The sequence below is a fragment of the Pseudomonas sp. NBRC 111140 genome (genome assembly GCF_001320885.1).
GTDB classification, from domain to species: Bacteria; Pseudomonadota; Gammaproteobacteria; order Pseudomonadales; family Pseudomonadaceae; genus Aquipseudomonas; species Aquipseudomonas putida_P.
In genome coordinates this window covers 1-41,997 of the sequence record NZ_BCBQ01000055.1, presented here as the reverse complement: position 1 = coordinate 41,997, position 41,997 = coordinate 1, and the positions used below count along the sequence as shown (strand labels likewise).

The following is a 41,997-nucleotide window of genomic DNA, read 5'->3' as shown; positions in this document are numbered from 1 at the left end:
TGGCGCGGATCAGCTCGCTGTCGAGGACCGTCATGCTGCCCGGGACCGCCGCCGGGGATTGTTTCAGGCGTGTGGCGGTCAGAACCTGTGGCAGGTCGGACGTGTCGATGAACAGGTCGTCGGCCACGGCTGGGCCACCGAGCAGGGCAGTCAGTATGAGCAGGCGCGGGTACGGGGGCGTGCCAGGGAACACGGAGCAGCCTTGTATCAGAGTTGAAACAGGCATGGTAACTGACCTTGGCGTATTTGCCAGTGATCTGGGTTACCTGTACTGGTTCTGTAGCAGGCGAGCCGTATAATGGCGGGGTCGCCACTTAACTTTTGGCTTTAACGGATTGGATATGACTGAACAGCAACCTGTTGCAGTTCTGGGAGGCGGCAGCTTCGGCACCGCCGTGGCGAACCTGCTGGCGGAAAACGGTGTGCCAGTGCGCCAATGGATGCGCGACCCGGCGCAGGCCGAGGCCATGCGCGTCAATCGCGAGAATCCGCGCTACCTCAAGGGCATCCGCCTGCACGATGGCGTCGAACCGGTCAACGACCTGCTCGCTACCCTGCAGGCCAGCGAGTTGGTCTTCGTGGCCCTGCCATCGAGCGCGTTGCGCAGCGTGCTGGCACCGCATGCCGAGTTGCTGCGCGGCAAGGGCCTGGTCAGCCTGACCAAAGGCATCGAAGCGCAAAGCTTCAAACTGATGAGCCAGATACTTGAAGAAATCGCCCCCCAGGCGCGCATTGGCGTGTTGTCGGGGCCCAACCTGGCGCGCGAGATCGCCGAACACGCACTGACTGCCACAGTGGTGGCCAGTGAAGACGAAAAGCTGTGCCAGCAGGTGCAGGCCGTGCTGCACGGGCGTACCTTCCGCGTCTACGCCAGTGCCGACCGTTTTGGCGTCGAACTGGGCGGGGCGCTGAAGAACGTCTACGCGATCATCGCCGGCATGGCCGTGGCCTTGGGGATGGGCGAGAACACCAAGAGCATGCTGATTACCCGGGCCTTGGCTGAAATGACGCGCTTTGCTGTCAGCCAAGGTGCCAACCCCATGACCTTCCTCGGCCTGGCCGGTGTCGGTGACCTGATCGTCACCTGCTCCTCGCCCAAGAGCCGCAACTATCAGGTTGGCTACGCGCTGGGCGAGGGGCACAGCCTGGAAGAGGCGGTCAACCGCCTGGGCGAAGTGGCCGAAGGGGTCAACACGCTCAAGGTGCTCAAGGCCAAGGCTCAGGAAGTGCAGGTGTACATGCCGCTGGTGGCTGGCCTGCATGCCATTCTGTTCGAAGGGCGCACCTTGAACCAAGTGATCGAGCACCTGATGCGTGCCGAGCCCAAAACCGATGTCGACTTCATTTCCATCAGCGGTTTCAACTGAGCCCTTGGTGGCTCTGACACAAGCAAGGAGCAACACATGAACGATACGCCCGAACGCGCCCAGCGCGAGTCGATCATCCTGCGGGTCCTGTGGATGCTGGTGTTCCTGGTGGTCTGGCAACTGGCCGAACTGCTGCTGGGTGGCCTGGTGCTGGTCCAGCTGATCTACCGTCTGGTGTACGGCGTGCCCAGTGCCAGCCTGATGAACTTCGGCGATAGCTTGAGCCAGTACCTGGCGCAAATCGGCCGTTTTGGCAGCTTCCACAGCGACCAGAAGCCCTGGCCGTTCGCGGACTGGCCGGCCCCGCGTGCGCCCGAAGGTGAAGCCGCCCATGCCGTGGCCCCGGCCCCACACCCGGTGCGTGACGAGGAACCCAAGCTGTGAAACTGTGGGTGCTGCGCCACGGGGAAGCGGAGCCACGGGCCAGTACCGATGCCGAGCGCCGGCTGACCGCCCATGGCCGCGAGCAGGTGCTGCACAGCGCCGCTCGCCTGCTGGGGCAACCGTTGCAGGCCATCATCGCCAGCCCTTACGTGCGCGCACAGCAGACGGCGGTGCTGGTGCATGACACCCTGGGCTTCGCCGAGCCGGTGCGCACCGTGCCTTGGCTGACGCCCGAGAGTGATGTGCAGCAGGTCATCGGCGAGCTCGAACGCCTGGGGCTTGAGCATGTACTGCTGGTCAGCCACCAGCCGTTGGTGGGCACCTTGGTCGGAGTGCTGGAGCATGGTCACAAGCAGCAGCCGGCAGCCATGAGCACTGCCAGCCTGGCGGAGCTGGAAGGGGATTGGCCACTGGCAGGGCTCATGACGCTTCGGGTGATCAGCTCACCGGGTTGAGCTTGGTGTTGCACGGTGCCCCTGGCCATCAAGAAGGCAACTGGTATTTTTGCCAGTTGCCGCGCTTTATGGCCTCTTGCTAGCGTTGCTCAAAGTCAATCAGGCAGGGAGCAGCGAATGAGCGGTGTGATGCGGGAGCTATTGAGCTCCCTGGACCTGCAACCCACCATAGACCAGGTTGATCAGGGTACTTCGCTGGATTTCGCGCAATACAGCCTGCTGCGCGAATCGGCCGACGCCAAGCTTTACCACCTGATGCACACGGTAAACGGCAACCTCGAACTGGAACCTGCTGTCAGGCAGCAAAGCGAGCTGGACCTGCGCGCCCTGCAGGACGCCTGCATACGTGTCTCCCACCTGTTGCAAACCAGTTGCCTGGCCTTGCGCCGGCTGCAACTGGACTATCACGACCAGCGCCTGGCCCGCGAAGCGCTGGAGAGCCAACTGGCCTACATGCAAGCCTGCCTGCGCCGTTCGCTGAGCAGCTTCGACCGCTCGGCATGACCTGATAGCCCTCGCCGATGACCTTTACGGACATTGCCGAACCGCACCGGGATGCCGACAATAGGCCATCACTCCCGTGCGGACCTGGCGCCATGTCGCAGCAGATCTTCTTCGCCCATGCCAATGGTTTCCCCTCGGCCACCTACGGCAAGCTGTTCGCAGCGCTGGCGCCGGACTATCAGGTGCAGCACCTGGCCCAGCACGCGCATGATCCGCGTTTTCCGGTGGACGAAAACTGGCAAAGCCTGGTCGATGAGCTGTTGCATCACCTGGCGCAACAGGATCAGCCCATCTGGGGCGTCGGCCATTCGCTGGGTGGGGTGCTGCACCTGCACGCCGCCTTGCGCTGCCCCGAGTACTACCGTGGGGTGGTGATGCTCGATTCCCCCGTGCTCACCCGTGCCGACCAGTGGCTGCTGCGCACTGCCAAGCGCTTGGGCTTCATCGACCGAATCACCCCCGCCGGGCGCACCTTGGGGCGCCGCGAAACCTTCAAGGACCGTGACAGCGCCCGGGACTATTTCGCCGGCAAGTCACTGTTCCGCCATTTCGATCCCGACTGCCTCGACGCTTATGTAGAGCACGGCCTGCAGGCCGTGGAGCAGGGCCTGCAGTTGCGCTTCGACCCGGCTACGGAAATCAGCATCTACCGCAGCATCCCTCATACCAGCCCAGCCCCCGCACGGCAGTTGCAGGTGCCGCTGGCCATGGTGCGTGGCGACCGTAGCAATGTCATTCGCCGCCACCATACCCTGGCAGTGCGCGGCATGCTCAAAGGTGAATACCACAGCGTACCGGGTGGGCACATGTTCCCGCTGGAGCGCCCGGCCGACACCGCCAGCCTGATCAAGGGGCTGTTCGACCGCTGGAGCCAGGCATGAGCGCGCAGGTCGAGGAAATCCGCCTGAGCCTGGGCCATATCGAACTGGCTGCGCACTTGTTCGGCCCTGAAGACGGGCTGCCAGTGATTGCCTTGCATGGCTGGTTGGACAACGCCAATAGCTTCGCCCGCCTGGCGCCGCGACTGAAAGGGCTGCGCATCGTCGCCCTGGACCTGGCCGGGCACGGTTACTCGGAGCACCGCCCGCTTGGCGCCGGTTACGCCCTGGCCGACTATGCCCATGATGTGCTGCGCGTTGCCGAGCAGTTGGGTTGGCAGCGTTTCGCCCTGCTTGGCCATTCGCTTGGCGCAATCATTTCGGTACAACTGGCCGGTGCCTTGCCCGACCGGGTCAGCCACCTGGCGTTGATCGACGGTGTCATCCCCCCGACCGGCGCCGAGCAGGATGCAGGCGAGCGCTTGGGGATGGCACTGCAGGCCCAGTTGCGGCTGGATGGCAAGCGCAAGTCGGTGTACGCGACACTGGAGGATGGTGTGCATGCCCGGATGAAAGGCATGGTCGCGGTCAGCCGTGAGGCGGCCGAGCTGCTGGCCCAGCGTGGCCTTATGCCGGTGCCCGGTGGCTACAGCTGGCGTAGCGACAGCCGCCTAACACTGCCATCACCGGTGCGCCTGAGTGAAGCACAGGCCATGGCCCATGTGCGTCGGGTGAGCTGCCCGGCGCAGTTGCTGGTGGCTGCCGACGGCATGCTGGCGCGCCACACGGCGCTACTGGAGCAGCTACCCTTTGAGCAGGTGACGCTGCCCGGCGGCCATCACCTGCACCTGAACGATGAGCAGGGCGCGGCCCTTGTCGCAGACTGTATCAATCGCTTCTTTGGCTTTGCTTGACTTGCACCGGACAAGTGTCGAGGCTTGGCGGGTTGAACAGGGAGACAACCATGCAACTGCCAGACATCCTGGAGCTTCTTTCCGGCGCTAAGCGCCGCCTGGTTCGCCAATGAGCGCGCCTGTTGCCATCCGTAACGCCATCACCGCCTGCCTGGCGTTCGCCAGCCCCCTATTGTGGGCCGGCGGCTTGCCGGTACCGCAGGACGCCAAGGTTGTCGACCAGCGTCCGGCCGTGGAGCAGGAGCGCGTCTACCCGATGGGCCCGCTACGCAAGATCAGTGGTCGCCTGCGGGTCGACGACAAGGTCGAGAGCCGTGGCCAAGTCAGCTCGGTGACCTACGAGTTGCCCGTCGAGCGTACTGCCCGCGAAGCCTTCACCAGTGCCCGCGAAGAACTGCAGCGCGACGGTGGCTACCCATTGTTCTGGTGCCAGGGGCGCGATTGCGGTGAGGCTAGCCTGTGGGCCAACGACGTGTTCGCCAATGCCCGCCTCAACGGTGGCGACGAGCAGCAGGCGTTCATCCTGCTACGCCGCTCCGCGGACGAGGCCGACACCCTGGTTGCGCTGTACAGCGTTACCCGTGGCAACCGCCGTGCCTACCTGCATGTGGAAGAGTTCGTCGCCGGCAGCCCGCTGGGCGAGCTGCTGCCTACCGCCGCCACGGTGCTGCGCGAAATGCGCGACACCGGCAAGCTCGACTACCCTGACCTTGCTGCGCCGCAAGACACCTGGGTGAACCTGCTGGCCCGCAGCCTGAACCTCGACAGCACCTTGCGCGCCAGCCTCAGCGGCGCCCAGGCCGAAGCCTGGCGCGAGGCGCTGATCAAGGCCGGGGTGCGCAATGGCCGTCTTGAAGTCGGCAGTGCGCCTACAGACGGCCTGCACCTTGAACTGATCCGTTGAACGAGCGCCACCATGGTTAACAATGATCGCCTGCTGGTCCAGATTCTGCTGCTGGCGTTGCTGGGTGCCGGCCTTTGGGTGATGGCGCCCTTCATTTCGGCGTTGCTGTGGGGGGCCATCCTGGCCTTTGCCAGTTGGCCGTTGATGCGCCTGCTGACGCGCTTGCTGGGCGGACGTGAGACGCTGGCGGCCAGCCTGCTGACCACGGCCTGGATCCTGATCGTGGCACTGCCGTTGGTGTGGCTAGGGTTCAACCTGGCCGATCATATTCGCGATGCCACGGCGTTTGTACGTGACGTGCAGGTCGACGGCTTGCCCGAAGCGCCGGCCTGGCTGGGAGGCATTCCGTTCGTCGGTGAGCGCCTGGTCAACTGGTGGCAATCGCTCGACCAACAGGGCGCGGCCTTGCTCGCTTCGGCCAAGCCATACTTCGGGCAGGTGGGCAACTGGTTGCTGGCGCGCAGCGCACAGATCGGCAGCGGTGTGCTGGAACTGACCCTGAGCCTGGTGTTCGTGTTCTTCTTCTACCGCGACGGGCCACGCCTGGCGGCCTTCGTATTGCGCTTGCTGCACCGGCTGATGGGCGAGCGTGCCGAGTATTACCTGCAACTGGTTGCCGGCACCGTGCAGCGGGTGGTCAACGGGGTGATCGGCACGGCGGCCGCACAGGGCCTGCTGGCGCTCATCGGCTTCCTGATCGCCGGGGTGCCCGGGGCGATCGTGCTGGGCCTGGTGACCTTCATGCTCAGCCTGATCCCCATGGGCCCGCCACTGGCCTGGATCCCGGCCACCGGTTGGCTGGTGTGGAAGGGCGAGTACGGCATGGCGGTGTTCCTGGGTATCTGGGGTACCTTCGTCATCAGCGGCGTGGACAACGTGCTCAAGCCCTACCTGATCAGCCGTGGCGGCAACCTGCCGCTGGTGATCGTGTTGCTGGGCGTGTTCGGTGGCTTGCTTGCCTTTGGCTTCATTGGCTTGTTCATCGGGCCGACCTTGCTGGCGGTCGGTTACAGCCTGCTGCTGGACTGGAGCCGTAACGCCGCACAGCAGCCACCCCAGCAGTAAGCTTGTACCGGCCCCTTCGTGGATAACCCCGCGAAGAGGCCGGTACAGGTAGCCCAAAGAAGCTGATCTTTACGCATTCTTTATACCCACCCTTACCCCTCGATCTCGCCCCTTTACACCCCTCCCACGGACAATTTCCCCAAAGCGGCCCAAGCCGCATACGGGGAGAACGACACATGAACATGCTCGACGGGCTGTCACTGCTGCTGGCGGTGGCATTGGCGTTTTACCTGCTGGTGGCGCTGCTGCGCGCCGATCGCAGCTAGGGAGCGGCCATGCACAGTTACGATTTCGCCTTGCTCCTGGCATTCTTCGCCATCGTGCTGCTACCGGCACCTTGGCTCGGGCGGTTCTACTTCAAGGTCATGGAAGGCCAGCGTACCTGGCTTTCGCCGCTGCTGGGCCCGGTCGAACAGGTCTGTTATCGGCTGGCGGGTGTGAACGCCAGCCAGGAGCAGAACTGGCGGCAGTACACCCTGGCCCTGCTGGTGTTCAACCTGGCCGGCTTCCTGCTGTTGTTCGCCGTGCTGCTGTTGCAGGGCTACCTGCCATTGAACCCGCAGCACCTGCCTGGCCAGGAATGGTCGTTGGCGTTCAACACCGCAGTCAGCTTCGTCACCAACACCAACTGGCAAGCCTACAGCGGTGAGGCGTCGGTCAGCTACTTGAGCCAGATGCTTGGCCTGACCGTGCAGAACTTCGTCAGTGCTGCCACCGGCCTGGCCGTGCTGGTTGCCTTGTGCCGTGGTATTGCCCGGCGCAGCGCAACGACGCTGGGCAATTTCTGGGTCGACATGACCCGCGCTACCCTGTACGGCTTGCTGCCGCTGTGCCTGCTGTTGGCGCTGTTGCTGGTATGGCAGGGCGTGCCACAGACCTTTGCCGATTACGCCCACGCGCTGACCTTGCAAGGTGCTGACCAGACCATTCCGTTGGGCCCTGCCGCCAGCCAGATCGCCATCAAGCAACTGGGCACCAATGGTGGCGGCTTCTTCGGTGTCAATTCGGCGCACCCCTTCGAGAACCCCACGGCCTGGAGCAACCTGTTCGAAGTGGCGTCGATCATCCTCATTCCGGTGGCCTTGGTGTTCACCTTCGGCCATTACGTGAAGGACCTGCGCCAAAGCCGTGCCATCCTCGCCTGCATGCTGGCGCTGTTTCTGATCGGCGGCGGCACGGCGCTGTGGTCCGAGCACCAACCCAACCCGGCGCTGGAAAGCGCCCAGGTGCAGCAGGCAGCGCCCATGGAGGGTAAGGAAAGCCGCTTCGGCACCACCGGCTCGGTGTTGTGGACGGTAACCACCACCGCTGCCTCCAACGGCTCGGTCAACGCCATGCATGACAGCCTCAACCCGCTGACCGGCATGGTGGCCATGGTCAACATGATGGTTGGCGAGGTGATTTTCGGCGGTGTTGGCGCCGGGTTGTACGGCATGCTGCTGTTTGTGCTGATTGCAGTGTTTCTGGCCGGGCTGATGATTGGCCGTACCCCGGAGTACCTGGGCAAGAAGCTGCAGGCCCGTGAGGTGCAGTTGCTGGTGGCAACCCTGCTGGTGATGCCGGTCGGCGTGCTGGTGCTCGGCGCCATCGCCGCCAGCCTGCCTGGCCCTGCGGGGGCGGTCAGCAACCCAGGCGCGCATGGCTTCAGCCAGCTGCTGTATGCCTACACCTCGGGCACCGCCAACAACGGCTCGGCCTTCGCCGGCTTTGCTGCCAACACGGTGTACCACAACCTGATGATCGGCCTGGCCATGCTCATCGGCCGCTTTGGCTACATCCTGCCAATCCTGGCTTTGGCCGGCAGCCTGGCGGCGAAAAAAAGCGCGCCGCAGGGGCAGAACAGCTTCCCCACCCACGGCCCGCTGTTCACCGGCCTGCTGCTGGTGACCATCCTGCTGGTCGGTGGCCTGACCTTCCTGCCGACCCTGGCCCTTGGGCCAATCGCCGAACACCTGAGCCTGGGTTTTTGAGGACCGATCATGAACATGCCCATTCCTGAAGTGAACACCCGGCACAGTGCCAAGGACCAGACCCGCTTCGCCGCGCTATGGCGCCCGGCGCTGGTGCAGGCATTCGTCAAGCTCGACCCGCGCCAGCTAAAACGTTCGCCGGTGATGCTGGTGGTGGCCCTGACTGCGGTGCTGACCACCGTGCTGTGCTTCGCCCCCGGTGGTGGCGTGAGTACTGGCGTTGCCGTGCAGATCGCCCTGTGGTTGTGGTTTACCGTGCTGTTCGCCAACTTCGCCGAAGCCCTCGCCGAAGGCCGGGGCAAGGCCCGCGCTGACAGCCTCAAGGCTGGCAGCCAAGGCCTGACCGCTCAGCGACGCCAGCGTGATGGCAGCTTTGAGACGGTCGCTGCCAGCGCGCTGCGCAAGGACGACGTGGTACGTGTGGTAGCCGGCGAGATGATCCCCGGTGACGGCGAAGTGCTTGAAGGCATCGCGGCCGTGAACGAGGCCGCCATTACCGGCGAGTCCGCGCCCGTGATCCGCGAATCCGGCGGCGACCGCTCGGCGGTGACCGGCAATACGCGGCTGGTCTCCGACTGGCTGCTGATTCGCATCACCAGCAACCCGGGCGAGTCGACCCTGGACCGCATGATCGCCCTGGTCGAAGGCGCCAAGCGGCAGAAGACCCCGAACGAAATCGCCCTCGACATCCTGCTGATCGGCCTGACCCTGATCTTCCTGATCGTGGTGGTGACCTTGCAGCCGTTCGCTCACTTCGTGGGTGGCAGCCTGCCGCTGATCTTCCTGGCCGCGCTGCTGGTGACGCTGATCCCCACCACCATCGGCGGCCTGCTATCGGCCATCGGCATCGCCGGCATGGACCGGCTGGTGCGGCTGAACGTCATCGCCCGCTCGGGCCGCGCGGTCGAGGCGGCCGGTGACGTGCACACGCTGATGCTCGACAAGACCGGCACCATCACCTTCGGCAACCGCCGCTGCAGCGCGTTGCATGCTGCACCGGGCATTACCGCCCGCGAGCTGGGGGAGGGCGCTTTGCTGGCCTCGCTGGCCGACGACACTGCCGAAGGCAAGTCGATTGTCGAATACCTGCGCCAGTTGCATGACTTTGTCGAACCGCCTGCCGGGCAGTTCGAAGCCGTGGCCTTCAGTGCCGAGACCCGCCTGTCGGGCATCGACTTCCAGCAGCATCGCTACCGCAAGGGCGCCGTCGATGCGGTGCTGGCATTCGTTGGCATGCAACGCCTGGAAATGCCCCCGGCGCTGGCCCGCGAAGTGGAGCGCATCGCCCAAAGCGGCGGTACGCCATTGCTGGTGTGCATCGATAAACGCCTGCTGGGTGTCATTCACCTCAAGGACGTGGTCAAGCCTGGTATCCGCGAGCGCTTCGCCGAGCTGCGCAAGCTGGGCATTCGCACGGTGATGGTGACCGGCGACAACCCGCTGACCGCCGCAGCCATCGCCGCCGAAGCGGGGGTGGATGATGTGTTGGCCGAGGCCACGCCCGAGAAGAAGCTGGCGCGCATTCGCCAGGAGCAGAATGACGGCCGCCTGGTGGCCATGTGCGGTGACGGCGCCAACGACGCCCCGGCACTGGCCCAGGCTGATGTCGGCATGGCCATGAACGATGGCACCCAGGCCGCGCGTGAGGCGGCGAACATGGTCGACCTGGACAGCGACCCGACCAAGCTGCTGGACGTGGTGCAGGTTGGCAAGGAGTTGCTGGTCACCCGTGGTGCGTTGACCACGTTCTCCATTGCCAACGACGTGGCCAAGTACTTCGCCATCCTACCGGCGCTGTTCGCTGCCATTTACCCACAGCTGGGCGTGCTCAACCTGATGCACCTGGCCAGCCCGCAGAGCGCGATCCTGTCGGCCATCGTGTTCAACGCGCTGATCATCATCGTGCTGATTCCACTGGCGCTGCGAGGTGTGCGGGTGCAGGCCGCCAGTGCGGCGCACCTGCTGCGGCGCAACCTGCTGGTCTACGGGCTGGGCGGCATCGTGGTGCCGTTTGCCGGCATCAAGCTGATCGACCTGCTGCTCAATGCACTGAACCTGGTCTGAGGAGGCCGCCATGAATGCTTATGTTCGCCCGGCGTTGAGCTTGGCTTTGTTGATGACGTTGCTGACTGGCGTGCTGTATCCGCTGGCGGTGACGGGTGTTGCCCAGGTCGCCTTCCCGAACCAGGCCAACGGTAGCCTGGTGCGCGATAAGCATGGCCAGGTGCGGGGGTCGGCACTGATCGCCCAGGATTTCCAGGGCGATGGCTGGTTCCATTCGCGGCCTTCGGCAGGTGCTTACGCTACCGTCGCCAGCAGCGCCAGCAACTTGTCGCCAAGCAACCCGGCGCTGGCTGAGCGGGTGAAGGGCGATGCGGCTACGTTGTTCCAGGCACAGCAGGTGCCCGTGCCGCAGGCGCTGCTCACCACCTCGGGCAGCGGCCTTGATCCACACCTGCCGCCGGAGGCTGTGGCCTACCAGATCCCGCGTGTGGCGGCGGCACGGCAGCTGCCGGTGGAGCGCTTGCAAGCCTTGCAGGAAGAGGCCACCCTCCACCCATTGATCGGCCCGCCGGTGGTCAATGTGCTGGCGTTGAACCAGAAGATCGAGCAACTGAGCCACTGATATTTGGGCCGCTTTGCGGCCCGGTTTTGGTCGACGGTGGCAAATCCTGAAGGATGAAACATGAGTGATTCCGCCCGCGCAGACGCGCTGTTGGCTAACCTTGCGCGAACCGGCCGGGGCCGGCTGAAGGTGTTCCTTGGCGCCGCCCCCGGTGTCGGCAAGACGTTCGCCATGCTCCAGGCCGCACACGCCCAGCAGCGTCAGGGCGTGCAAGTGCTGGCTGGCGTTGTCGAAACCCACGGCCGCGCCGAAACCGAAGCGCTGCTTGCCGGCCTTCAGCAACAGCCCTTGCTGCGCAGCCAGTACCGTGGCGTCACCCTTGAGGAAATGGACCTCGACGGCCTGCTCCAAGCCTCACCGGCCTTGGCCCTGGTCGACGAACTGGCCCACACCAACGCCCCCGGCAGCCGCCACGCCAAGCGCTGGCAGGACGTGCAAGAGTTGCTGGCCGCCGGTATCGACGTGTACACCACGGTCAACGTCCAGCACCTGGAAAGCCTCAACGACAAGGTGCGCGACATTACGGGCGTGCAAGTGCGCGAAACGCTGCCGGACTGGGTGCTGCAGGAAGCCTTCGAGTTGGTGCTGATCGACCTGCCCCCGCGCGAGCTGCTCGAACGCCTGCGCGAAGGCAAGGTGTATGTGCCCGAGCAAGCGCGTGCGGCCATCGACGCGTACTTCTCGCAAACCAACCTCACCGCCCTGCGCGAACTGGCCATGCAGACCGCCGCTGCTCAGGTCGACGCTGACCTGGCCCACGGCTATCGCCAGCGCGGCCAGGAAGCCCCGGCCTTGCGCGGGCGGTTACTGGTAGGCGTGGACGGCGATGACCAGGCCGAACGCCTGGTGCGTCATGCCAGCCGTGTGGCTCAGCGCCGCCACCTGCCCTGGAGCCTGGTGCATGTGGACAACGGCCGCCTGCGTGACGAAACCGCGCGGCATCGTTTGCAGGCCGCGCAGCAACTGGCCGAACGTCTGGGTGGGGAGGTGGTACTGCTGCGTGCTGGCGAAGTGGCGCGCACGTTGATCCAGCATGCTGCCGAGCGGCGGGCCAGTCTGGTGCTGGTCGGGCAGTCCCGCGACCGCCTGCGTCGGCGGCTGTTCGGGGCCGGTGTGGCGGCGCGGCTGCTGCGTGAAAGCCATGGCCTGGAAGTCAACGTGCTGGACCGCGACATGCAGCCGCCAGCGCCGCGTTCGGCGGTGCGGCGGGTATGGGTGTGGCGCCATTATCTGCTGGCGCTGCTGGCCACCGTGATGGCGGCGGGCCTGGCCTGGGCAGTGTCGAGCGTACTGGCGCTGCCCAACATCTCACTGGTGTTCCTGGCGGCAGTGTTGCTGGTGGCGGTGCGCAGCAGCCTGGGGCCTGCGTTGGCCTGCGCCGCGCTGTCGTTCCTGACTTACGATTTTCTGTTCATCCCGCCCAACTTCTCGTTCAGCATCCAGCGCGAAGAAGATGTGCTGACCCTGGTGTTCTTCCTGCTGATGGCCGCGCTCACCGGCAACCTGGCCGCGCGCCAGCGCCGCCAGTTGCAGGCACTGCGCGAGACCCAGGCGCAGACCAGCCAGTTGCTCGACCTGTCGCGTCGGCTGACGGTGGCCACCGATCGCCAAGCCGTGTTCAATGCCGCCGGCCAACATCTGGACGGCTGGCAGGACATGCAGGTGTGCCTACTTGAGCGCAATGCCGAAGGCCAGCTGGAAGTGGCCAGCGGCGAAGCCCACGCCCTCAGTGACACCGAACGGGCTGCCGCCGACTGGGCCTGGCAGCACGGCCAGGCCGCTGGCCATGGCAGCGACACCTTGCCCAATGGCCGCTGGTGGTGGTGGCCGCTGGCGGTGGACGAACAACCTCTGGCGCTGCTGGGCGTGCGCCCGCGCAACGGGCAGCCGCTCAGCGACCCACGCCGGCGCCTGCTCACCGCCCTTGGCCAGCCACTGGCCCAGGCCCTGGCCCGCGCTCGCCTGGCCGAACAACTGGAGGCCGCGCGCCTGCACGGCGAAACCGAGCAACTGCGCAGCGCCTTGCTGGCCTCGGTATCCCATGACTTGCGTACACCGTTGACCGCCATGCGTGGCAGCATCGACAGCCTGCTGGCGTTGGGCGAGGCGATCCCGGCTGAAGACCGCCGCGAGCTGTTGGAAGGCACCCGTAACGAGGCCGAACGCCTTGACCGCTACATCCAGAACCTACTGGACATGACCCGCCTGGGCCACGGTGGCCTCAAGCTGGCCCGCGACTGGGTAGCCCCGGCGGACATCGTCGGTAGCGCGCTTAACCGCCTGCGCGTGGTGCTGGCACCGCTGCGGGTGCACACCGACGTACCGGCCGAGCTGCCGTTGCTGTTCGTACATGCGGCGCTGATCGAACAGGCGCTGGTCAACGTGCTGGAAAACGCCGCACGCTTCTCCCCGACCCAGGGTCGCCTTGAGCTGCAGGTGGCCGTGCAGGATGACCAGTTGCGCTTTACCGTCCGCGATCAGGGCCCCGGCATTCCCGTCGCCGACCGCGAGAAGATCTTCGACATGTTCTACACCGCTGCTCGGGGCGACCGAGGCGGGCAGGGCACCGGGCTGGGCCTGGCGATCTGTCAGGGCATGATCGGCGCGCATGGCGGGCAGATTCTGGTGGGCGAAGGCATCGATGGCCAGGGCACCGGCATCACTCTATGCTTGCCGCTACCTCCTCAACCTGAAGCCGAAAGCGAAACCCCATGAGCCAGTCCGCCACGCTGTTGGTCATCGACGATGAACCGCAGATCCGCAAGTTCCTGCGCATCAGCCTGGCTTCGCAAGGCTACAAAGTGCTCGAAGCCGCTACCGGCGAGGAAGGGCTGGCCCAGGCAGCTTTGGGCAAGCCGGACCTGGTGGTGCTCGACCTGGGGCTGCCGGACATGGACGGCCAGCAGGTGCTGCGTGAACTGCGCGAGTGGAGCGCGGTGCCGGTGATGGTGTTGTCGGTGCGTGCCAGTGAAGTGCAAAAGGTGGATGCGCTGGACGGCGGCGCCAATGACTATGTGACCAAGCCGTTCGGTATCCAGGAGTTTCTCGCGCGGGTGCGGGCCTTGCTGCGCCAGGTGCCACAGGCCGGCGGCTCGGAGGTGGCGGCGAGCTTTGGGCCGCTGACCGTGGACTTCGCCTTTCGCCGGGTGACTATTGACGGTGTGGAAGTGGCGTTGACGCGCAAGGAGTATGCCTTGCTGGCGCTGTTGGCCGGGCACCCTGGGCGTGTGATCACCCAGCAGCAACTGCTCAAGGATATCTGGGGGCCGACGCATGTGGAGGACACTCATTACTTGCGGATCGTCGTAGGGCATTTACGGCAGAAGCTGGGGGATGACCCCACGGCGCCAAGGTTTATCATCACCGAAGCGGGAGTGGGGTACAGGTTGGTGGCGCCGGCCGCATAAACCGAAATTATACGGACAGTGCCAATTCAGGGCGCTGTTCTCGACTCCAGGGCCAAGGAGCGTCGGCTTCCTAACGAGTTGTAGGATATTTCGCTTTAGCACAAGGCAACCCCTGGCAGGCGCTACGCGAACAACTCGTTCACCGCACGCGACGCTTCATCAATAGCCGCATGCGCATAGGCCTCCCAGGCCGCATCAGAGTTGGCTATGGCCACATTGCCGACCTTCTGGCGGGCGAGGTTCATCAGCTTTTCACTCTCTTCTTCGTCATCGAACAGGCTGTTGGCGAAGTACGAGTAACCGTGTGGCCAACGGTTGATGGTAATGGCCTGAACATCCTTGTGATAGTCAAAGCCGGCCGGCCCCAGCATGGCCTGTAGCTGGTCACGCACCATGCCCTCCATCTGCTCGAAGTTCATGGCGTACAGCTTGCTGCGGCCGACGCGGGCCTGGCTACGAGCATCCATGCTTGCGTTGGGCGTGGTCGGTACGTAGACCATGTGCAGGCCTATGGGCTGGTCGGGGTCGCGTGGATGGCTGTAGCCGCCGATGTCCACCGGATAATCCAGCTTGACGCGGCTGTAGGGCTGGTTCGGGGCGTAGATTTCGTGCACGCCCAATTTCATGAAGCTGTGCCAGTTGCGAATCACCACCTTGGTGTACACCAGCGGGAACTTCACGTTCTGCGCCAAGGCGTGGGCCTGCTCGGTGCAGAGGTCGCGCAGCAGGTAGGGGATCATCATGTTGTAGCAGGCCAGTATGCAGTGCTTGCCGTGTACACGGTGCAGCTGGCCGGCCCGGCTGTAGCCGATGTCGACGCCACCGTTGCGGTTGCCGACGCTGACTGCGGTGCTGTTCAGGCGCAGGCGTACCGGGCTTTGTGCCACGTCCAGCCTGGCGTAATCGAAGGGCGCCAGGACAATGTCGTTCATGTCGTTGCCGGGTGCTACAGCGGGGATCAGGCTACGCACCAGTAGCCGTGCCAGCGAGGCGTTGCCGTCGGGGAAGTGATAGATGTAGGGCTCTTCCATTTCTGCTTTCAGCGCTTCGCTGACCGGCGCAAGCCCCATGGCGGCAAAGCCGGGGAAGCCCACGCCATAGGCGTCGGCGGCGGCCACGGCATCGATGCTCAGCGCGGAAAAGTCGTTGGTGCGGCTGAGGAAGTAGCGCGCTGCCGCTTCGCTCAGGCCGACGTCTTTGCGCAGGAAGTCCTGATAGCTGGTCTTGGCCAGATAGGCCTCTTTCTGTTCCAGGGTTTTGCCCGCCAGGTAGTCTCTGGGTGCTTCGTGCAGATCGATCAATGCCTGGCGGTCGGCCTCGGGCAGTGGGAAGTCGCCAATGAACGCACGCCAGCTGCGCGCGTTGAGTTTGTCCGGGGCAATGTCGTCGGCGACCATGGGCGTCGGATCGCCACTGACCAGCTTCGCTTCGCCGAAGCCGGCCTTGTCGAAGAATACGCCACGAGACAAGCCGAGGTTGGGGTAAAAGTTGCGGTCGAAGGCGGTCTGGAAGCGGTCCACGTCCACGTTCAGTCGTTTGAGCAGGCCGTTCACCGTAGCGCTGTAAAGGTGCTTGGGCGACTGGAAGGCTTCGCTGCCGCCGTAGCCAAGGATCATCTGGCTTCCCGCCTGGAATTCGTTGCGCTTGGCATGGCCGCCGAAGTCGTCGTGGTTCTCGATGATCAGCACGCGCGCGGTTGGGTGCTGCTGCCGATAGAACCAGGCTGCGGACAAGCCGCTGATGCCCGCGCCGACCACCACCAGATCGTACTGCTCCTCAATCTTCAGGCTGCTGGTGTCGAATACTTTCTTTTCCCAGCCCATCTGGTGCGCAACTTCGAATGCACCGGGGTGGCTGCCGCGCAGCCCGGTGAGGGCGGGCGGGTAGTAGCGGCCGGAAGGCGCGGCCTGGAGTATTTGCAATGGGGTGAGCCCGGCACCGATGGTGAGGGCTACGCCATTGAGGAAGTCGCGTCGAGTGATGGTCATGTCAGTGTCCTTACTGGGTAACCTTTGGTTTGCTCGAAGCGTAGTCGGGTATGGCTCAGGACCTTGGGGATTCTGTTTCAAAGCATTGGCGCATGACGTCCAGGTAACGCCTGGCGCCCAGGCCCAACGGCCGCGACTTTATCCAGATGATGTCCACCCACAAGCGCAGGCGGCTGGCCATGTTGTCAAAGCGTACCTCGGCCAGTGCGCCCGAAGCGATCAGCGGTTCAACCAGTGGCTGCGGCAGGTAGGCCCAGCCCAGCCCTGACTGCACCAGGTCCAGCGTGGCCAGGTAGCTGTCGGTCAGCCAGATGCGCCGCGACAGCACCATGCGCGGGTCTGACCCGGTGGCCTTGCCCGAGGCCACGATGATCTGCCGTTGTTCGGCGAAGGCCTCTTCAGGCAGAGGCGTACCGCTGTTTTGCCCGGCAGGATGGCGCGGTGAGGCGACGGCCACCAGCAATTGGCTGCCGGCTTCGAGGAATGACTCGCGCTCGTCGATGCCGGGCCGTTCGAACACCAGCGCCAACTGCACACTGCCGTCATGCAGCAGGCGAATGGCTTCGGTCTGGGTGGCGGAGCGCACTTCGATTTCCAGGCTGGGGAATTCCTGGGCGAGGACTTCCAGCGGCTGGCTCCAGCGGCCGGTCTGCAACTCGGGCGCCATGGCGATGGTCAGGCGTTTTTCCAGGCCCTTGTGCAATTGCAGGGCTTGGGCGTCGAGCAGGTTGAGTTGGCAGATCACCTGCCTGGCTTGGGGTTCCAGTGCCAGGGCGGCACTGGTGGGTAAGGCTTTGCGTGTGGCGCGGTCGAACAATGGCAGGTCCAGCTCCGCTTCCAGCTGGGCGATCGCCATGCTCACGGCCGAAGGTACACGGCCCAATTTGCGGGCGGCGGCGGAGAACGAGCCGGCATCCAGCACCGCGAGGAATATTGCCAGGGAGTCGCTGCTAAAGGCCATTGTCAGTAAACCTGATGATGATCATCTTTTATTGCTAGAAATTATGAACATTAATGCACATTCAGGACAGTCCCCTCATGGAGAAGCGCGTGCACAGACCAACCGCTTGGCATGTCACTCACTGGAGTACAGACCCGTTCAGCCTCGGTGCCTACAGTGCCCTGTTGCCTGGGGGGACGCCGCAGCATCGGAGTGCCTTGGGCCAAGTGCTGAACGAGCGCTTGGTCATTGCCGGAGAAGCCTGTAACGCCACTGCGCCGGCGATGACACATGGCGCTTGGGATGATGGGCTGCGTGCCGCCGAGGCAGCCTTGAGGGCCGGCGCGCGCAAGGTGATCGTGATTGGTGCGGGCTGTGCAGGCCTGGCCGCCGCGCAACGCTTGCGGGCGTGGGGTATCGATTGCACGGTGCTGGAGGCACGTGGGCGAACAGGTGGGCGCACGCACACGGTCGAGTTGGGCGGCGTGAAAGCGGATGAAGGTGCGGCATGGCTTCAGCATTTCGCCGAGAATCCATTGGCCGCCGTTGCGCAGCAACATGGGTTGGCTTGTGTCGAGACCGACTTCAGTTTCCCGCTTGCAGCAGCAAGCGGTGGAGAGTTGCCGGATGTCGACGCGGCCTGGGACGCCTTGACCCAGCAGCTTGACCGGCGACTGCCTTTGTCTGAGGCGATCAACCGCTACATGGCCACACTCGACCCTGTGCACGCGCGCGCCGCTCAGTTCGCCATCGACGCCAACCTTGTACTGGAAGCATGTTTGCCCGTGGAGCAACTGTCGGTCAGTGCCCTGGACGAGGAGGGTGTCGGGCATGGCGATTGGATGCTGCCAGGTGGTTACAGCGAGCTTGTCGACTTGCTGGCGAAGGATCTGGATATCCGTCTGAACACGCCGGTCACGCAGATAGACTGGTCGAGCGCGCGCGTCAAGGTGAACGATGAGGTATGCGATTTCTGCATTTGCACAGTCCCTGTAGGGGTATTGAAAGCGTTGCATTTCATTCCCGCGCTACCTGTAACTCAGCGACAAGCGCTGGCTCATCTGGGGATGGGCATGCTGGAAAAGGTGATTTTGCAGTTCGAAGAGCGCTGGTGGCCATGCTCACCCTCCGGCTACCTGCGCTGGTACGACGTACCTGCCAGCTGGGGCGAATGGCTTGACCTGACCGATGCCGTGGGCAAGCCTGCCATTGCCGGGCTGATTGCCGCCGATGCGATCGAGCGGCAGTTCAGTGGGCGTACTGATGAGCAGATTGCCATTGCAGCAACTGAGGCGTTGCAGGCGTGGGCCGCGGCGATTCGGTCCACGCCTTGATACTTACAGCCCTTCGCCCAGCACCCTGTCGATGCAGTCGACAAAGTAGTCCACACTCGCTCGGCTGGTGCACATCGGTGGCTTGATCTTGAGAATGTTCAGGTAGTCGCCGGTCGGTTGCATGAAGATGCCAAGGTCACGCAGCCGATTGCACAGCGTCATGGTTTCTTCGGTGGCCGGTTCCAGGGTTGCGCGGTCGCGCACCAGCTCCAGTCCCAGGTAGAAACCCGAGCCATGTGCCGCGCCGGCCAGCGGGTACTTGTCGACCAGGGCCTGCAGACGGGCCTTGAAGTAGCTCCCGGTGTCGCGGGCGTTGTCCCACAGGCCTTCCTCCTGCATCACGTCCAGTACCGCCATGCCGATGCGGCAGCTGACCGGGCTGCCACCGGCCGAGGAGAAGAAGTAACCCTCGGCCTCCAGCGCCTCGGCGATTTCACGGCGGGTGATGACCACGCCCAGCGGCTGGCCGTTGCCCATGCCCTTGGCCATGGTAATGATGTCGGGCACCACGCCTTGTTCTTCGAACCCCCAGAAGTACTCGCCCAGGCGGCCATAGCCCACCTGCACTTCGTCGGCGATGCACACGCCACCTCGGGCGCGGACCTTGGCATAGGCGTCGCGCAGGTAGCCTGCGGGCAACGAGATGCCGCCGGCATTGCCGTACACCGGTTCGCAGATGATACCCGCCAACTGGCGGCCTCGGGCGTCCAGGGCAGCCAGCTTGGCGTCGACGTCCTGCAGGTAGTCGGCGGCGCTGTCGGCACCGCGGAAACGCCCCCGGAACGTGTTCGGCGCCTCGACCGGGTGTACCCAGTCCGGGCGGGTTTCCAGGGCTTGCGGGTTGTCGGCGATGGAGGTGGAAATGGCATCGGTGGCCACCGACCAGCCGTGGTAGGCCTCCAGTACGCTGAGCAGGTCACGCCCGCCGCTGTAGGCCCAGGCCAGGCGAATCGCCAGGTCGTTGGCTTCGGTGCCGCTGTTGACCATGAAGACCCTGTCGAAACCGTCGGGGGCCAGGTCCAGCAGGCGTTCGGAGAATTCGGTGATCGCCGCGTAGTGGAAGCGTGAGTTGGTGTTCAGCAGCGACCACTGCCGCGCCGACTCGGCGGCCATGCGCGGGTGGCCGTGGCCCAGTACCGCGACATTGTTGAGCATGTCCAGGTACGAGCGGCCCTGCATGTCGATCAAGTAGTTGCGCCAGCCGCGCTCGATGTGTGGAGGTTGCGCGTAGTAGTGCTTCTGCGAGCGGGCGAAGCTGGCATCGCGGCGGGCCAATAGTGCTTGTGGGTCGGGCAGCGGATCGGCATCGCAATCGAAGCCTAGCAGCGCGGCTGGCGACGGGCACAGGGCCAGCCAGGCAGCAGCTTGGGACGGCGTGGCGAAGAACGACGGCTGGACGCCGTTGTCCAGGCACAACTGCACGCTGAGGAAGCCACAACTGCGGCCCAGGGACTGGCCTTTTTCTACGGCCTGGCCGTCTGCCGGAGCGTCCTCCAGGCCCTGCAGCCACAAAGCCCAGTGCGTGGTGCGCAGGCAGCCACGGCCGTCGCCATGGCGCTGCCAGATGCCGGTTTCCGGCGCCTGCACCTGGGAGCCGTTGGCCACGTGCAGCTCAACGCCGAGGGCGCAGGTGGCGGGCTCTTCAGGGCGATCAATATGGGTTTGCGAAAGGCGATATTGCCCGTGCAGGCTGCAGGCCGGAGCGGCCTGCAACGTCAGCAGGTGCTGGTCGAAACCGGGTTGCTCCCAGTTTCCGGCCTCGCAATATGTGCTGAGCACCCCCAGGTCTACCCGTGTTACAGCCTGCCCGGCCAGTTCGGGGAGCAAGGGGGCGCAACCGCTCAAGTCCGGCGCCTTGGGTTGCAGGCCCGCAGCCTGCAGGATAGCGGCTTCCATCAGCGCGAAAGGCACAGCGGTGGCGGTGTCGAAGATTTCCCATTCATGGGCGACGTTGTCGCGGGTGTATTGGTTGCCCGGGTCCACGGCAAGTTGTTGCGCGCTGCTCAGCACCAGCACTGCGGCGCGATTGAGCACCAGTGGCCAGAGGGCACGTACTTCGGCTTCGGTCAGTGGGTTGAGCGCCTGGTAGGCACTGATTGCCGGCAGGATCCGCAGCGGGTCGCCTTCGGCGTGGTGCAGCAGCGCCGCGCAAGTCACCGACAGGTCGGCGATGCGCCAGGTACGCAGCAGGTCGCCGAAGTCGATCACCCCTTGCAACTGCCACTGGCGTTCGCCATCGCGGGCCCACACGGTGTTGTCGTCGGTGATGTCCAGGTGCACCGCCTGGCTTGGCAGTTGATTGACCAGGGGCGCCAGATGCTCGGCTGCCAGCTGGGTAGCCTGTTCGATGCGGGCGCGTTGCTCGGTATTCTGCAGCACGGGCAACAGGTGCTGGATCAGCGCCTGGGCATGTTGCGGGTCCCATTGCAGTGTGCGTGCAAGGCCGGGGTGGTCGAAGTCGACCAAGGCCTTGTCCAGCTTCGCGCAAAGCCCGCCCAGTTCAGCCATCAGACGTGGCGCCATGTGCTTGAGGCGGGTCAGCGGCTGACCTTCGATGTACTCGAGCAGGCGTATGCGCAGTGGTTGCCCGTCCAAGTCCAGTGTCAGCAACCCCTGGTCATCGAGGGCTGGGCGTACGGCCGGCACCGGCAAGCCCTGATTGCGCAGGAAGGCCAGGGCGGCGTGCTGCGCCTCCAGTTCCAGTTGCGCGTAGCTGCCATGGCAAGCCTTGAGTACAAAGCCGCCTTGTGGCGTGGTCACGCGGAAATTCAGGTCTTGCTGGCTGCCTAGCGCGGTCAGGTTGCCGGCAATGCCATAGTGCTTCTGTAGCACGGCGTGTGCCTGGGTTTCGCTGAGCGAAGGGCTGGGCAGGCCAGAACGCTGGATCAGCGTGGCCAGGGCAGGGGAGGCGGGCGGGTGCTGTGGGCTGGACATTAGGCTCTACCGTTGCTGCTGGGGGTTGACGGTGGAGAATTTATGCCCGATTCGGCTGACGATGGAAGACGATTGTTTTCAGAATTTCTGACAATTGGGGCTCAGCCAGTGACGCGCCTTAAGTCCGGCCCCGCCAACACGTCAGCTATTCAGGCGTTTGCGTGTTTCCTCATCGATTACTCGCCTCAACGAGGCCAGGAACGGTATGGCATCGGTATAGCGTCGGCCATACTCAAGATTGAACGCATAGTCGAAACCGGGCGGGTTATCGCCTTGGGTGTGTTGCAGCAGAGTCTCGATTTTGTCCAAGGCCTTGACCACTTTGGCCTCTGGCGTACTGGCCGCTTCGTACTCATCGAACAAGCCAACGATGCTGTCCTGCATCGAGGGTTCCAGCATAGAGGTCATGGCAACCAGGTCCTGCCGCTCATTCGTCCCTTTGTCTGGAACCGCATGCGCTTGCGGCGCAGGTACATCACCACTCAGCGCTTCCCCAAGGTCATGGACCAGGCATAGCTTGAGCACCTTGCAGATATCGACATCACCCAGTTCTTGTTCGAACACCAGCGCCAGCAACGCCAGCCGCCAACTGTGCTCGGCGGTGCTTTCACGCCGGCCTGTCGAGGTGTGGGCGCTGCGTGTCACGCTCTTGAGCTTTTCGGCTTGGCGCAGGAAGTCGAGTTTTCCATCAAGATTGTGGTTTGGCACGGCGGGTGACCTCTTGCTGATACAGAGGTGAATCTTCGGCTCACCGCAGGCCTGCGTCCACGCATTAAATATGCGCGAGGGTTTCGACCAGCCTGGCAGTTGAGCCATCCGACAGGGTGAACCGGGTCCAACGGCACAGGCTGTGCTGGATGGGCACCAGCGAAGAACCGTTCGTGCCGGTGGTGAACTCCAGCGCCGGCGAGGCCTGGTTGTCGTGCCAGCCGATGCCTGCCAAGCGCTGTTCCTGGCTGGCGATTTCCTCTGTCGCGAATGGCCACAGCGAGACACCCAGCAAATCACTGATGGGCACACTGAACTCAGCTTCGCGGGAAGGCGAGCAGGCCAGCAGGCGGTGGGTAAGGTCGCACACCAAGTGCACCGGTTGCGAGCTGCCCGACACAAGGCGCGCCAACGCGTGATCCGCGGCGCTGCTGAGCTTGGCTTTGAGCAAGGCTTCGATGCGCCCGTTGCTCGGGCTCGGCGTCCTGCGCGCCTGACTCCCAGCGAGAAATGGTCGACTGGCACACCCCGAACATCTGCGCGGCGTGCAGCTGTTTGACCCGGTTCAACAGGCGCCAGTGCTTTAGCAGGGGGCCGATGGGGGTGCTGCGAAGTGAAGGTGAGGTATTCATTGCTACGAAGCCTCAACCTCCAGGAACGCCGCTTCCAGCAGCTGCCGCGTATACGGATGTTGCGGCGCATGGAATATCGCCTGCGCATCACCTTGTTCAACAACATGCCCATGTTTGATCACCATCAACTGGTGGCTCAGCGCCTTCACCACCGCCAGGTCATGGCTGATGAACAGGTACGTCAGGTTGTACTTCTGCTGCAGATTGCGTAGTAGCTCCACCACCTGCCGCTGCACCGTGCGGTCCAGCGCGGAGGTAGGCTCATCCAGCAGAATCAGCGCCGGCTTCAACACCAGCGCCCGGGCAATGGCAATACGCTGGCGCTGCCCACCGGAAAACTCATGCGGGTAGCGATGCCGAGTCCTTGGGTCTAGCCCCACTTCCTCCAGCGCCGCAATAATCGCCGTTTCCTGTTCCTGCGCGTTGCCAATACCGTGAATGCGCAGCCCTTCACCGACAATGTCCGCCACGCACATGCGCGGGCTAAGGCTGCCGAATGGGTCCTGGAACACCACCTGCATCTCACGCCGCAGCGGGCGCACGGCTTTCTGGTTCAGCCCTTCGAGGTTCTGCCCATGGAAGCGAATGCCGCCCTGGCTGGAAATCAGCCGCAAGATCGCCAGGCCCAACGTGGACTTGCCCGACCCGGACTCGCCGACAATGCCCAGTGTCTGCCCCTGCGGCAAGCTGAAGTTGACCCCGTCCACCGCCTTCACATGGTCGACCGTACGCCGCAAAAAGCCCTTTTTGATCGGGAACCATACCTTGAGGTCATCCACCTCCAGCAGCGGCGCCCCGACCGGGTTGTGCGCTGGCAGCCCGCTGGGCTCGGCATTGATCAGCATCTGCGTGTAGTGGTGCTGCGGGGCGCTGAACAGTGTGGCGCATTCAGCCTGTTCCACGATCTGCCCGCGCTGCATCACGCACACGCGGTGGGCGATGCGGCGTACCAGGTTCAGGTCATGGCTGATCAGTAGCAGAGCCATGCCCAGGCGTGCCTGCAGTTCCTTGAGCAGGTCGAGAATCTTCAACTGCACGGTCACATCCAGCGCCGTGGTCGGTTCGTCGGCAATCAGCAGCTCCGGCTCGTTGGCCAACGCCATGGCAATCATCACCCGCTGGCGCTGCCCGCCAGACAGTTCGTGGGGCAGGGCCTTGAGGCGCTTGCGCGGCTCGGGGATGCCGACCAGCTCCAGCAGCTCCAGGGTGCGGGCAGTCGCTTCCTTGCCGGTCAGGCCCTTGTGCAGCAGGAGGATTTCGTTGATCTGCTTCTCGATGCAATGCAGCGGGTTCAGCGAGGTCATCGGCTCTTGGAAGATCATCGCAATGCGGTTGCCGCGAATGCGCTGCAGGGTCTTCTCGTTTTGCTGCAGCAGGTCCTTGCCCTCGTAGCGGATGCTGCCGCTGGGGTGACGGGCCAGCGGGTAGGGCAGCAGGCGCAGGATCGAGTGCGCGGTGACCGATTTGCCCGAGCCACTCTCGCCCACCAGGGCCAGTGTCTCGCCCTTGCGGATGTCGAAGCTGATGCCGTCCACCACCCGGTTGACCTGGTCGCCGGTGACAAACTCCACCGCCAGATCGCGCACTTCGATCAGGTTCTGTTCACTCATGTCACTTCCTCGGGTCGAAGGCATCGCGGGCGGATTCACCAATGAACACCAGTAGGCTCAGCATCAACGCCAGCACGGCAAAGGCGCTGATGCCCAACCATGGGGCCTGCAGGTTGGATTTGCCCTGGGCCACCAGCTCGCCCAGCGAGGGCGAGCCCGCGGGCAGGCCGAAGCCGAGGAAATCCAGGGCGGTGAGGGTGCCGATGGCGCCGGTGAGAATGAACGGCATGAAGGTCATGGTCGAGATCATGGCATTGGGCAGGATGTGCCGGTACATGATCGCGCCGTTGCGCATGCCTAGCGCGCGGGCGGCGCGTACGTATTCCAGGTTGCGCCCGCGCAGGAACTCGGCGCGTACCACGTCCACCAGGCTCATCCACGAAAACAGCAGCATGATGCCCAGCAGCCACCAGAAGTTTGGTTGCACGAAGCTGGCCAGGATGATCAGCAGGTACAGCACCGGCAGGCCCGACCAGACTTCCAGGAAGCGCTGCCCGGCCAGGTCGACCCAGCCGCCATAGAAGCCTTGCAAGGCGCCGGCGATGACGCCGACGATGGAGCTGGCCACGGTCAGGGTGAGGGCGAACAGTACCGAAATGCGGAAGCCGTAGATCACCCGTGCCAGCACGTCGCGGCCCTGGTCGTCGGTGCCCAGCCAGTTGTCCGCCGAGGGCGGCGCCGGGGCAGGTACGCGCAGGTCGTAGTTGATGCTTTGGTAGCTGAACGGGATGGGCGCCCACAGCACGAAGCTGTCTTTCTTGGCCAACAGCTCGCGGATGTAGGGGCTCTTGTAGTTGGCTTCCAGCGGGAATTCGCCGCCGAAGGTGGTTTCCGGGTAGCGCTTGAATGCCGGGAAATACCATTCGCCGTCGTAGCGCACGGCAACTGGTTTGTCGTTGGCGATCAGCTCGGCGCCCAGGCTCAAGCCGAACAGGACCAGGAACAGCCACAGCGACCACCAGCCACGGCGGTTGGCCTTGAAGCGCTCGAAGCGCCGGCGGTTGAGGGGGGACAAGGCCATGTCAGTGCTCCCGGCTGGCGAAGTCGATGCGTGGATCGACCAGGGTGTAGGTCAGGTCGCCGATCAGTTTCACCACCAGCCCCAGCAGGGTGAAGATGAACAGGGTGCCGAAGACCACCGGGTAGTCGCGGTTGATGGCCGCCTCGAAACTCATCAGGCCCAGGCCGTCAAGGCTGAAGATCACCTCGATCAGCAAGGAGCCGGTGAAGAAGATGCCGATGAACGCCGAGGGGAAACCGGCGATCACCAACAGCATGGCGTTGCGGAACACGTGGCCGTACAGCACCCGTGACCGGCTCAGGCCTTTGGCCTTGGCGGTGACCACGTATTGTTTGTTGATTTCGTCGAGGAAGCTGTTCTTGGTCAGCAGGGTCATGGTGGCGAAGTTGCCAATGACCAGCGCGGTGATCGGCAACACCAGGTGCCAGAAGTAGTCCAGTACTTTACCGGTGGTACTCAGCTCATCGAAGTTGTTGGAGGTGAGGCCACGCAGCGGGAACCAGTCGAAGTAGCTGCCGCCGGCAAACAGCACGATCAGCAGGATGGCGAACAGGAACGCCGGGATGGCGTAGCCGACGATAATCGCCGAACTGGTCCACACGTCGAAGTGGCTGCCATGGCGCACCGCCTTGGCGATGCCCAGCGGGATCGACACCAGGTACATGATCAGCGTGCTCCACAGCCCTAGCGAGATCGACACTGGCATCTTCTCCATGATCAGGTCGATGACCTTGGCATCGCGGAAGAAGCTGTCGCCAAAGTCGAGCTGGGCGTAGTTCTTGATCATGATCCACAGGCGCTCGGGCGGCGACTTGTCGAAGCCGTACATGCGCTCGATTTCAGCGATCAGCGCCGGGTCCAGGCCCTGTGCACCGCGGTAGTTGGAACCGGCAACGGAAACCTCGGCGCCGCCACCGGCGATGCGGCTGGTCGCGCCTTCGAAGCCTTCGAGCTTGGCGATCATCTGCTCGACCGGGCCGCCGGGGGCGGCCTGAACGATGATGAAGTTGATGATGAGGATGCCGAATAGGGTCGGGATGATCAGCAGCAGGCGGCGCAGGATGTAGGCCAGCATCTTAGTTGGCCTCGTCCGCAGGGGCTTCGCTGACCGCCGGGGTTACCCCGGGCTTGATCCACCAGGTATCGATGCCGATGTCGTACTTAGGCGACACTTTCGGATGGCCGATGTGGTTCCAGTAGGCCACGCGCCAGGTTTTGATATGCCAGTTGGGTATCACGTAGTAGCCCCACAGCAACACACGGTCGAGGGCGCGGCAGTGGTCGACCAGGCTCTGGCGCGAGTCGGCGTTGATCAGCTCTTCCACCAACTGGTCGATGGCCGGGTCGCGCAGGCCGATGAAGTTGCGGCTGCCGGGGTTGTCGGCGGCGGCACTTGACCAGAACTCGCGTTGTTCATTGCCCGGCGAGTTGGACTGCGGGTAGCCGCCGACGATCATGTCGTAGTCCCGAGATCGCAGGCGGGTAATGTATTGCGAAACATCGACCCGGCGGATGTTCAGCTCGATACCGAGGTCGGCGAGGTTGCGCTTGAACGGCAGCAGGATGCGCTCGAACTCGGTCTGCGCCAATAGAAACTCGATGCTTACCGGCTTGCCTTGGGCGTCGACCATCTTGTCGTCGACGATTTTCCAGCCGGCTTCCTGTAGCAGCTTGTAGGCCTGGCGCTGCTGCTCGCGGATCATCCCGCTGCCGTCGCTGACCGGGTTGTGGAAGGCCTCGGTAAATACCTGCTCGGGCACTTTGCCGCGCAATGGTTCGAGGATTTTCAACTCGCTGGGGCTGGGTAGGCCGTGGGCGGCCATTTCCGAATTGTCGAAGTAGCTGCCGGTGCGGGTGTAGGCGCCGTTGAACAGCTGCTTGTTGGTCCATTCGTAGTCCAGCAGCAGGCTCAGTGCCTGGCGCACCCGCACATCCTGGAACACCGGGCGGCGGATATTGAAGATGAAACCCTGCATGCCGGTGGGGTTGCCGTTGGGCAGTTCTTCCTTGATCAGACGGCCGTCGCGCACGGCGGGCACGTTGTAGGCGGTGGCCCAGTTCTTGGCGCTGACTTCCAGGGCATAGTCGAACGCGCCGGCCTTGAGTGCTTCCAGGGCGACAGTGGTGTCCCGGTAGGAGTCGAAGGTCATGACATCGAAATTATAGAAGCCACGGTTGATCGGCAGGTCTTTGGCCCAGTAATCCTTGACCCGCTCGTAGCGCACCGAGCGCCCGGCTTTGACCTCGGCGACTTTGTATGGGCCGCTACCCAGCGGGATCTCCAGGTTGCCGCGGTTGAAGTCGCGGTTTTCGTACCAGTGTTTGGGCAGTACTGGCAATTGGCCGAGAATCAGCGGCAGCTCGCGGTTGTTGGTGTGCTTGAACTTGAACAGCACCTTCAGCGGGTCTTCGGCGACTACCTCGGCGACGTCGGCGTAGTACTGCCGGTACAGTGGGGCGCCGTCCTTGATCAGGGCGTTGAAGGTGAACACCACGTCGTCGGCGCGCATCGGGTGGCCGTCATGGAAGCGTGCTTCGGGGCGCAGGTAGAAGCGCACCCAGCTGTTGTCCGGGGCCTTTTCGATCTTGCCGGCGACCAGGCCGTACTCGGTGAACGGCTCATCCTGGCTCTGGCGCATCAGGGTGTCGTAGATGCTACCGATGTTCTCGGCCGCCACGCCTTTGTTGATGAACGGGTTGAGGCTGTCGAAGCCGCCGAAGCTGGACTGGCGGAAGGTGCCGCCCTTGGGCGCGTCCGGGTTGACGTAGTCGAAGTGCTTGAAGTTGGCGGGGTACTTGGGTGGCTCATCGTACAAGGTAAGCGCGTGTTGCGGTGCGGCCAGGGCGGGAAGGCTCAGGCAGGCGAGCAACAGGCTGCCTGCCAGCCGGCGCAGACGGTGCGTTGGCGTCATTGGGCTTTCTCCGAAGTCTTGATCCACCAGCTGTTCAGCCCAAGGGTGTAGGGCGGCGTGGTGACGAAGGCGAACCGGTTGCGGTAGGCCAGGCGGTGATTGTCGAGGTACCAGTTGGGGATCATGTAGTACTGCCATGAGAGCACGCGGTCCAGGGCACGGGCGGCGGCGACCTGGTCATCGCGGGTGCGGGCGGCGAGCAAGGTGTCGAGCAGGTGGTCGACCACCGGGTCCTTGACCCCAGCATAGTTCTTGCTGCCCTTGGTCGCGGCCTGGCTGGAATGGAAGTACAGCCATTGTTCGAGGCCGGGGCTCAGGGTTTGGTTCAGGGTCATCAGAATCATGTCGAAATCGAACTGGTCCAGGCGTTGTTTGTACTGGGCACGGTCCACGGTGCGCAAGCGCGCATCGATGCCGATGCTGGACAGATTTTCGACATAAGGTTGCAGGATGCGTTCAAGGTTGGGGTTTACCAGCAGCAGCTCCATGCGCAGTTGCTGGCCTTTGCTGTCGACCAGGCGCTGGCCGTTCAGCTTCCAGCCGGCCTCGGCGAGCAGGCCCAGGGCCTGGCGTAGGGTCTGGCGGCTAATGCCACGGCCATCGGTGTGGCTGACCTTGTAGGGTTCGCTGAACAGTTTGGCGGGCAACTGGTCCCGGAATGGCGCCAGCAGCAGCCACTCTTTGCCGGTGGGCAGGCCGCTGGCGGCGAATTCGCTATTGGGGTAGTAGCTGGTTGAGCGGCGGTAGGCGCTGCTGAACAGTGCGCGGTTGGTCCATTCGAAGTCGAGCATCAGCCCCAACGCCTGGCGTACCCGCGGGTCGCTGAATGTGACCCGGCGGCTGTTCATGAACAGGCCCTGGGTTTGCGTGGGGATGCTGTGCGGGATTTGTGCCTTGATCACCTCGCCACGGCGCACGGCGGGGAAGTTGTAACCGTTGGCCCAGTTTTTTGCCTGGTGCTCGATGTAGATGTCGAATTCACCAGCCTTGAACGCTTCGAAGGCCACGGTGGCGTCGCGGTAGAACTCGTATTCCACCCGCTTGAAATTGTACTTGCCACGGTTGACCGCCAGGTCCTTGCCCCAGTAGTTCTTCACCCGTTCGAACACCAGTCGGCGCCCGGGTTGTACCTGGGTGATGCGGTAGGGGCCGCTGCCCAGGGGGGGCTCGAAGGTGGTGGCCTTGAAGTCGCGCTTTTGCCAATAGTGCTTGGGCAGCACCGGCATTTCGCCCAGGCGCAGGATCAGCAGCGGGTTGCCGGCGCGTTTGAACACGAAGCGGATGCGCAGCGGGCCCAGGATGTCCACCCGTTGTACTTCCTGCAGGTTGGTGCGGTAGATCGGGTGGCCGTCCTTGAGCAGCGTGCGGTAGGAGAAGGCCACGTCGGTCGAGGTTATCGGCTGGCCGTCATGCCAGCGGGCTTCCGGGCGCAGGTTGAACACCACCCAGCTGCGGTCCTCGCTGTACTCCACCGAGCGGGCGATCAGGCCATAACTGGAGGTGGGCTCGTCACCGGACGGGTCGTACAGGCCGGTGCCGACCATCAGCGGCTCGTTAAGCTCGCTGATGCCGTACTGCTGGAAATTGGGCGTGGTTATAGGGCTCGACCCCTTGAAGGTGTAGGGGTTGAGGGTATCGAAGGTGCCAAAAGCCATGGCCCGCAAGGTGCCGCCCTTGGGCGCTTGCGGGTTGACCCAGTCGAAGTGGGTGAAGGTGGCTGGGTACTTGAGCGTGCCGAACTGCGCGTATCCGTGGCTTTCGCTCACCATCGCGGCTGCGGGAAAGCTCAAGGCCAGGCTGAGTGATAGCAGGAGGGGACGTATCAAGTCGGCATCCGATCCAGAGGCGTTGGGCTTTGATCGGGTACAGTAACAGCTTGGTGGGGTTGGAAAAAGAGAGGTTTTGAGGGAGGGGTTGGTGGTACAGGTCGGCGTGAGCGGCGTGGTACCTGTGGGAGCGGCCTTTTGTCGCGAAAGGGGCGCTTAGCGGCCCCAGGGTCTCAGCTTCGCAGCTTGCATTGCCGGGGCTGCGAAGCAGCCCTGTCGCGAAACAAGGCCGCCCCACAGGGCCGCGCAATGGCCCTGAGCGTTATATCAATGCGAGAGGTAGACGGTCAGGGTTTGGCCCGGCTTGAGGGCGTGGCCGCTGCGTGGGTTCCAGCGTTTGAGGTGCTGCATTTCCACGTTGAAGCGCTTGGCCACCAGGTACAGCGAGTCGCCCTTGCGTACCTTGTACTGGGTGGAGCGCTTGCCGGACGCCGCTACCCGGTTGCCGGCGGCGCTCGGTCCGCTGCCACCGCGAAGTGCCAGCACCTGGCCGGCACGCAGGTTGTTGCCGGACAGACGGTTCCAGCGTTTGATGTCATTGACCGAAACACGGTTGGCCTTGGCGATGGCGCCCAGGTTGTCGCCGCGTTTGACCCGGTAGCTGCGCGCGGCCACCGGTGCCTTGGCTTCGGCCACGGCGCGGGCGAACACGGCCTTGTTCGGTTGCAGGCTGACCAGCTGTTCTGGCTTGAGGTTGGACAGGCTGTCGCTCAGCAATTGCGCCTTGGCGGTCGGTACCAGCAACTGCTGCGGGCCGTCCACGGTCATGCGTTTCTTGAAGGCTGGGTTGAGTTGGATCAACTCGTCTTCGTCGATGTTGGCAAATGCCGCCACCCGCGACAGGTCGAGGCGGTCGTTGATGGCCACCGCTTCGAAATAGGGCTCGTTGGCGATCGGGTTCAGGTTCACGCCGTAGGCTTCAGGCGTGAGCACCACCTGCGACAGGGCCAGCAACTTTGGTACGTAGTCGCGGGTTTCCTGTGGCAGCGGCAGGTTCCAGTAGTCGGTTGGCAGCCCGAGCCGTTCGTTGCGTTCCATGGCGCGGCTGACCGTGCCTTCTCCGGCGTTGTAGGCGGCCAAGGCCAGCAGCCAGTCACCATTGAACATGTCGTGCAGGCGGGTCAGGTAATCCAGCGCAGCGTTGGTCGACGCGGTGATGTCGCGGCGGCCATCGTAGAAGTTGGTCTGGCGCAGGTTGAAGTGACGGCCTGTGGCTGGCATGAACTGCCACATGCCGGCAGCACTGGCGCGTGAGTAGGCCATCGGGTTGTAGGCGCTTTCAATGGCGGGGAGCAGGGCCAGCTCCAGCGGCATGTCGCGTTCTTCAAGACGCTCGACGATGTAATGCAGGTAGAGGCTGCCACGCTCGCCAGCGCTTTCGATGAAGGTCGGGTTGCTGGCGAACCACAGGCGCTGTTGTTCGATGCGCGGGTTGACGTCGATGCTGTCCTGCAGGGCAAAGCCCTGGCGCATGCGCTCCCAGACATCCTGTGGTGCCTGCTCGGCCGGCTTGGCCAGCAGCGGTGAAGGTTTGTGCTTGATCCGCGCCTGGTAGTTGTGCGCGCGAACGCTTTCGGATTCGTCGAGCTGACGGGTGCTCTGGCAGCCCACCAAGGTGGCGGCCAGGGCCAGCGCACTGATTTGGGCCAGGCGCGTCAGGGCGACGGAATGAGAGGTTCTGCGGCTACGGGAAGACATCGGCTGACACAGGTATCCGGGCGAAAAATTTCGGCGATTCTAGAAACCGCTCCGGGCCTGGTCAACCTTTGACCATCACTTGCGATATATCTTGCGGTTATCAGAAGGTGTCCTTCCAAGACCTCAAGGCAGCAAAAACAGCGACATGCGAGGTGTTTGAATGTCCCTTCCATTCGTCTGCTTTTTGTTTAACTAATGTTTCAGAGGTACGTAAGAAGGGGTTGGTCAGACGCTCCAGGCCAATCGTTGATGGCAAGCTGATGCGATTTTCGGCGCGTAAACGGGTAACGTCCTCGAAGCGTTGCTGAACGTGCGTATTGGTCGGCTCTACCGCCTTGGCGAAGCGCAGGTTGCTGAGGGTATATTCGTGGGCGCAATACACTTCGGTCTGCTCTGGCAGTGCCGCCAGGCGGGCGAGGGCGGGCTGCATCTGTTCGGGTGTACCCTCGAACATGCGCCCGCAACCGGCGGCGAACAGTGTGTCGCCACTGAACAGAACGGGGGTTGGCGGCCCGTCGCTGAAGAAGGCAATGTGCCCCAGGGTGTGGCCGGGCACCGCCAGAACCTGGAAGGTCACGCCCAGCACGTCGACCTTGTCGCCTTCGTCCAGGGCCAGGTCGCGGCCGGGAATACGCTCGTTGGCGGGGCCGCATACTCGCGCGCCGCTCAGTTGCTTCAGCCGTTCCACACCGCCGACGTGGTCGTTGTGGTGGTGGGTGACGAGGATGTCGCTCAGCACCCACTCCGGGTTGGCGGCCAGCCAGCGTTCCACCGGGGCGGCATCACCCGGATCGACCACCGCACAACGGCGTTTGGCAGTATCCTGTAACAACCAGATGTAGTTGTCGGAGAAAGCGGGGAGAGCATCGATCTGTATCATGGTGCGGATCCGATTCGCCTAGCGTGGCACATGAGGGCATCTTAGCCGCGATGGCGCGGTGGGAGAACCTTCGAGGGAGAGCGCAATGACCGACCAAGCCTTTGCCCAGGCCGACCCGGACTGGGTCGAGCTGATCAGCCTGGCCCGTGAGTGGTTCAATGGGCCACTCGGCCAGCTGATGCTCCAGGAGGAAGAAAAACTGCTGAAAGAAGAGCTTGGGCGCTTCTTCGGCGGTTACCTGGTGCACTACGGGCCTTGCGCCGAGCCGCCACCGAGCGCGCCCCAGGTGCAGCGCAATGTGCGCCTCGGCGCGCCGCTGCCTGGGGTGGAGATCGTCTGCGAGGAGCAGGCCTGGCCGCTGAGCGAGCATGCTGCCGACGTGGTCGTGCTGCAGCATGGCCTGGATTTCTGCCTGTCACCCCATGGCCTGCTGCGCGAGGCCGCCAGTGCCGTGCGCCCGGGCGGGCACCTGCTGATTGTCGGCATCAACCCGTGGAGCAGCTGGGGCATGCGCCATTTCTTCAGCCATGGCGCGCTGCGCAAGGCGCGCTGCATCTCGCCGTCGCGGGTGGGCGACTGGCTCAACCTGCTGGGCTTCGCGCTGGAGAAACGCCGCTTCGGGTGCTATCGTCCGCCGCTTGCTTCACCGGCCTGGCAGCAACGCCTGGAGGGCTGGGAACGGCTGGCCGGCGGTTGGCAGGGCTCCGGTGGCGGGGTGTACCTGCTGGTGGCGCGCAAGATGGTGGTAGGGTTGCGGCCACTGCGCCCGGAGCGCCGCGAGCCGATGGGCAAATTGCTGCCGCTGCCACTGGCCAAGGTCAACCGCACGGCGGCCAACCCCGAAACTGACAAGCACTGAATTCAAGAGTGGTACATGAGCGATAGCGTCGAGATGTTTACTGATGGTGCCTGCAAGGGCAACCCAGGCCCTGGTGGCTGGGGCGTCCTGATGATCTACAAGGGCGTCGAGAAGGAACTGTGGGGCGGCGAACGTGAGACCACCAACAACCGCATGGAGCTGATGGCCGCGATTCAGGGCCTGATGTCGCTGAAGCGCGAATGCGAGGTGGTGCTGACCACCGACTCGCAGTACGTGATGAAGGGCATCAACGAGTGGATGGTGAACTGGAAGAAGCGCGGCTGGAAGACGGCGGCCAAGGAGCCGGTGAAGAACGCCGACCTGTGGCAGCAGCTTGATGAGCAGGTCAACCGCCACAAGGTGACCTGGAAGTGGGTGCGCGGCCACATCGGCCACCCCGGCAACGAGCGCGCCGACCAGCTGGCCAACCGTGGGGTCGATGAGGTACGCGCCCAGCGTTGAGCTGGGGTACAATCGCGGCCTTCGTAACTGATGCAAGTTGGAGCGCCCCGCGTGGAGCAGCAGCAAGATAAACGGTTCGTCATTCTCGATACCGAAACCACGGGTATGCCAGTTGGCGAAGGCCACCGGATCATCGAGATCGGCTGTGTCGAGGTCATCGGCCGGCGTCTGACCGGGCGGCACTTCCACGTCTACCTGCAGCCAGACCGCGAGAGTGACGAGGGCGCGATCAACGTCCACGGTATCACCGATGCCTTCCTGGTCGGCAAGCCACGCTTTGGCGATGTCGCCGAGGAGTTCTTCGAATTCATCCAGGGCGCCACGCTGGTCATCCACAACGCGGCGTTCGACGTTGGCTTCATCAACAACGAATTTGCCTTGATTGGCCAGCAGGACCGCGCCGACGTTTCGCAGCACTGCACCATCCTCGATACCCTGCTGCTGGCACGTTCGCGCCATCCGGGGCAGCGCAACAGCCTGGATGCGCTGTGCAAACGCTACGACATCGACAACTCCGGCCGTGAACTGCACGGTGCGCTGCTCGACTCGGAACTGCTGGCAGACGTTTACCTGGCCATGACCGGTGGCCAGACCAGCCTGTCGTTGGCTGGGCATGGCGCAGACGCCGAGGGTGAAGGGAGTGAGGCTGGCGGCAGCGAGATCCGCCGTATTACCGGGCGTACGCCGGGGCGGGTGATCATGGCCAGTGCCGAGGAACTGGAGGCACATGCCGAGCGCCTGGCGGCCATCGCCAAGTCGGCGGGTGGGCCTTCGATGTGGCAGGCCTTGACCGAGACGCCAGCGGGCTGATCGTTCGGCTGCCCCGGTCTGTTCGCGGGCACTGACAACACAGGTTCTACTACCCTGAGAAGGACGCCATGTCCTTCGGAGGTAGCCACCTGATGTACAAGGACCTCAAGTTCCCGATCCTCATCGTCCACCGTGCTATCAAGGCTGACAGTGTCGCCGGGGAGCGCGTGCGGGGCATCGCCGAGGAACTGCGCCAGGACGGTTTCGCCATTCTGGCCGCCGCCGACCACGCCGAAGCGCGCCTGGTTGCCGCCACTCACCACGGCCTGGCCTGCATGCTGATTGCCGCCGAAGGAGTTGGCGAAAACACCCACCTGCTGCAGAACATGGCCGAGCTGATCCGCCTGGCGCGCATGCGCGCGCCCGACTTGCCGATCTTCGCCTTGGGCGAGCAGGTGACCCTGGAAAACGCCCCTGCCGAAGCCATGAGCGAGCTCAACCAACTGCGTGGCATCCTTTACCTGTTCGAAGACACCGTGCCGTTTCTCGCCCGCCAGGTGGCGCGTGCCGCACACACCTACCTTGACGGTCTGCTGCCACCGTTCTTCAAGGCCCTGGTGCAGCATACCGCGCAGTCCAACTATTCCTGGCATACCCCGGGCCATGGCGGTGGCGTGGCCTATCATAAAAGCCCGGTAGGCCAGGCCTTCCACCAGTTCTTCGGGGAAAACACCCTGCGCTCGGACCTGTCTGTTTCAGTGCCGGAGCTGGGCTCGCTGCTCGACCACACAGGCCCCTTGGCCGAAGCCGAGGCCAGGGCGGCGCGCAACTTCGGTGCCGACCACACCTTCTTCGTCATCAATGGCACCTCCACAGCCAACAAGATTGTCTGGCACGCCATGGTCGGTCGCGACGACCTGGTGTTGGTGGACCGCAACTGCCATAAGTCAGTGGTGCACGCGATCATCATGACCGGCGCCATTCCGCTGTACCTGTGCCCAGAGCGCAACGAGCTGGGCATCATCGGCCCGATCCCGCTCAGCGAGTTCAGCCCCGAGGCAATCGAGGCGAAGATCCAGGCCAACCCCCTTGCCCATGGCCGTGGGCAACGTATCAAGCTGGCGGTAGTGACCAACTCCACCTATGACGGGCTGTGCTACCACGCCGGGATGATCAAGCAGGCCCTGGGTGCCAGCGTGGAAGTACTGCACTTCGACGAGGCCTGGTTCGCTTATGCGGCGTTTCACGGCTTCTTCACCGGGCGCTATGCCATGGGCACTGCCTGCGCAGCCGACAGCCCGCTGGTGTTCAGCACCCATTCCACCCACAAGCTGCTGGCGGCGTTCAGCCAGGCCTCGATGATCCATGTGCAGGACGGGGCCAGGCGGCAGCTGGATCGGGACCGCTTCAACGAAGCGTTCATGATGCATATCTCGACTTCGCCGCAGTACAGCATCCTTGCCTCGCTGGACGTGGCCTCGACCATGATGGAAGGGCAGGCCGGGCATTCGCTGTTGCAAGAAATGTTCGATGAGGCGCTGAGTTTTCGTCGTGCCCTGGCCAACCTGCGCGAGCACATTGCTGCGGATGACTGGTGGTTCAGTATTTGGCAGCCGCCCAGCACTGAAGGCATCCAGCCCTTGGCCGCGCAGGACTGGCTGCTGCAGCCGGGGGCGCAGTGGCATGGCTTTGGTGAGGTGGCGGACGGCTACGTGTTGCTCGACCCTCTGAAGGTGACCCTGGTAATGCCGGGGCTGAGTGCGGGCGGTGTGCTGGGTGAGCATGGCATCCCGGCGGCGGTGGTCAGCAAGTTTCTCTGGGAGCGCGGGCTGGTGGTGGAAAAAACCGGCTTGTACAGCTTCCTGGTGCTGTTTTCCATGGGCATCACCAAGGGCAAGTGGAGCACCTTGCTTACCGAACTGCTGGAGTTCAAGCGCCACTATGACGGCAATACACCGCTGAGCAGTTGCCTGCCGAGTGTGGGGGCTGCCGATGCCTCACTCTACCGGGGCATGGGCCTGCGCGACCTGTGTGAGCAGTTGCATGACTGCTACCGTGCCAATGCCACGGCCAAGCAGCTGAAGCGGGTGTTCACGCGTTTGCCGGAGGTGGCCGTGAGCCCCGCTCGGGCTTATGACCAGATGGTACGTGGCGAGGTGGAAGCGGTGCCGATCGAAGCTTTGCTGGGCCGTGTGGCCGCGGTGATGCTGGTGCCGTACCCGCCCGGTATTCCGTTGATCATGCCGGGAGAGCGGTTCACCGAGGCGACCCGCTCGATACTTGACTACCTGGCCTTCGCCCGAGCCTTCAACCAAGGCTTTCCGGGGTTTGTCGCGGATGTTCACGGCCTGCAGAACGAAAATGGCCGCTACACCGTGGATTGCATCATGGAATGCGAGTGATCTCGACGCCGGAGCGCGCCAGTTCGAAACGGTTTTCGCCCAAGTGGTTGACCTTGTCGCCGATGGCAAGGCGGTAGGTGGTGATGGGGGCGCCCAGCGTGCTGCCGTCGAGTTGCAGGGTGGACTCCTGGAACTCGTGCACGGGGTAGATGCGGCCTTCGGCGTCACGGGCGTGGAATTGGCCGACCATTACTGCTGCCATTTGGGTGGAAACCTCTGAATTACGTAGGAAATGTCTAAAGGCATAGACCGTGAAACAGCCTCGGAAGTTTTCGCCCTGCGGAAAAAAAACCAAAGTGCCGAGGAACGGTCATCTATAACTACAACGTCTCTTTACCCCGCAAAGGTTGGAATTGCCATGAGCCAGGTGTATTCGGTAGCAGTCGTCGTTGGTAGCTTGCGCAAGGAGTCCTACAACCGCAAGGTCGCCCGCGCACTTTCAGAGCTGGCGCCGTCCAGCCTTGCCCTGAAAATCGTCGAGATTGGTGATTTGCCGTTGTACAACGAAGATGTCGAGACCGATGCGCCGCCAGAGGCCTGGAAGCGTTTTCGCGAGGAGATCCGCCGCAGCGATGCGGTGCTGTTCGTCACGCCGGAATACAACCGCTCGGTGCCGGGCTGCCTGAAAAACGCCATCGATGTGGGCTCGCGCCCCTATGGGCAAAGCGCCTGGAGTGGCAAGCCGACAGCGGTGGTGAGTGTGTCGCCGGGGGCTATTGGTGGCTTTGGCGCCAACCATGCCGTGCGTCAGTCGCTGGTGTTTCTCGATATGCCTTGCATGCAGATGCCAGAGGCTTATATCGGCGGTGCGGCGAGCCTGTTCGAGGATTCGGGCAAGCTCAACGACAAGACCCGGCCATTCTTGCAGGCGTTTGTCGACAAGTTCGCTTCGTGGGTGAAGTTGAACAGGGCGGTCTGATCCGCAGTCGTTGGGTAGGTGCTTTGCAGGAGCGGCCTTGTGCTGCGAAGAGGCTGCTCCTACATAAAGCGTGCGCGGTGAGTTCTAGCGGAAGCTATAGGAAACCCCGGCGTATACGCCAAACCCTTCGCCCGGCGTCGAGCGGGCGTTGTCCTTGCCGGCGTCGTTGTAGGCCGGCGTCACCGTGGCCGCATAGCGCTTGTTGGTCAGGTTGCGCAAATCCAGCCAGGTTTGCCAGTCCTGCTTAGGTGAGTCCCAGCCCAGCCGCGCGCCGAGCAAGGCATATTCGTCGGCGTGGTAGCTATTGGCATAGTCCACTTGCACCTTCGACGCCATCTGCGTGTTGAGCCCGGCGTAGAAGCCGCTCGGCCAGTCATAGCGCAGCTCGGCCTGGTAGTAGTGCATAGGGATGCCAGGCAGGCGGTTATCACCGAACGTGTCGTCATCACGGTAGTGGAAATCGCTGAACGTGTAGGCCTGGCGCAGGCTCAGTTTGCCGGTACCGGCGCGTTCCCACAGGGTGCTGTCAAGGCCGGCTTCGACGCCCTGGTGCACGGTGGCACTGGCGTTGAATTCCGAGGTGAAGTTCGGCACTACCTCAACGGCCAGCAATTCGTGGCGCACCTGCGAGTAGTACCAGGCCAGGTCCCAGCGGCCAACCGCCGAATCGCCACGGGCACCCAGCTCCAGGGTGGTGGCGGTCTGGTTTTGCATTTCGATCGGCTGGATCTGCTTGCCGCCTGTGCTGGGGGCGCTCCAGATCAGTGACCACGGGTGCGGCGGTTCTACCGAGCGGCTCAGGTTACCGTACACCTGCAGGTCCGAGCGAATGTCGTAGCGCAGCCCCAGGCGTGGTGCATAGTCCCAGTCATGCATGCTCACCTTGCCGCCTTCGGCGGGGTAGGTCACGTCACTTTCCCGGCGGGTGTAAATCATTGCCAGGCCGGTGGTCAGCCACAGGTTGGGGGCCAGCTCCAGGTCGTTGCCGAGATGCAGTACGGTGTCCGAGCCCTGGTAGGTGAAGTCGCGGGTGCGCTCACCGAACACATCGCCAATGCGGGTAAATTGTGAGGCGCCGCTGTTGGGCAGGTGCTTGGTGGTGCGCCAGCCAATGGTGGTCTTGCTTTCGTGGCCAAGCAGCGTGTCGCGACGGAAATAGTTCAGCGTGCCGCTGACATCGGTGTAGGCGACCTTCAGGCGCATCGGGCCTTCACGCAGGTCCATCGGGTAATCGTGATAAACCAGGCCGGCTTCCAGGCGCGCATCGTCGTCGAGGTAGAAGGTGGTCTTGTTGCCCACCCAGGTGCTGCCTGGCTGCGGGCGGCTGTCGTCGCGGGCCAGATAGGCCGGGTTGGCCGCGCGCGGGTGGTGCTTGATCTGGTCTTTGGTCAGGCGCCCGGCCAGTTCGTTTTCGGTTTCCCGGTAACGCAGGTAGAAGCGGGTTTCCAGGTTCGGGTTGAAGCGGTAACCGACATTGGCGGCAACACCCTTGGCGCTGCCGCTGCTGTGCGTCTGGTAGCCGTCGTATTCCGAATCGGTCAGGGCCACGTAGTAGTCGAGGTTGCCCAGCACTTGGCCCGAGCTGATGTGCCGGTGCTGGTAACCACGGCTGCCAACCTCATAGCGTACTTGCAGCGGTGCGGCGTCGTAGCCAGTGTGCGTGACATAGTTGATCGCGCCACCCAAGGCCAGGGAGCCTTGGTCGAAGCCATTGGCGCCGCGCAACACCTCGGCTCGGCTGAGCCATAGCGGCTCGAACAGCTCGTAAGGGGTGCCGCCCGGGCCGGTCAGCGGCAGGCCGTCGAACATTGTGTACACCCCAGAGCCGTGCGCACCCGGCGCACGGTTGATGCCCGAGCCGCGGATCGACAGCTTGATGCCGTCGTTGCCTGCCGATTGGGCGAACACCCCAGGCTGGTAGGCCAGCACGTCCTGGTTGCTGGCCACTCGGCCTTGCCCCACGCGCTGCATGTCCACCAGGTTGCTGGCCCCCGGTATTTCACGCAGGCGCTCGCTGGCTGCCGTCAGCTCGTTCTGCTCCTCGTCGGTGATCAGGACCTGGCCCAATTCGACCGAAGACGCCCCCAGGGCGGGCTGGCTGGCGGCCAAGGCAGCCAGCAGACCGAGGCAGGGCGAGAGGGGTAAATCGGCACGCATTGTACGACTCCAGGCGAAAGGCGAATGGACAACGGCGTTGAGACGAGCGAAATGCGGCTTGGAGCACGAGGAAGTAAGCAAATCTTTTGTAACCATCGTCAGACGGTTTTGTACGAAAGTTCTTTACAAGCCACGCAAGTGGAAGCGGATGGCCTGCGCTTCGTAAGGTGACTGCAGATCGGCAGCGATGCCTTGTTCAATCACCTGTGGAGTTCATACATGACTGACAACGCTCGATACTCGCAGCAACCCCCGGCGGACGCCCCGGTGCGTCTGACGCCTCGTGAACGGCAGGTCCTGTTGTGGTGTGCCTACGGCAAGAGTTCGTGGGAGATCGGCCGGATTCTTGACTGCAAGGAGTCGACGGTGAACTTCCACGTGTCCAACATCCTGCGCAAATTCGATGTGCCTACCCGCGTGGTAGCGGTGATCAAAGCCATTCGCTACGGCTTGCTGGCCGAGCAATGAGGGGGACGCATGACCAACGATCTGCGGTTACCGCGCTTTGCCGATTGCCATGACCCTTTCTGGCCACGGGTAGACCTGGACAGGTTGCGTGAGCGCCTGCAATTGCAGCGGCCTGTCAGTGAAGCTGTGCTGGAACTTGCCGCGCGCTGCGCCGCCATCGACGCAGCACGTGAATTCGCCCGTTGGCGGGCAGTATTACGAGACCGGGGTTACAAGCGCCTCGAGGATGTGGCCGGGCACGAGCATGGGCGCGCGTTACGGGTGTGCTACATCCGTTTTGTCGAGGCTGCTGTCATGCATAGCCTAGGTTCTACAGCCTACCTGCCAGTGTCGCGCCGAGGGCTTGCCCATGCCTGAGCAATCTGTTTTCGACCAATTGCCCGCGGCAATGGTGGCGTTGCTGGGTGTGGATGGCTATGTACTGTTCGCCGCGCTACTGGGGGCTTTGCTGGTGAGTGCCGCGCGCGACCGCTTGATCACCAACATGACCAAGCGCCTGAAACTGGGCAAGAAACTGTTGCTGGTCTTCGTGACCGTGGGTGTGGGCCACTTGTTCGAACCGCTGGTTTCGTCATTGGTGCCTTTGCTGACCCGGGGGATGGCTGGATTCGTCGCGGCAGTGGTGGTGATTCCCATCAGCCTCAAAGTCATGGTCCTGGTGGATACGCTGGACCCGCGAGAACTGCTGCAGCGTTGGCGTCGTCGGAGTTAACCATTGGCCACTGCACCAAGCGCATTCAGTTGCTGTTCCAGTTGCTGGATACGCTGCTTGTCCTTGACGAACAACAAGATGGCTTGACGATCGCAGGGCGATAACGTGCGCAGCCGTTCAAGCATGTCGCACTCCCAGCCTGCGTCATCCGGGCCGGCGGTGTTGTGCTCGGCCTGGCCTAGCAATAGCCAGTCCAGTGAACACGCATGCTGCCGGGCAATTTCTATGCAAAGTGAGTATGGGACGCTGTCGCGAACCTTCCAACTGCTCAGTGTCTGTGGGCTGATGGACAGCGCGCGTGACAGCTCGGCATCTGTCTGGGCGCCAGTGAGAAGCTTAAGGCGCGTGAGCACCGCAGCAAGTACGTGAGT

The 41,997-nt window shown here is 63.6% G+C and carries 37 protein-coding genes and 2 pseudogenes; 23 read left to right on the top strand and 16 right to left on the bottom strand.

The genetic code is table 11. From position 1 onward, the window contains the following. A pseudogene (locus APH42_RS17870) lies at positions 1–226 on the bottom strand (TonB-dependent receptor); the annotation flags it as partial. 115 nt (positions 227–341) lie between these two features. Here APH42_RS17870 and APH42_RS17865 point away from each other — a divergent pair. The 14 genes from APH42_RS17865 (at position 342) to APH42_RS17800 (ending at position 14,414) form a co-directional block, all read left to right on the top strand. Continuing rightward, on the top strand, positions 342–1,367 hold the full coding sequence (locus APH42_RS17865) for an NAD(P)H-dependent glycerol-3-phosphate dehydrogenase (RefSeq protein ID WP_060493908.1): 1,026 nt from the start codon (positions 342–344) through the stop codon (positions 1,365–1,367). A 36-nt stretch (positions 1,368–1,403) separates the two neighbouring features. After that, on the top strand, positions 1,404–1,751 hold the full coding sequence (locus APH42_RS17860; protein ID WP_060493907.1) for a DUF4389 domain-containing protein: 348 nt from the start codon (positions 1,404–1,406) through the stop codon (positions 1,749–1,751). After that, the gene (gene sixA / locus APH42_RS17855; RefSeq protein ID WP_060493906.1) at positions 1,748–2,206 is read left to right on the top strand and encodes a phosphohistidine phosphatase SixA; all 459 of its coding nucleotides are present in this window, start codon (positions 1,748–1,750) and stop codon (positions 2,204–2,206) included. The genes APH42_RS17860 and sixA overlap by 4 nt, the downstream gene beginning before the upstream one ends. Before the next feature lie 129 nt (positions 2,207–2,335). Next, the gene (locus APH42_RS17850) at positions 2,336–2,710 is read left to right on the top strand and encodes a hypothetical protein (protein WP_041166758.1); all 375 of its coding nucleotides are present in this window, start codon (positions 2,336–2,338) and stop codon (positions 2,708–2,710) included. 92 nt (positions 2,711–2,802) lie between these two features. After that, the gene (locus APH42_RS17845; RefSeq protein WP_060493905.1) at positions 2,803–3,591 is read left to right on the top strand and encodes an alpha/beta fold hydrolase; all 789 of its coding nucleotides are present in this window, start codon (positions 2,803–2,805) and stop codon (positions 3,589–3,591) included. Then, the gene (locus tag APH42_RS17840; protein ID WP_012273331.1) at positions 3,588–4,442 is read left to right on the top strand and encodes an alpha/beta hydrolase; all 855 of its coding nucleotides are present in this window, start codon (positions 3,588–3,590) and stop codon (positions 4,440–4,442) included. Before APH42_RS17845 ends, APH42_RS17840 begins: the two co-directional genes overlap by 4 nt. A gap of 109 nt (positions 4,443–4,551) precedes the next feature. Further along, a complete protein-coding gene (locus tag APH42_RS17835; protein WP_012273330.1) occupies positions 4,552–5,346 on the top strand; it encodes a DUF4892 domain-containing protein in 795 nt (264 codons plus the stop codon). 12 nt (positions 5,347–5,358) lie between these two features. Next, entirely contained in the window at positions 5,359–6,411 is a 1,053-nt protein-coding gene (locus APH42_RS17830) for an AI-2E family transporter (protein WP_012273329.1), read from the top strand. 176 nt (positions 6,412–6,587) lie between these two features. Continuing rightward, positions 6,588–6,677 carry a K(+)-transporting ATPase subunit F gene (gene kdpF, locus APH42_RS17825; protein WP_003251485.1) on the top strand — a complete coding sequence of 30 codons (90 nt, stop codon included), beginning with the start codon at positions 6,588–6,590 and terminating at the stop codon, positions 6,675–6,677. A 9-nt stretch (positions 6,678–6,686) separates the two neighbouring features. Further along, positions 6,687–8,381 (top strand): potassium-transporting ATPase subunit KdpA, encoded by a 1,695-nt coding sequence (gene kdpA, locus APH42_RS17820; RefSeq protein ID WP_012273328.1) that lies wholly within the window; start codon positions 6,687–6,689, stop codon positions 8,379–8,381. Positions 8,382–8,390: 9 nt separating this feature from the next. Further along, a complete protein-coding gene (kdpB, locus tag APH42_RS17815) occupies positions 8,391–10,445 on the top strand; it encodes a potassium-transporting ATPase subunit KdpB (RefSeq protein ID WP_060493904.1) in 2,055 nt (684 codons plus the stop codon). A gap of 10 nt (positions 10,446–10,455) precedes the next feature. Then, positions 10,456–11,007, top strand: coding sequence for a potassium-transporting ATPase subunit KdpC (kdpC, locus tag APH42_RS17810; protein WP_060493903.1), 552 nt, complete (start codon positions 10,456–10,458; stop codon positions 11,005–11,007). 60 nt (positions 11,008–11,067) lie between these two features. Further along, positions 11,068–13,722: a sensor histidine kinase KdpD gene (locus APH42_RS17805; RefSeq protein WP_060493902.1), complete on the top strand. Its 2,655-nt coding sequence runs from the start codon at positions 11,068–11,070 to the stop codon at positions 13,720–13,722. After that, positions 13,719–14,414, top strand: a complete 696-nt coding sequence (locus APH42_RS17800; RefSeq protein WP_060493901.1) for a response regulator — start codon at positions 13,719–13,721, stop codon at positions 14,412–14,414. Before APH42_RS17805 ends, APH42_RS17800 begins: the two co-directional genes overlap by 4 nt. 122 nt (positions 14,415–14,536) lie before the next feature. On the opposite strand, the gene APH42_RS17795 is transcribed toward APH42_RS17800, so the two are convergent. Next, complete coding sequence (locus tag APH42_RS17795) at positions 14,537–16,402, bottom strand: NAD(P)/FAD-dependent oxidoreductase (protein ID WP_060493900.1); 1,866 nt, start codon at positions 16,400–16,402, stop codon at positions 14,537–14,539. Positions 16,403–16,457: 55 nt separating this feature from the next. Next, positions 16,458–17,363, bottom strand: a complete 906-nt coding sequence (locus APH42_RS17790; protein ID WP_012273322.1) for a LysR family transcriptional regulator — start codon at positions 17,361–17,363, stop codon at positions 16,458–16,460. Between the two features lie 77 nt (positions 17,364–17,440). On the opposite strand from APH42_RS17790, the gene APH42_RS17785 reads away from it, so the two are divergent. Then, positions 17,441–18,676 carry an NAD(P)/FAD-dependent oxidoreductase gene (locus APH42_RS17785; protein ID WP_060493899.1) on the top strand — a complete coding sequence of 412 codons (1,236 nt, stop codon included), beginning with the start codon at positions 17,441–17,443 and terminating at the stop codon, positions 18,674–18,676. Positions 18,677–18,679: 3 nt separating this feature from the next. Here APH42_RS17785 and APH42_RS17780 read toward each other — a convergent pair whose 3' ends face one another. From APH42_RS17780 to gloB, 10 genes and pseudogenes are all read right to left on the bottom strand, one after another. Further along, positions 18,680–21,610 carry an aminotransferase gene (locus APH42_RS17780; RefSeq protein ID WP_060493898.1) on the bottom strand — a complete coding sequence of 977 codons (2,931 nt, stop codon included), beginning with the start codon at positions 21,608–21,610 and terminating at the stop codon, positions 18,680–18,682. Positions 21,611–21,751: 141 nt separating this feature from the next. Next, positions 21,752–22,318: an HD family hydrolase gene (locus APH42_RS17775; protein WP_012273319.1), complete on the bottom strand. Its 567-nt coding sequence runs from the start codon at positions 22,316–22,318 to the stop codon at positions 21,752–21,754. 64 nt (positions 22,319–22,382) lie between these two features. After that, positions 22,383–22,950 (bottom strand): annotated as a pseudogene (locus APH42_RS17770) (helix-turn-helix domain-containing protein). Between the two features lie 2 nt (positions 22,951–22,952). Next, positions 22,953–24,560 (bottom strand): ABC transporter ATP-binding protein, encoded by a 1,608-nt coding sequence (locus APH42_RS17765; protein ID WP_012273317.1) that lies wholly within the window; start codon positions 24,558–24,560, stop codon positions 22,953–22,955. Between the two features lies 1 nt (position 24,561). Next, positions 24,562–25,581, bottom strand: coding sequence for an ABC transporter permease (locus APH42_RS17760; protein ID WP_012273316.1), 1,020 nt, complete (start codon positions 25,579–25,581; stop codon positions 24,562–24,564). Between the two features lies 1 nt (position 25,582). Then, positions 25,583–26,656, bottom strand: a complete 1,074-nt coding sequence (locus tag APH42_RS17755) for a microcin C ABC transporter permease YejB (protein WP_060493897.1) — start codon at positions 26,654–26,656, stop codon at positions 25,583–25,585. 1 nt (position 26,657) lies between these two features. Then, entirely contained in the window at positions 26,658–28,493 is a 1,836-nt protein-coding gene (locus APH42_RS17750) for an extracellular solute-binding protein (protein WP_060493896.1), read from the bottom strand. Further along, positions 28,490–30,319, bottom strand: a complete 1,830-nt coding sequence (locus APH42_RS17745; protein ID WP_218187660.1) for an extracellular solute-binding protein — start codon at positions 30,317–30,319, stop codon at positions 28,490–28,492. The genes APH42_RS17750 and APH42_RS17745 overlap by 4 nt, the downstream gene beginning before the upstream one ends. Positions 30,320–30,586: 267 nt before the next feature. Then, positions 30,587–32,017, bottom strand: a complete 1,431-nt coding sequence (locus tag APH42_RS17740; protein WP_012273312.1) for a lytic transglycosylase domain-containing protein — start codon at positions 32,015–32,017, stop codon at positions 30,587–30,589. A 100-nt stretch (positions 32,018–32,117) separates the two neighbouring features. Next, entirely contained in the window at positions 32,118–32,897 is a 780-nt protein-coding gene (gene gloB, locus APH42_RS17735; RefSeq protein ID WP_012273311.1) for a hydroxyacylglutathione hydrolase, read from the bottom strand. An 85-nt stretch (positions 32,898–32,982) separates the two neighbouring features. On the opposite strand from gloB, the gene APH42_RS17730 reads away from it, so the two are divergent. The 4 genes from APH42_RS17730 (at position 32,983) to APH42_RS17715 (ending at position 37,370) form a co-directional block, all read left to right on the top strand. Beyond that, positions 32,983–33,756, top strand: coding sequence for a class I SAM-dependent methyltransferase (locus APH42_RS17730; protein WP_060493894.1), 774 nt, complete (start codon positions 32,983–32,985; stop codon positions 33,754–33,756). A 15-nt stretch (positions 33,757–33,771) separates the two neighbouring features. Beyond that, positions 33,772–34,218 (top strand): ribonuclease HI, encoded by a 447-nt coding sequence (gene rnhA, locus APH42_RS17725; protein ID WP_003251460.1) that lies wholly within the window; start codon positions 33,772–33,774, stop codon positions 34,216–34,218. A 51-nt stretch (positions 34,219–34,269) separates the two neighbouring features. Further along, the gene (gene dnaQ / locus APH42_RS17720; RefSeq protein WP_012273309.1) at positions 34,270–35,028 is read left to right on the top strand and encodes a DNA polymerase III subunit epsilon; all 759 of its coding nucleotides are present in this window, start codon (positions 34,270–34,272) and stop codon (positions 35,026–35,028) included. A gap of 92 nt (positions 35,029–35,120) precedes the next feature. After that, positions 35,121–37,370 (top strand): Orn/Lys/Arg decarboxylase N-terminal domain-containing protein, encoded by a 2,250-nt coding sequence (locus APH42_RS17715; RefSeq protein WP_060493893.1) that lies wholly within the window; start codon positions 35,121–35,123, stop codon positions 37,368–37,370. Here the strand turns inward: APH42_RS17715 and APH42_RS17710 are convergent. Beyond that, positions 37,354–37,572: a hypothetical protein gene (locus APH42_RS17710; protein WP_010954911.1), complete on the bottom strand. Its 219-nt coding sequence runs from the start codon at positions 37,570–37,572 to the stop codon at positions 37,354–37,356. The genes APH42_RS17715 and APH42_RS17710 overlap by 17 nt on opposite strands. A 156-nt stretch (positions 37,573–37,728) precedes the next feature. Between APH42_RS17710 and chrR the strand changes: the two genes are divergently transcribed. After that, positions 37,729–38,289 carry a class I chromate reductase ChrR gene (gene chrR, locus APH42_RS17705; RefSeq protein WP_060493892.1) on the top strand — a complete coding sequence of 187 codons (561 nt, stop codon included), beginning with the start codon at positions 37,729–37,731 and terminating at the stop codon, positions 38,287–38,289. Between the two features lie 84 nt (positions 38,290–38,373). On the opposite strand, the gene APH42_RS17700 is transcribed toward chrR, so the two are convergent. Next, positions 38,374–40,446: a TonB-dependent receptor domain-containing protein gene (locus APH42_RS17700; protein WP_060493891.1), complete on the bottom strand. Its 2,073-nt coding sequence runs from the start codon at positions 40,444–40,446 to the stop codon at positions 38,374–38,376. Between the two features lie 219 nt (positions 40,447–40,665). Here APH42_RS17700 and APH42_RS17695 point away from each other — a divergent pair, with 219 nt between their 5' ends. Genes APH42_RS17695 through APH42_RS17685 form a run of 3 tightly spaced genes read left to right on the top strand, consistent with a single transcriptional unit; the run spans position 40,666 to position 41,626 of the window. After that, positions 40,666–40,914, top strand: a complete 249-nt coding sequence (locus APH42_RS17695) for a LuxR family transcriptional regulator (RefSeq protein ID WP_012273306.1) — start codon at positions 40,666–40,668, stop codon at positions 40,912–40,914. A 9-nt stretch (positions 40,915–40,923) separates the two neighbouring features. Then, a complete protein-coding gene (locus tag APH42_RS17690) occupies positions 40,924–41,271 on the top strand; it encodes a head completion/stabilization protein (RefSeq protein ID WP_012273305.1) in 348 nt (115 codons plus the stop codon). Then, the gene (locus tag APH42_RS17685; protein WP_012273304.1) at positions 41,264–41,626 is read left to right on the top strand and encodes a hypothetical protein; all 363 of its coding nucleotides are present in this window, start codon (positions 41,264–41,266) and stop codon (positions 41,624–41,626) included. Before APH42_RS17690 ends, APH42_RS17685 begins: the two co-directional genes overlap by 8 nt. Here the strand turns inward: APH42_RS17685 and APH42_RS17680 are convergent. Continuing rightward, positions 41,623–41,997, bottom strand: a 375-nt coding sequence (locus tag APH42_RS17680; RefSeq protein WP_156352813.1) for a helix-turn-helix domain-containing protein, incomplete at its 5' end; no start/stop codon positions are given. The two genes, APH42_RS17685 and APH42_RS17680, sit on opposite strands and share 4 nt — an antisense overlap.

What these genes read in the sequence shown, in the direction of transcription:
- APH42_RS17865 (WP_060493908.1), top strand. Translation starts at nt 342, where the DNA reads ATGACTGAACAGCAACCTGTTGCAGTTCTGGGAGGCGGCAGCTTCGGC.
- APH42_RS17860 (WP_060493907.1), top strand. Translation starts at nt 1,404, where the DNA reads ATGAACGATACGCCCGAACGCGCCCAGCGCGAGTCGATCATCCTGCGG.
- APH42_RS17850 (WP_041166758.1), top strand. Translation starts at nt 2,336, where the DNA reads ATGCGGGAGCTATTGAGCTCCCTGGACCTGCAACCCACCATAGACCAG.
- APH42_RS17845 (WP_060493905.1), top strand. Translation starts at nt 2,803, where the DNA reads ATGTCGCAGCAGATCTTCTTCGCCCATGCCAATGGTTTCCCCTCGGCC.
- APH42_RS17840 (WP_012273331.1), top strand. Translation starts at nt 3,588, where the DNA reads ATGAGCGCGCAGGTCGAGGAAATCCGCCTGAGCCTGGGCCATATCGAA.
- APH42_RS17835 (WP_012273330.1), top strand. Translation starts at nt 4,552, where the DNA reads ATGAGCGCGCCTGTTGCCATCCGTAACGCCATCACCGCCTGCCTGGCG.
- APH42_RS17830 (WP_012273329.1), top strand. Translation starts at nt 5,359, where the DNA reads ATGGTTAACAATGATCGCCTGCTGGTCCAGATTCTGCTGCTGGCGTTG.
- kdpF (WP_003251485.1), top strand. Translation starts at nt 6,588, where the DNA reads ATGAACATGCTCGACGGGCTGTCACTGCTGCTGGCGGTGGCATTGGCG.
- kdpA (WP_012273328.1), top strand. Translation starts at nt 6,687, where the DNA reads ATGCACAGTTACGATTTCGCCTTGCTCCTGGCATTCTTCGCCATCGTG.
- kdpB (WP_060493904.1), top strand. Translation starts at nt 8,391, where the DNA reads ATGAACATGCCCATTCCTGAAGTGAACACCCGGCACAGTGCCAAGGAC.
- kdpC (WP_060493903.1), top strand. Translation starts at nt 10,456, where the DNA reads ATGAATGCTTATGTTCGCCCGGCGTTGAGCTTGGCTTTGTTGATGACG.
- APH42_RS17805 (WP_060493902.1), top strand. Translation starts at nt 11,068, where the DNA reads ATGAGTGATTCCGCCCGCGCAGACGCGCTGTTGGCTAACCTTGCGCGA.
- APH42_RS17800 (WP_060493901.1), top strand. Translation starts at nt 13,719, where the DNA reads ATGAGCCAGTCCGCCACGCTGTTGGTCATCGACGATGAACCGCAGATC.
- APH42_RS17795 (WP_060493900.1), bottom strand. Translation starts at nt 16,402, where the DNA reads ATGACCATCACTCGACGCGACTTCCTCAATGGCGTAGCCCTCACCATC.
- APH42_RS17790 (WP_012273322.1), bottom strand. Translation starts at nt 17,363, where the DNA reads ATGGCCTTTAGCAGCGACTCCCTGGCAATATTCCTCGCGGTGCTGGAT.
- APH42_RS17785 (WP_060493899.1), top strand. Translation starts at nt 17,441, where the DNA reads ATGGAGAAGCGCGTGCACAGACCAACCGCTTGGCATGTCACTCACTGG.
- APH42_RS17780 (WP_060493898.1), bottom strand. Translation starts at nt 21,610, where the DNA reads ATGTCCAGCCCACAGCACCCGCCCGCCTCCCCTGCCCTGGCCACGCTG.
- APH42_RS17765 (WP_012273317.1), bottom strand. Translation starts at nt 24,560, where the DNA reads ATGAGTGAACAGAACCTGATCGAAGTGCGCGATCTGGCGGTGGAGTTT.
- APH42_RS17760 (WP_012273316.1), bottom strand. Translation starts at nt 25,581, where the DNA reads ATGGCCTTGTCCCCCCTCAACCGCCGGCGCTTCGAGCGCTTCAAGGCC.
- APH42_RS17755 (WP_060493897.1), bottom strand. Translation starts at nt 26,656, where the DNA reads ATGCTGGCCTACATCCTGCGCCGCCTGCTGCTGATCATCCCGACCCTA.
- APH42_RS17750 (WP_060493896.1), bottom strand. Translation starts at nt 28,493, where the DNA reads ATGACGCCAACGCACCGTCTGCGCCGGCTGGCAGGCAGCCTGTTGCTC.
- APH42_RS17740 (WP_012273312.1), bottom strand. Translation starts at nt 32,017, where the DNA reads ATGTCTTCCCGTAGCCGCAGAACCTCTCATTCCGTCGCCCTGACGCGC.
- gloB (WP_012273311.1), bottom strand. Translation starts at nt 32,897, where the DNA reads ATGATACAGATCGATGCTCTCCCCGCTTTCTCCGACAACTACATCTGG.
- APH42_RS17730 (WP_060493894.1), top strand. Translation starts at nt 32,983, where the DNA reads ATGACCGACCAAGCCTTTGCCCAGGCCGACCCGGACTGGGTCGAGCTG.
- rnhA (WP_003251460.1), top strand. Translation starts at nt 33,772, where the DNA reads ATGAGCGATAGCGTCGAGATGTTTACTGATGGTGCCTGCAAGGGCAAC.
- APH42_RS17715 (WP_060493893.1), top strand. Translation starts at nt 35,121, where the DNA reads ATGTACAAGGACCTCAAGTTCCCGATCCTCATCGTCCACCGTGCTATC.
- APH42_RS17710 (WP_010954911.1), bottom strand. Translation starts at nt 37,572, where the DNA reads ATGGCAGCAGTAATGGTCGGCCAATTCCACGCCCGTGACGCCGAAGGC.
- chrR (WP_060493892.1), top strand. Translation starts at nt 37,729, where the DNA reads ATGAGCCAGGTGTATTCGGTAGCAGTCGTCGTTGGTAGCTTGCGCAAG.
- APH42_RS17700 (WP_060493891.1), bottom strand. Translation starts at nt 40,446, where the DNA reads ATGCGTGCCGATTTACCCCTCTCGCCCTGCCTCGGTCTGCTGGCTGCC.
- APH42_RS17695 (WP_012273306.1), top strand. Translation starts at nt 40,666, where the DNA reads ATGACTGACAACGCTCGATACTCGCAGCAACCCCCGGCGGACGCCCCG.
- APH42_RS17690 (WP_012273305.1), top strand. Translation starts at nt 40,924, where the DNA reads ATGACCAACGATCTGCGGTTACCGCGCTTTGCCGATTGCCATGACCCT.
- APH42_RS17685 (WP_012273304.1), top strand. Translation starts at nt 41,264, where the DNA reads ATGCCTGAGCAATCTGTTTTCGACCAATTGCCCGCGGCAATGGTGGCG.